This is a genomic window from Occallatibacter sp., assembly GCF_049582745.1.
GTDB lineage: Bacteria > Acidobacteriota > Terriglobia > Terriglobales > Acidobacteriaceae > Telmatobacter.
Window position 1 is genome coordinate 1 of the sequence record NZ_JBAUUO010000166.1, and the last position, 55,447, is coordinate 55,447.

General features: G+C 59.6%; 58 protein-coding genes (1 of these 58 cut by a window edge). 29 read left to right on the forward strand and 29 right to left on the reverse strand.

From position 1 onward, the window contains the following. The 3 genes from WCA10_RS23145 to WCA10_RS23155 all read right to left on the reverse strand — a co-directional run. Nucleotides 1–205, reverse strand: a 205-nt coding sequence (locus tag WCA10_RS23145) for a hypothetical protein (RefSeq protein WP_472824903.1), incomplete at its 3' end; no start/stop codon positions are given. Between the two features lie 116 nt (nt 206–321). Continuing rightward, the gene (locus tag WCA10_RS23150; protein ID WP_472824904.1) at nt 322–798 is read right to left on the reverse strand and encodes a DinB family protein; all 477 of its coding nucleotides are present in this window, start codon (nt 796–798) and stop codon (nt 322–324) included. Between the two features lie 47 nt (nt 799–845). Further along, entirely contained in the window at nt 846–1,355 is a 510-nt protein-coding gene (locus WCA10_RS23155; RefSeq protein ID WP_472824905.1) for a GNAT family N-acetyltransferase, read from the reverse strand. 74 nt (nt 1,356–1,429) lie between these two features. Between WCA10_RS23155 and WCA10_RS23160 the strand changes: the two genes are divergently transcribed. From WCA10_RS23160 to WCA10_RS23190, 7 genes are all read left to right on the forward strand, one after another. Next, on the forward strand, nt 1,430–1,966 hold the full coding sequence (locus tag WCA10_RS23160) for a DinB family protein (protein WP_472824906.1): 537 nt from the start codon (nt 1,430–1,432) through the stop codon (nt 1,964–1,966). A gap of 67 nt (nt 1,967–2,033) precedes the next feature. Continuing rightward, complete coding sequence (locus WCA10_RS23165; RefSeq protein ID WP_472824907.1) at nt 2,034–2,594, forward strand: YceD family protein; 561 nt, start codon at nt 2,034–2,036, stop codon at nt 2,592–2,594. 82 nt (nt 2,595–2,676) lie between these two features. Then, a complete protein-coding gene (gene rpmF, locus WCA10_RS23170) occupies nt 2,677–2,865 on the forward strand; it encodes a 50S ribosomal protein L32 (protein WP_472824908.1) in 189 nt (62 codons plus the stop codon). Nucleotides 2,866–3,001: 136 nt separating this feature from the next. After that, entirely contained in the window at nt 3,002–4,057 is a 1,056-nt protein-coding gene (gene plsX, locus WCA10_RS23175; RefSeq protein ID WP_472824909.1) for a phosphate acyltransferase PlsX, read from the forward strand. A gap of 24 nt (nt 4,058–4,081) precedes the next feature. Further along, nucleotides 4,082–4,264, forward strand: a complete 183-nt coding sequence (locus WCA10_RS23180; RefSeq protein ID WP_472824910.1) for a Trm112 family protein — start codon at nt 4,082–4,084, stop codon at nt 4,262–4,264. A 65-nt stretch (nt 4,265–4,329) separates the two neighbouring features. Continuing rightward, nucleotides 4,330–5,742 (forward strand): APC family permease, encoded by a 1,413-nt coding sequence (locus WCA10_RS23185; protein ID WP_472824911.1) that lies wholly within the window; start codon nt 4,330–4,332, stop codon nt 5,740–5,742. Beyond that, on the forward strand, nt 5,739–6,845 hold the full coding sequence (locus tag WCA10_RS23190; protein WP_472824912.1) for an aromatic ring-hydroxylating oxygenase subunit alpha: 1,107 nt from the start codon (nt 5,739–5,741) through the stop codon (nt 6,843–6,845). The genes WCA10_RS23185 and WCA10_RS23190 overlap by 4 nt, the downstream gene beginning before the upstream one ends. 6 nt (nt 6,846–6,851) lie before the next feature. On the opposite strand, the gene WCA10_RS23195 is transcribed toward WCA10_RS23190, so the two are convergent. Continuing rightward, complete coding sequence (locus tag WCA10_RS23195) at nt 6,852–7,820, reverse strand: MBL fold metallo-hydrolase (RefSeq protein WP_472824913.1); 969 nt, start codon at nt 7,818–7,820, stop codon at nt 6,852–6,854. Nucleotides 7,821–7,938: 118 nt separating this feature from the next. Then, entirely contained in the window at nt 7,939–11,472 is a 3,534-nt protein-coding gene (locus tag WCA10_RS23200) for a glycosyltransferase (protein ID WP_472824914.1), read from the reverse strand. Between the two features lie 31 nt (nt 11,473–11,503). Between WCA10_RS23200 and WCA10_RS23205 the strand changes: the two genes are divergently transcribed. Next, nucleotides 11,504–12,964, forward strand: coding sequence for an ArnT family glycosyltransferase (locus WCA10_RS23205; protein ID WP_472824915.1), 1,461 nt, complete (start codon nt 11,504–11,506; stop codon nt 12,962–12,964). On the opposite strand, the gene WCA10_RS23210 is transcribed toward WCA10_RS23205, so the two are convergent. The 3 genes from WCA10_RS23210 to serS form a co-directional block, all read right to left on the reverse strand. After that, entirely contained in the window at nt 12,898–13,593 is a 696-nt protein-coding gene (locus WCA10_RS23210; RefSeq protein ID WP_472824916.1) for a LolA family protein, read from the reverse strand. The two genes, WCA10_RS23205 and WCA10_RS23210, sit on opposite strands and share 67 nt — an antisense overlap. A 69-nt stretch (nt 13,594–13,662) precedes the next feature. Further along, entirely contained in the window at nt 13,663–14,034 is a 372-nt protein-coding gene (locus WCA10_RS23215) for a hypothetical protein (protein ID WP_472824917.1), read from the reverse strand. Beyond that, nucleotides 14,031–15,449 (reverse strand): serine--tRNA ligase, encoded by a 1,419-nt coding sequence (gene serS / locus WCA10_RS23220; RefSeq protein ID WP_472824918.1) that lies wholly within the window; start codon nt 15,447–15,449, stop codon nt 14,031–14,033. The genes WCA10_RS23215 and serS overlap by 4 nt, the downstream gene beginning before the upstream one ends. Nucleotides 15,450–15,589: 140 nt before the next feature. Between serS and WCA10_RS23225 the strand changes: the two genes are divergently transcribed. Then, nucleotides 15,590–16,114: a DinB family protein gene (locus WCA10_RS23225; RefSeq protein WP_472824919.1), complete on the forward strand. Its 525-nt coding sequence runs from the start codon at nt 15,590–15,592 to the stop codon at nt 16,112–16,114. Between the two features lie 8 nt (nt 16,115–16,122). Here the strand turns inward: WCA10_RS23225 and WCA10_RS23230 are convergent, their stop codons facing one another. Beyond that, a complete protein-coding gene (locus tag WCA10_RS23230) occupies nt 16,123–17,487 on the reverse strand; it encodes an NAD(P)/FAD-dependent oxidoreductase (protein ID WP_472824920.1) in 1,365 nt (454 codons plus the stop codon). Nucleotides 17,488–17,562: 75 nt separating this feature from the next. Further along, entirely contained in the window at nt 17,563–20,451 is a 2,889-nt protein-coding gene (locus WCA10_RS23235; RefSeq protein WP_472824921.1) for an IPT/TIG domain-containing protein, read from the reverse strand. Nucleotides 20,452–20,739: 288 nt separating this feature from the next. On the opposite strand from WCA10_RS23235, the gene WCA10_RS23240 reads away from it, so the two are divergent. Next, entirely contained in the window at nt 20,740–22,197 is a 1,458-nt protein-coding gene (locus WCA10_RS23240) for an ATP-binding protein (RefSeq protein WP_472824922.1), read from the forward strand. A gap of 39 nt (nt 22,198–22,236) precedes the next feature. Here WCA10_RS23240 and WCA10_RS23245 read toward each other — a convergent pair whose 3' ends face one another. After that, complete coding sequence (locus WCA10_RS23245) at nt 22,237–22,437, reverse strand: allantoinase (protein ID WP_472824923.1); 201 nt, start codon at nt 22,435–22,437, stop codon at nt 22,237–22,239. A gap of 177 nt (nt 22,438–22,614) precedes the next feature. On the opposite strand from WCA10_RS23245, the gene trxB reads away from it, so the two are divergent. The 4 genes from trxB to WCA10_RS23265 are packed head-to-tail and all read left to right on the forward strand — an operon-like array spanning nt 22,615 to nt 25,099. Beyond that, nucleotides 22,615–23,562 (forward strand): thioredoxin-disulfide reductase, encoded by a 948-nt coding sequence (trxB, locus tag WCA10_RS23250; protein ID WP_472824924.1) that lies wholly within the window; start codon nt 22,615–22,617, stop codon nt 23,560–23,562. 24 nt (nt 23,563–23,586) lie between these two features. Beyond that, nucleotides 23,587–24,066, forward strand: coding sequence for a DUF4188 domain-containing protein (locus WCA10_RS23255; RefSeq protein ID WP_472824925.1), 480 nt, complete (start codon nt 23,587–23,589; stop codon nt 24,064–24,066). Further along, nucleotides 24,063–24,797, forward strand: a complete 735-nt coding sequence (locus WCA10_RS23260; protein WP_472824926.1) for a YggS family pyridoxal phosphate-dependent enzyme — start codon at nt 24,063–24,065, stop codon at nt 24,795–24,797. The genes WCA10_RS23255 and WCA10_RS23260 overlap by 4 nt, the downstream gene beginning before the upstream one ends. Then, a complete protein-coding gene (locus WCA10_RS23265; protein WP_472824927.1) occupies nt 24,794–25,099 on the forward strand; it encodes a DUF167 domain-containing protein in 306 nt (101 codons plus the stop codon). The genes WCA10_RS23260 and WCA10_RS23265 overlap by 4 nt, the downstream gene beginning before the upstream one ends. Before the next feature lie 132 nt (nt 25,100–25,231). Here WCA10_RS23265 and WCA10_RS23270 read toward each other — a convergent pair whose 3' ends face one another. After that, complete coding sequence (locus tag WCA10_RS23270; protein ID WP_472824928.1) at nt 25,232–25,888, reverse strand: peroxiredoxin-like family protein; 657 nt, start codon at nt 25,886–25,888, stop codon at nt 25,232–25,234. 107 nt (nt 25,889–25,995) lie between these two features. Then, on the reverse strand, nt 25,996–27,384 hold the full coding sequence (gene ffh / locus WCA10_RS23275) for a signal recognition particle protein (RefSeq protein WP_472824929.1): 1,389 nt from the start codon (nt 27,382–27,384) through the stop codon (nt 25,996–25,998). A gap of 210 nt (nt 27,385–27,594) precedes the next feature. Here ffh and WCA10_RS23280 point away from each other — a divergent pair, with 210 nt between their 5' ends. Next, the gene (locus WCA10_RS23280) at nt 27,595–28,752 is read left to right on the forward strand and encodes an Ig-like domain-containing protein (RefSeq protein ID WP_472824930.1); all 1,158 of its coding nucleotides are present in this window, start codon (nt 27,595–27,597) and stop codon (nt 28,750–28,752) included. A gap of 73 nt (nt 28,753–28,825) precedes the next feature. On the opposite strand, the gene WCA10_RS23285 is transcribed toward WCA10_RS23280, so the two are convergent. The 3 genes from WCA10_RS23285 to WCA10_RS23295 form a co-directional block, all read right to left on the reverse strand. Then, nucleotides 28,826–29,563, reverse strand: coding sequence for an alpha/beta hydrolase (locus WCA10_RS23285; protein ID WP_472824931.1), 738 nt, complete (start codon nt 29,561–29,563; stop codon nt 28,826–28,828). Nucleotides 29,564–29,654: 91 nt separating this feature from the next. Then, nucleotides 29,655–31,058 carry a serine hydrolase domain-containing protein gene (locus WCA10_RS23290; RefSeq protein ID WP_472824932.1) on the reverse strand — a complete coding sequence of 468 codons (1,404 nt, stop codon included), beginning with the start codon at nt 31,056–31,058 and terminating at the stop codon, nt 29,655–29,657. 53 nt (nt 31,059–31,111) lie between these two features. After that, nucleotides 31,112–31,462 (reverse strand): STAS domain-containing protein, encoded by a 351-nt coding sequence (locus tag WCA10_RS23295; protein WP_472824933.1) that lies wholly within the window; start codon nt 31,460–31,462, stop codon nt 31,112–31,114. Between the two features lie 175 nt (nt 31,463–31,637). Here WCA10_RS23295 and WCA10_RS23300 point away from each other — a divergent pair, with 175 nt between their 5' ends. Next, entirely contained in the window at nt 31,638–32,255 is a 618-nt protein-coding gene (locus WCA10_RS23300; protein ID WP_472824934.1) for a carbonic anhydrase, read from the forward strand. A 69-nt stretch (nt 32,256–32,324) separates the two neighbouring features. Here WCA10_RS23300 and WCA10_RS23305 read toward each other — a convergent pair whose 3' ends face one another. From WCA10_RS23305 to WCA10_RS23325, 5 genes are all read right to left on the reverse strand, one after another. Beyond that, nucleotides 32,325–32,783 (reverse strand): PA2169 family four-helix-bundle protein, encoded by a 459-nt coding sequence (locus WCA10_RS23305; RefSeq protein ID WP_472824935.1) that lies wholly within the window; start codon nt 32,781–32,783, stop codon nt 32,325–32,327. A 211-nt stretch (nt 32,784–32,994) separates the two neighbouring features. Continuing rightward, the gene (locus tag WCA10_RS23310; RefSeq protein WP_472824936.1) at nt 32,995–34,575 is read right to left on the reverse strand and encodes a DHA2 family efflux MFS transporter permease subunit; all 1,581 of its coding nucleotides are present in this window, start codon (nt 34,573–34,575) and stop codon (nt 32,995–32,997) included. A 156-nt stretch (nt 34,576–34,731) separates the two neighbouring features. After that, nucleotides 34,732–35,622 carry an acyl-CoA desaturase gene (locus WCA10_RS23315; RefSeq protein WP_472824965.1) on the reverse strand — a complete coding sequence of 297 codons (891 nt, stop codon included), beginning with the start codon at nt 35,620–35,622 and terminating at the stop codon, nt 34,732–34,734. A gap of 280 nt (nt 35,623–35,902) precedes the next feature. Next, entirely contained in the window at nt 35,903–36,280 is a 378-nt protein-coding gene (locus tag WCA10_RS23320) for a c-type cytochrome (protein WP_472824937.1), read from the reverse strand. Beyond that, nucleotides 36,277–37,176: a hypothetical protein gene (locus tag WCA10_RS23325; RefSeq protein WP_472824938.1), complete on the reverse strand. Its 900-nt coding sequence runs from the start codon at nt 37,174–37,176 to the stop codon at nt 36,277–36,279. The genes WCA10_RS23320 and WCA10_RS23325 overlap by 4 nt, the downstream gene beginning before the upstream one ends. A 279-nt stretch (nt 37,177–37,455) precedes the next feature. Here WCA10_RS23325 and dnaK point away from each other — a divergent pair, with 279 nt between their 5' ends. The 7 genes from dnaK (at nt 37,456) to WCA10_RS23360 (ending at nt 43,754) form a co-directional block, all read left to right on the forward strand. Beyond that, nucleotides 37,456–39,378 carry a molecular chaperone DnaK gene (gene dnaK, locus WCA10_RS23330; protein WP_472824939.1) on the forward strand — a complete coding sequence of 641 codons (1,923 nt, stop codon included), beginning with the start codon at nt 37,456–37,458 and terminating at the stop codon, nt 39,376–39,378. Nucleotides 39,379–39,583: 205 nt separating this feature from the next. Beyond that, nucleotides 39,584–39,862: a type II toxin-antitoxin system RelE/ParE family toxin gene (locus WCA10_RS23335; protein WP_472824940.1), complete on the forward strand. Its 279-nt coding sequence runs from the start codon at nt 39,584–39,586 to the stop codon at nt 39,860–39,862. Between the two features lie 8 nt (nt 39,863–39,870). Then, a complete protein-coding gene (locus tag WCA10_RS23340; protein WP_472824941.1) occupies nt 39,871–40,152 on the forward strand; it encodes a HigA family addiction module antitoxin in 282 nt (93 codons plus the stop codon). Nucleotides 40,153–40,198: 46 nt separating this feature from the next. Next, the gene (locus WCA10_RS23345; RefSeq protein ID WP_472824942.1) at nt 40,199–41,389 is read left to right on the forward strand and encodes a DnaJ C-terminal domain-containing protein; all 1,191 of its coding nucleotides are present in this window, start codon (nt 40,199–40,201) and stop codon (nt 41,387–41,389) included. Between the two features lie 156 nt (nt 41,390–41,545). Further along, nucleotides 41,546–41,950 (forward strand): heat shock protein transcriptional repressor HspR, encoded by a 405-nt coding sequence (locus WCA10_RS23350; RefSeq protein WP_472824943.1) that lies wholly within the window; start codon nt 41,546–41,548, stop codon nt 41,948–41,950. Between the two features lie 27 nt (nt 41,951–41,977). After that, nucleotides 41,978–43,153 (forward strand): glycosyltransferase, encoded by a 1,176-nt coding sequence (locus WCA10_RS23355; protein ID WP_472824944.1) that lies wholly within the window; start codon nt 41,978–41,980, stop codon nt 43,151–43,153. A 7-nt stretch (nt 43,154–43,160) separates the two neighbouring features. Further along, a complete protein-coding gene (locus tag WCA10_RS23360; protein WP_472824945.1) occupies nt 43,161–43,754 on the forward strand; it encodes a GNAT family N-acetyltransferase in 594 nt (197 codons plus the stop codon). Between the two features lie 20 nt (nt 43,755–43,774). Here the strand turns inward: WCA10_RS23360 and WCA10_RS23365 are convergent, their stop codons facing one another. Beyond that, on the reverse strand, nt 43,775–45,763 hold the full coding sequence (locus WCA10_RS23365) for an ArnT family glycosyltransferase (RefSeq protein ID WP_472824946.1): 1,989 nt from the start codon (nt 45,761–45,763) through the stop codon (nt 43,775–43,777). Nucleotides 45,764–46,042: 279 nt separating this feature from the next. On the opposite strand from WCA10_RS23365, the gene WCA10_RS23370 reads away from it, so the two are divergent. From WCA10_RS23370 to WCA10_RS23380, 3 genes are all read left to right on the forward strand, one after another. Then, nucleotides 46,043–46,999, forward strand: a complete 957-nt coding sequence (locus WCA10_RS23370; RefSeq protein ID WP_472824947.1) for a CHAD domain-containing protein — start codon at nt 46,043–46,045, stop codon at nt 46,997–46,999. Between the two features lie 192 nt (nt 47,000–47,191). Continuing rightward, a complete protein-coding gene (locus WCA10_RS23375; protein ID WP_472824948.1) occupies nt 47,192–47,932 on the forward strand; it encodes a Ppx/GppA phosphatase family protein in 741 nt (246 codons plus the stop codon). Nucleotides 47,933–47,967: 35 nt separating this feature from the next. Next, nucleotides 47,968–48,753, forward strand: coding sequence for a Ppx/GppA phosphatase family protein (locus WCA10_RS23380; RefSeq protein WP_472824949.1), 786 nt, complete (start codon nt 47,968–47,970; stop codon nt 48,751–48,753). Here WCA10_RS23380 and WCA10_RS23385 read toward each other — a convergent pair. After that, on the reverse strand, nt 48,705–49,217 hold the full coding sequence (locus WCA10_RS23385) for a SixA phosphatase family protein (protein ID WP_472824950.1): 513 nt from the start codon (nt 49,215–49,217) through the stop codon (nt 48,705–48,707). The genes WCA10_RS23380 and WCA10_RS23385 overlap by 49 nt on opposite strands. Between WCA10_RS23385 and WCA10_RS23390 the strand changes: the two genes are divergently transcribed. Both WCA10_RS23390 and WCA10_RS23395 read left to right on the forward strand, forming a co-directional pair. Then, nucleotides 49,209–49,511, forward strand: a complete 303-nt coding sequence (locus tag WCA10_RS23390) for a hypothetical protein (RefSeq protein WP_472824951.1) — start codon at nt 49,209–49,211, stop codon at nt 49,509–49,511. The two genes, WCA10_RS23385 and WCA10_RS23390, sit on opposite strands and share 9 nt — an antisense overlap. Nucleotides 49,512–49,575: 64 nt before the next feature. Then, on the forward strand, nt 49,576–49,818 hold the full coding sequence (locus WCA10_RS23395; protein ID WP_472824952.1) for a hypothetical protein: 243 nt from the start codon (nt 49,576–49,578) through the stop codon (nt 49,816–49,818). Between the two features lie 5 nt (nt 49,819–49,823). Here WCA10_RS23395 and WCA10_RS23400 read toward each other — a convergent pair whose 3' ends face one another. The 5 genes from WCA10_RS23400 to WCA10_RS23420 form a co-directional block, all read right to left on the reverse strand. Then, entirely contained in the window at nt 49,824–50,507 is a 684-nt protein-coding gene (locus tag WCA10_RS23400) for a class I SAM-dependent methyltransferase (protein WP_472824953.1), read from the reverse strand. Then, complete coding sequence (locus tag WCA10_RS23405; protein WP_472824954.1) at nt 50,504–51,418, reverse strand: hypothetical protein; 915 nt, start codon at nt 51,416–51,418, stop codon at nt 50,504–50,506. Before WCA10_RS23405 ends, WCA10_RS23400 begins: the two co-directional genes overlap by 4 nt. Nucleotides 51,419–51,515: 97 nt before the next feature. Next, nucleotides 51,516–51,776 carry a hypothetical protein gene (locus tag WCA10_RS23410; RefSeq protein WP_472824955.1) on the reverse strand — a complete coding sequence of 87 codons (261 nt, stop codon included), beginning with the start codon at nt 51,774–51,776 and terminating at the stop codon, nt 51,516–51,518. A gap of 312 nt (nt 51,777–52,088) precedes the next feature. After that, nucleotides 52,089–52,298, reverse strand: coding sequence for a hypothetical protein (locus WCA10_RS23415; protein WP_472824956.1), 210 nt, complete (start codon nt 52,296–52,298; stop codon nt 52,089–52,091). Nucleotides 52,299–52,503: 205 nt separating this feature from the next. Further along, the gene (locus WCA10_RS23420) at nt 52,504–52,677 is read right to left on the reverse strand and encodes a hypothetical protein (RefSeq protein ID WP_472824957.1); all 174 of its coding nucleotides are present in this window, start codon (nt 52,675–52,677) and stop codon (nt 52,504–52,506) included. Between the two features lie 251 nt (nt 52,678–52,928). On the opposite strand from WCA10_RS23420, the gene WCA10_RS23425 reads away from it, so the two are divergent. Then, complete coding sequence (locus WCA10_RS23425; RefSeq protein WP_472824958.1) at nt 52,929–55,370, forward strand: ABC transporter permease; 2,442 nt, start codon at nt 52,929–52,931, stop codon at nt 55,368–55,370. Between the two features lie 65 nt (nt 55,371–55,435). Here the strand turns inward: WCA10_RS23425 and WCA10_RS23430 are convergent, their stop codons facing one another. Next, nucleotides 55,436–55,447, reverse strand: the final stretch of a protein-coding gene (locus WCA10_RS23430) for a pentapeptide repeat-containing protein (protein ID WP_472824959.1). 735 nt of this gene lie beyond the right edge of the window; 12 of the gene's 747 nt are visible here — the last part of the coding sequence; its start codon lies beyond the right edge, outside the window; the stop codon is at nt 55,436–55,438.

Consider the following 55,447-nt stretch of genomic DNA (forward strand, 5'->3'; position numbering starts at 1 on the left):
GCTTGCCACCGAGTCGATCGAAGAGCATCTTTCGCTTTGGCAATGCGGCCGCGAAGTCGTCGAGGCGGACGCAGCGAGTTCCATGGGTATCGGCAGAGATAAAGGGATCGGCAAATAGAGACACCTGCGCAAGAATGCTCTCTTCGCTGCTTTTCTGCGCAAACAGCTGGAATAAGCGGCTGATGGCCGTTTCGTGGGTGATCATGGAGTTCTCCTTTTGGCAGTCACACGGTTAGGTTCCGTGCTTAGAAGCACTTTAATATTATATCAGATTCTTGCATATAAGTCAAGCATTACCAGTGCTTTAGCTGAGGATATTGCCTAACGCTGGATCGATTGATCTTTGACCCACAAAACGTAATCCGTGCCAGGCGGTGTTCCGCCGAGCGCTCGCAATCGCGTTGCGCTTTGGGCGCGATGCCCCTGGGTGTGAAGGCAGATCTGCAGAATCGCCTGCCGCACCGAAACATCGATTCCAAGTCGAGAGGAACGGGTCTGCAACGTGCGTTCGAGTTCCGATTCGCTCGCATGGGCGAGCCACTCGGATTCAAGGCGTTCGGTCTCACCGAATTGATCGCTGATGATGGAGAGACTTGCGGGGACTTGCATTTCGCATGCGCGATCGAATGGAAGCCCGAGGATGGCGAATAGCCAGAAGCGGTTGGAGACGAGGATGTGGTGAAGCATCTTGCGCAATTCTTCGTCCTCAGCGGCGGCGGGATGTTGCGCGATGGCGCGCAACAGGCTGGTGTTGGCCCAACTCTTGTGGCGCATCAGTTCTTCAATCATCGAGAGCATGGTTGTCACTCCATCGAATGGTTGCGCATTTTTTGACAGCACCGGTTTTATTCGCCACCGGCGGGCGGCGTGATCCAGTATTGCAGGAAAACCAGGTCAAGGAAGCGGTCGAATTTGTAGCCGACTTCGCGAAGGTGGCCCGCGCGCTCGAAGCCGAAGCGCTCGAGGAAGCGGAGGGATGCGGTGTTTTCTGAATCCACGCCGGCGATCATGGAGTGCTTGCCGGCTTGCCGAGCCTGGACAATGAGGGCCTTGAGCAGAAGCGAACCCACGCCCTGGCCGCGCAGGTCTGAGGCAATGTGCACGGTGCCTTCGACCGTGGTGCGATAGCCGGGCCAGGAGCGGAAGTCGCCATAGCTCGCGAAGCCGCAGATGCGTTCGCCGTCGGTCGCGACGAGGACGGGGTAGTGCTGCTCAAGGCGCGTGCGCCACCAGGCAATGCGATCGGCAACGCTGGCGGGCTGGTCGTTGTAGATGGCTGTTGAGTTGGTGAGTACGTCGTTGTAGATTGCGGTGATCTCTTCAAGGTCGGCCTCGACGGCATCGCGGATCTGCATGGTTTGCCCTCGCATTTGACTCAGATGGTGGGCCGGAACCAGAATAGCTGTTTCGGCATAAAGGTTTGGTCAGGATGGAGAAAGCAGAAAAAGTCGAAGTGCTGCGGCAATTGCAGGCCGGCCGCGATGCGCTGAGTAAGGCGGTCGCGGGTATCGATGATGCGATGGCTGCACACAAACCTTCGCGCGAGTCGTGGTCGATTCTGGATTGCGTGGAGCACATGGTGATTACGGAGAGATACTTGCTGACGCGGTTGCAGGCGGCTGAGCATGTCGACCAGCCTTTCGAGAAATCGCGGCGGGAAGGCAAGATCGCGATGCTTGCCGCGGATCGGAGCAGGCGGATCGAGGCACCGGAGCAGGCGCATCCACATGGACACTTCGCGACTTTGGGCGAGGCGGTTGCCGCGTTCGATGCGATCCGGGAAGAGGTGAAAAGCTGGGTGGAGAATTGCGCCGGCGATCCGCGCTGCATGTTGACGGACCATCCACTGATCGTGGGGCCGGTGACATGCGCGGAGACGCTGATCATGATTGCGGCGCACCCGGCGCGGCATGCGCAGCAGATTCAGGAGATTCGCGCGCGACTTTACAGCGCGCTTGAGCACTAGTCACCGCCTGTACGTGGAATCAGACCGCGCATTGACGCGCACGGCGGTGCGCCTTAGGCTGAAATCTATGGAATTCAAAGTTGTTGAGCTGGAACGGGAGCCGATCGAGTTTGATCTGGCGCTGCCGCCTGGCCAGGTGGATCTGGGCGACGAAGCCACGCAGATGGGAAATCTGGCTACTTCGGGCTTGGCGGAGGTCCTGCATGAGCACCGCGGACCGAGAGATATTGTTGCCGATATCCGGCTGCGGGGGAAGTTTGCGGGCAGGTTTGAGGTGCCGTGCGCGCGGTGCGTGGAGCCGGTAGAGATTCCGCTGGGGTCGGAGTTTGACCTGATCTTCAGGCCGGTGGTGGCCGACTCTGAGCCTACGGAGCGGTCGATAACGGCGCCCGAGACGGAAATCGGTTATTATCAGAGAGACAGTCTTTTGCTTGAGGATGTGCTGCGCGAGCAGGTGCTTTTGTCCCTGCCGGTCAGGACGCTGTGCAAGCCTGACTGCAAAGGACTTTGCCCGCGCTGCGGAGAGAACCGCAACAACCAGGATTGCTCTTGCGATGAGGGTCCGAGTGACCCCCGCTGGGAGGCGCTTTCAGGGTTGCGCAGCCAGATAAAGTCCTCAAAACATTAATGTTCAGGTGTTCCGCCCTTGCCGAGAGGCAAACTGGACCAGTGCGGTCCGGGAGGGGTGGGAACGCGAAAGGAATTGCACCATGCCCAATCCGAAAAGGCGCCACTCAACGCGCCGTACCTCTCTTCGCCGCTCCCACGACTTCCTTACCGCAACTGGTGTGTCGGAGTGCCCGAACTGCCACGAGAAGAAGCTTCCTCATCACGCCTGCGCCAAGTGCGGAGAGTACAAAGGCCGCGCGGTGCTCGAAACCAAGGAAGCTGCAAAGTAAACCGGCAATCCGATCAGGACACGCCGGGATATGCAATGATGCAAGTGTTTGAGACTGCGGGGTCGTCCCATGGGAACGGCCCCGTCAGCATTTCCAGCGTTTACGCATCATCAGCCGAGTCTACGGTGACTTGAGCATGCTCATCGACATTGTTCTTGACGCAGTCGGTTCCGACAAGGCGCCTGAGCCCGAAATCAAGGGCGCGATACTTGCCTGCCGTGAGCTTCCTGTACGTGTCCATCTTGTAGGGCCATCTTCAGAGATTCGTGACCTGCTGGACGAGCACCTCGAAAACGAGGAGCTGCCCATCGTCATCCACCATGCCTCGGAGAGGATCGGCATGGAGGAGAAGGCGGCGCATGCCGTTCGCACCAAGCGGGACAGCTCAATGCGCGTGGGGCTGAAGCTGGTACGCGAAGGCAAGGCCAAGGGCTTTGTGACCGCGGGCAATACCGGCGCCGCGATGGCCACGGCCAAAATGGTGCTGGGAGCGCTGCCGGGCGTGGATCGTCCCGCGCTGGCTACGCCGATGCCGAGCGCAACTGGAAATGCGTGCGTGCTGCTCGACGTGGGCGCAAACGTGGATTGCAAGCCGCACAACCTGGAACAATTTGCGGTGATGGGCGAGATGTACGCCCGCAGCGTGCTGAAAATTGCGCACCCGCGCGTGGGGCTGCTCTCGATTGGCGAGGAAGAGAGCAAGGGCAACGATCTGACGCGCGAGGCGTTTCCACTGCTGAAGGCGCTGCCGATTAAATTCATCGGGAACGTGGAAGGGCGCGATATTTTCAGCGGGCTGGCGGACGTGATTGTCTGCGACGGTTTTGTAGGCAACGTGGCGCTAAAGACGAGCGAGGGAGTGGGGCGCTTTGTGCGCGATGTTCTCCGCGAGTCGCTGACGCGGACGGTGACGGCGAAGGTGGGCGCGCTGCTTTCGCGGCAGGCGTTTAACGATTTTCGACGGCGGCTGGATTATCGCGAGTATGGCGGAGCCCAGTTGCTGGGCGTGCGCGGGGTTTGCGTGATCGGGCATGGGTCGTCGAACGACCGCGCAATCTTCAATGGCATTCGGGTGGCGTATGAGTTTGCCCATGCGGGGACCAACGAACGGATCGAGCAGGAATTCATGCGCAGGCCGCACCGCAAGCCCGGGCATGGAGAAGATGATGCTTCCGATGCGACGATTCACTAGTGCGCGCCGATGCCAGCCGAAACGATGAAGACAAATCTCGACAATCTTGAGCAGTGGAGCGATGATCTCGCATGTCCGGTGTGCTACGCGCCGCTGCGGTTTGAGGAAGCAGTCGTGGTGTGCACCGCCTGTGCGCGCACCTATCCCGTTGAGGATGGGATTCCAGTGCTGATTCCGCAGCGGGCCAGCGAACCCTCTACGAATTAGAAGACGAGAGCCTCGGCGGTTATTCTGGGGAACAAGTTTTCTCCGGCGTACAAGCGAGGTCACACTTGGCTACAGCAAAACTGAAGCGGGCGCTCGGGTTCCGTGACGTTTTGCTGTTTTACGTTGCTTCGGGACTGAGCCTGAGATGGATCGCTACGGCGGCGGCGAGCGGGCCTTCTGCGATTGCAGTGTGGCTGACGGCGCTGGTGGGATTTTTCGTTCCGCTGGCGGCATGTGTGCTGGATCTGTCGTCACGCTATCCTGCGGAGGGTGGGCTGTACATCTGGACGCGCGAGGCGTTCGGACCGTTCTCCGCTTTCATCTCAGCGTGGACGTACTGGATGAGCAATCTGCCGTATTTCCCCTCCGTCCTCTTCTTTGCAGCAAGCAGCCTTTTGTATGTGGGAGCCGGGGCGCAGAGACCGGCGGAGTCGCAGGCATATTTTCTGGTTTTTACGGTGGTGATGCTGGCGCTGATTACGCTGCTGAACGTGGTGGGACTGAGCACGGGGAAGTGGCTCAACAATCTTGGCGCAATCGGGAGCCTGATTCCCGCGGCGGTGCTGATTGGGCTGGGCTGTTTTTCGTTCGCGCGCTTTGGGGCGGCAACGCACTTCACATTGAGCGCGATGGTGCCGCGGCCGGGAATGAAGAACCTGATTTTTCTTTCGACAATCTTTTTTGCGTTTGGCGGATGCGAGGCAGGATCGTTCATGGGGGATGAAATCAAGGAGCCGCGGCGGGTAATTCCGCGAGCGCTTTTTGGGGCAGGCGCGATTCTGGGGCTGGGGTATATCGCGGGGACCGCGTCGATGCTGGTGGCGCTGCCTTCGAGTAGTATCAGCGGACTGGGCGGATTCATGACGGCGGTTGATTTTCTGGCGCGGCGGCTGGGGATGGGCGTTGTGGTCGCACCGATCGCGGTGCTGGTGGCGGTGAGTAATATTGGCGCGGCAAGCGCATATCTTTCGTCGACGGCAAGGTTGCCGTTTGTGGCGGGGGTGCAACGTTATTTGCCCGAGGCGTTCGGACGGATTCATCCGCGGTTCAGGACGCCGCACGTGGCGCTGATTTCGTACGGCGCAGCGGGGATTTTTTTTGGATTGCTTGGGCAGACGGGCACGAGCATTTACGGTGCCTACGACATGCTGGTGAGCATGGCGGTGATCACGTACTTCATTCCGTATCTTTTCCTGTTTGCATCGGCGATCCGGCTGCAGGGTCAGCCGCTGCCCGAGGGGGCGTTCCGGTTAACGGGTGGACACCGGACAATTATCCCGTTGGCGTGCCTGGGCATGGTCTCGACGGCCTGCACGATTGTGCTTTCGTTGTTCCCGGCGGAGGACGATGCGCATCCGACGGCTACATTTCTCAAAGTGGTGATCATGACGCTTGTCCTTCTTGCCGCCGGCATTGCAGTTTACCGCTCGGGCCAGCGAAGACAGGCGAACGATCATCCAGAAAGGAATATGGCATGAGCAGATCCCTCGCCGAATTGCTGGATTTGTATAACGCGCATGCGCCGCTCGAAGAGGCGTCGACGATTCCGGCATCGTGGTATCTGGATGCGCGCGTTGAGCAGGCGGAGCGTGAGTATGTCTTCGGGTGCAACTGGATCGCGGTGGGACGGTTGGACCAGGTTGCGGAAAAGGGACAGTTTTTTACCGTTGAGATTGCAGGTGAGCCGCTGGTGATTGTGAGGGGAACGGATGGAGTGCTACGCGCTTTTTACAACGTGTGCCGGCATCACGCGGCGGCCGTAGCCAATGTGCCGTGCGGAACGGTGCAGCATCTGCGCTGTCCCTATCATGGCTGGACGTATGGACTGGACGGGGCGTTGAAGGGAACGCCGGAGTTTGCGGGGGTGTGCAATTTCGATCGTGCGGCGAACGGGCTGGTTCCGGTGCGCGCGGCGACGTGGGAGCAGTTTGTGTTTGTGACGCTGGATGCGGATGCGCCGGAGTTGAATGCGTGGCTTGGAGATTTGCCGGAACGGGTGGCGCCGCTGGGCATTGGCAACCTGCACTTTTTTGCGCGGAAGACGTATATGCTTTCGTGCAACTGGAAGGTCTACGTGGATAACTATCTCGATGGGGGATATCACGTACCGCATCTGCACAAGGGGTTGAACAGCGTGCTCGATTACAAGGAATACACGATTGAGAACAGCGCGCAATATTCGCTGCAGTCGAGCCCGATGGTGAGTTCGCAGGAGCATGAATCGTATGCGGCGACGCGGACGGGGGATCGGGCTTACTACTACTGGCTGTATCCGAATTTCATGATCAATATCTATCAAGGAGTAATGGACACGAACCTCGTGCTTCCGCTCGCGACGGAGCGGTGCCTGGTGCAATTCGATTTCTACTTTGCGCAGGTGAGCGATACAGCGCGGGAGGGAAATGCGAAGAGCGTCGCCGTGAGCGATCGAATCCAGGACGAGGACGTTGATATCTGCGAATCGGTGCAGCGGGGATTGCATTCCCGGGCATATGGGGCGGGACGGTTGTCGGTGCGGCGCGAGGGCGGCGAGCATTTGTTTCATCGGTTGCTGGCGGGAGATTTGCGCAAGGCAACTTGAGTGTGTTCAGGGCTCCCAGATGTCGCCGGGGAGGAGAGATTGCGCGCTCAGGTTAGCTGAGCGCGCGCGCATGGTTTTCTCCAGCAGTTGGGCGGGTTCGTCCCACGGCTCATCGGTGAGCGGGAAGGTTCCCCAATGGACGCCGAGTAGATGCTGTGCGCCGCAGTCGATGGCGATTTGGACCGCCTGCGCGGGATCGGCGTGCTGCGACTTCATGAACCAGCGAGGCTCGTAGGCGCCGATGGGTAAGATAGCGACGCGGGATGCGCCGCAGCGCTTGCGAATTTCCGCGAAAATCTTTCCGTCCTGATAGCCGGTGTCGCCGGCGCAGTAGACGATGCCGGCGGGTGTCTCGAGAACGAACCCACCCCAGAGCGCGAGCCGGCGATCGCCGAGGTTGCGCGCGGACCAGTGATATGCGGGGACGATGGTGGCGCGAATCTGATCGGAAAGTTGAAAGGCATGCCACCAGTCGCCGGTTCGTGCCTGCATATCCGGCGCGTCTTTGCGGATGACCGCGTCGTTGCCGAGCGGCGAGAAGACGGCTGGTTTGTGCGCTCTCCAGAGACGCGCGAGGGTGTCGGTGTCCATATGGTCGTAGTGGTTGTGGGTGACCAGGACGGCGTGGATGGGAGGCAGGTCATCGAAAGCGATAGACGGCGGATTGCGCCGCCGTGGACCGATGGAACGAAACGGGCTGGTGCGATCGGACCAGACGGGATCGACGAGGATGTTGAGTGCGGCGACCTGGATCAGCAGTGAGGCATGGCCGATGGCAGTGATGCGCAGGCCTTCGACACGCGGATCCGGCTTCAATCCAGCGCGAGCGGGAATGAATGCGGGCCACCGCGACCGCTTTCCGAATAACTTCCAGCGAAGGATATCGAAGATGCTCTTGTCCGTGGAGGGTAGGCCTGCGTGAAAGAACTGCCTGCCGTTGAAGTGGTCGGAGCGCGGACCGTTGTAGTAGCTCATGCTTCGCAATCGCAGTTCATAGTTCTTGGTTCACAGTTCACAATTCCACGCTCGTCTTTTTGCACGGCAGTGCAGTCAACGCAGACGAAAACGAAGCGATCAACTATGAACTACGAACTCACGTTGTCAGGGCTTCGGTCTGTTTGCTCATCTTGGCGGTGCGCTCGATCTTGTCCCAGTTGAAGGGCTTGCCGTCAATGGCGCGCTTGAGGGTTTTGGCGAGAACGATGGAGAAGACCTGGCGGTAGGCGAAGCGTTGCAGCCAGATGTGGAAGAGCAGCCAGCCGTCACCCTTGTTGGCGGGGTGGCGTCGTTCGAGGCTGAAGGCGATGGTCGAAGTGATGAAGTCGATCAGGAGAAACGCGCCAAAGTAGGCGAGCAGTTTTTCAAGGCTGGCGGCAGAGGCGGCCTCGGGATGGTAGTGGCGATCGACGAGATAGTGCGCGAGCCCGGCGAGAAACATCAAGTCGATGAAAGGCGAGACGAGGGGAAGAAACATCTGGAAGATAAGGATGTTGGGCAGCGCGAAGAGGCCCATGGCCTTGTTGCGGACGAACGCCATGCGATGCTTCCATACTGCCTGCAAAATGCCGAAGGACCAGCGAAAGCGCTGTCGCATCAGGCCGCGTGCGTCGATGGGCGCCTCGGTGAAAGCGAGCGCGCGATCTTCGTAGACGACCTTGTACTTCTGTTCGAGCAGGTTCATGGTGAGGTCGGCATCTTCGGCGACGGTGTTGATGGGATAGCCGCCCGCGGCCCTTGCTCCAGCGGTGCGCCATGCGCCAATGGCGCCGGGGACGACAGTGACGACGTTGAAGAGATCGAGGGCCCGACGTTCGAAGTTCTGGCTGGTGATGTATTCGAGTGCCTGCCAGCGCGTCCAGAGGTTGACGCGGTTGCCGACCTTCGCGTTGCCGGCGACGGCGCCGACGCGCTCATCTTCGAAATGGGGAATCAGTTTTGAGATCGCGTCCATGGCGATGACGGTGTCGGCGTCAATGCCGACATAGAAGTCTTCATCAATCCCTTCCAGCGCGAAGTTCAGGGCTGCAGCTTTTCCGCCGTTGGGCTTGGTGAGGACCTGCACGCGCCCGGCGGCAATATCTTGTGCATAGGCCTCGCGGGCAATTTCGAAGGTGCGGTCCGTCGAGCCGTCATCGACGACGATGACGTGCAGGTTTGTGTAGTCAGAGTTGAGCACCGAACGGATGGTGCGCACGATGACCTTCTCCTCGTTGTAGGCGGGGATGAATACGGCGACACGTGGATGGAAGCCGGGCGACGCCTGCCGACGCGGTCCAAGGAGACGATCGATGACGGCGAAGATGCCGACGATGATGAGACGCGCGCTCATGAGGATATCGCCGACGAAGAAGACGAGGACAATGAAGCGGCCGATGATGGAGAGCGCGGAGAAGGCGATGGAGTCCGGAATGGCGCGGACATATTGCCGCCAGGTAAGCGGCGGCATTACTTGTGCGGTCGTCATGCCCATGAGCGCGGAAACGGGGACGATGGTGTATCCCTTGGCTCGCAAAGTGTCGATGAGGACTGGCAAGGCAGCCACGGTCGCGGAACGGTCACCGCCGCCGTCGTGCATGAGGATGATGGAGCCGCGAAACTGCGGCTTCGTTTTCATGGTGTTCAGCTGGTCGAGCACGAACGCGGTGATCTCGGCAGGAGTCTTTGGATTGCGCTCATCCCAGTCGTTGGTGTCGATCTTGTTGCCGACCACGGTGAGGCCGAGTTGCTGCACGCGCACGACAGGTTCGGCTTGATCGTCGGTTTCAGGCTCTTCGTCGATGTCGTAGGGTGGGCGGAAGTAGAGTGGTTGGACGCCGAGTTTGCTGGCGAAGAGGCGTTCCGTGAGCTTCACTTCGAGATCGAGGCGGTTGGGTGAGATGGATTTCTCACTGATGTCTGGGTGCGTGTAGGTGTGGTTGCCGATCTCGTGGCCCTCGCGCTGGACGCGCTGCATGAGGCCGATGTTCTCCTGGGCCTCAGCGCCAATCATCATGAAGGCAGCCTTGACGTTCTTCTTTTTGAGGATGTCGAGAATTTTGGGAGTCCATTTGGGATCGGGTCCATCGTCAAAAGAGATGGCAACCTCGTTGGGATGGTAGCCGTAGTATTCGACGGTGTACGTGTGCGGGAATATATCCATGTGCTCGTCGATGATGAGTTTTTTGCGCGGGTCGGGCTCATCGGTATCCACGGTCACGGTGCGTTTGCCGGTCTTGGGCAGACCGGTGATGCGGAGAATATCGCCCGAGCCCTGCACATCGACGTCGTGCCCAGGCTGAAGCAAACCAAGCGCATCAAGCGAAGCGGGATTCGTGGGCTTATCCCAGATGTTCCACATGCTGCGGTCTTCGCCGCCCAGCCTCCACAGTGCGAACGTCCGAATCCCCAGTCCGCGCGCGGCGCGCAGTTCATCAAGCATTGTCACGCCATCGAGGAACCAGACAACGTGGCGCGTATGCGTGTCTTCGTCGATGTATTCAAAGTGCGGGTTAAGGGAGTTGTAGTCGAGATCGAGGTCCGCATCGGCGTCGCTCGCACGCTGCCACACGTCGGCAACATGTGGAACGTCTTCAGTGTCGATGACGCGGGGATTGCGTAACTTTGGGTTGCGAGCCTTGGGGTCGGGGATGGACATCTCCCAATCGAACCCATAATTGCCGACGGCGCAGATGAGCTTGTTGAGCGGCACAGATTTGAGAGCTCGGTTGAGATTGGCGATAAACCAATCCTGGCTGGCGATGGGACCTGGCTGGCTCTCAGTTTCATGCTCGTCGTAGTTCATCAAAATGACGGCGTCGGAGTTCTGAGAGATGGTATGCAGCTCGTCGGCCGGCATTGACACGCCAACGTTGACATACAGCCGAAGGCTGCGCGCATGAAGGTCAGAGTAGAGGTCATGGATAAAGGCCACGTAGGATTTCTGCGCTTCATCCGGGACAGTTTCGAAATCGAGAGACAGACCGTGATAGGCGGGATAGGCGGCGAAAAGCCGGTCCAGCTCCTGTCGCAGGACCGCGCGCTTTGACGGATCGTTCAGAATAGCGGCGACTGCGGGATCCCAGTTCTGGGTTTGCGCATTGAAATTTGTGAGAAGCGGAAAGACCTCGGTGTCCTCGTGAGCCCCTTGAATCAGGCGCTCGACCTTGTTGAGATCGTCAGGGTCGTGAACTATGCCGCCCTGGAAGATGGGGAACTCCTGGCCGTACTGGTTGGTTCCATGCAGGTCAGTGGATGGCCCATCCAGGTGAAGCCATTGCGGAAACAGCAGATCGATCTGATGGATGTGTCCCTTAAGCGAAGCGTAGCTTGCCGGGTCGTCGGGGAGGTAATAAGCGGCGCGCAAGCCTTCGTCGGCGTTGAATGGGATTTCAGAAGGTTTGCGATTCGTTTTGCGGCGCGCGGGGTGAATGGGCTTCTGGCCGCGTGCCAGCGGCACCCTGTTCTGCAATGCCCTGTAGGTGTGTTTCTGCGTTGGTATCAGCAACTCTGGCAGGGGCTGGCCCCGGAGCACATTGAAGATAAAGCCGGCGAGCACGAGCGTGGATACCACCGCCGTGATGTCGAATATGCGGCGCAGGCGCTTCCATCGGGTTCGCTGGGGATCAAAAAATATCTGTTTATCGAGCATCGTTGTTTCTAAGGTATACAGTACGAATCGTATGGAAGCTGGACCCCTGAGTCAATCGAACCAGACGGCCGCGATGGGTAGCCGGATGCGGTCTGCTCTGTCGGTAACCCCTGCCCTTCTTGCTGGAGCGCTTCTGCGTATTTGGATGCTCAAGCAGTTCTATGAGGTCACTGGCGATGCGCTGATCTACGGGGGGATCGCGAAGAATCTGCTGCTTTCGGGGCGTTATGCGCTGACGGTGGGCACGGGCGAGACATATCCGACGCTGATCCGGCTGCCGGGGTACCCGCTGTTTCTGGCGGTGTGTTTCAAGCTGTTTGGAATGGAAAACTATGCCGCGGCGGCGTGGGTCCAGATTGTCCTGGAACTGGCGGGTTGCCTGCTGCTAGCGGATTTTGCGCGGCGGGTGGCGCCGGCGCGGGTGAGCGTGGGTGCGGCGCATTGCACGCTGTGGCTGGCGGCGTTGTGCCCCTTTACAGCTGTGTATGCTGCGAGTCCGCTGACGGAGGCACCCACGCTGTTTTTGATCGCGCTGGCGATGGGTTGCGCAGCGAAATTTGTGGAGAGGCCGGGATGGCCGGCGGCATTGGGATTTACGTTTGCGGTGACGTATGCGGCGCTGCTCCGGCCGGATGGAGCGCTGGTGGCGGTGGCGTTCGGGCCCGCACTGCTGCTGGCCCTGGTGCGCAAGAGAGATCGGGTTCAGGTGCGCGGCGGAGTCAATCGGATGGTTGCGGTTTGTGTGCTGCTGGCCGTGATGCCGTTTGCGGCCTGGACGTGGCGCAATTGGAGCACGTTTCACGTGATCGAGCCGCTGGCTCCTCGTTACGCGACCGATCCTGGAGAGGCGACGCAGGCGGGCTGGGTGAGTTGGGTGAAGACCTGGTGCCTGGATTTCGTTTCGACCTACCAGGTGTACTGGAATGTGCCGGGAGATACGCTCTACGTTTCCAAACTGCCGGCGCGGGCATTCGATTCGCCGCAACAGTACGCAGAGACGGCGGCGCTGGCCCTTGACTACAACAACAATGGCGAGGTCCTGACGCCGGAGATCGATGCGCGATTCGCGAAGCTCGCAAAGGAACGATATGCGGCGCATCCCTTGCGGTCGTATGTGCTGCTGCCGTTAGGGCGTGTTTTGGACATGTGGCTGCGCCCACGCGTTGAGAACCTTCCCATCGATCTGGACTGGTGGATCTACAAGCATCACAACGCGGAGACGCGCTTCAGCTGGTTCTATGCGGGATTGAATGCGTTTTACCTGCTGCTGGGGATTGCGGGACTGTGCATGCGCCCGAAGATGTGGCCGTGGATGCTGGCGTACATGGTGCTGCGCAGCGCGCTGCTGCTGACGGTGGAAGCACCCGAGGCGCGGTATACGATCGAGTGCTTTCCGATGCTGTTTGTGCTGGGCGGGGTGGCGCTCTACCGGTTCATGTACTGGGTCTTGCGGTCAGTCTTGAAGGTGAACGCGTCAGAAGGCAGGGATTGATTCAACTTGATGTTGGAGTAGGTTGCTGTCCGCGATTGGCCCTCTCCTTCGTCAAAGAACTGCTTCACACTGATGCCGCGCGCAGGATCGATCCAAATCGTAATCTTTGGAAAGAGCTTCAAGATATCGGGGTCCCTCGCGACGAGCTCAAGCTTGTCCGTCTTCACGCCGTTTACGGTCTCTTCGCCGCCGTATTTCACATTGAACTTTTGTTCCAGATCTTTGCCGCTCGCGCCGAAGCCAAGCTGCAAATAGCCTTCGTATTTGCCGGCCTTTTTTGATCGCGTGACCTGGTCAATTAGCTTTTCGTAAAGCTGAAATTCACCACCAGCTACTACGATTACTTTGGGGACGGGCTTTCCGTTGTCTTCATTGATGTGGATGCCCATGCGCATCGCGCCGTTCTTGCGGTCATAGTAGACGACGCCCTTTTGTACGTCAGTGTTGGGGACCGGATCAGTTTGCGTACTGTCAAATTCGAAATTTGCGGTCGTGGAACGGAAATTAGCAGCAGTGGCATCGAGTCTGGCTAATACGGTCTTCAAATCCTGCGCGGCGATCTTCGGAGCGGTCGAGGCGCAAAAGAACGCAAACAATACGGCGATCAGGGTTTTCTTTCCAGGCTGCATAGACTTCCTTTTCCTGTTGGACGGATCGATGCGCTGAGCGGGAGAACCGTCCGGGTTTTTATGCGGGCCTTAGCGCCGGGCCCAAATCTTCCAAACGGTGTTGCCCTGGGCGTCGGGCGCAGTTTCCCAGCGAATGACCGAGACGGCGTCGCCGGTGACAGGCTCGATGGCCTTGCGCAGAATCTTTCGAACGTCATTCGTGGAAGCGGACGGAGGAATACTCACATCCGATGCGGCGAGCGTCACGATGATGCCGCGTCCACCATCGGCAGTGACCTGGATGGGATGCGAAGGGCCTGCTGCGCGCAAAGGCTTGTCGCCGTAGTCCCACAGGTGGGGCGTGACGAAGATGAAGAGCAGGATCAACGACACCATGACGTCGTAATGGACGTTGCCGCGGGGATAGGTCCAATAGAAGTAGTTCTTCAGGAACTTGTTCATGGCTGCACCTGCCGGGTAATACGCTCAAGGCCGCCCATGTAGGGGCGCAAGGCGTCGGGAACGATGACGGAGCCATCGGCCTGCTGGTAGTTCTCAAGAATCGCGAGCCACGTGCGACCAACCGCGAGGCCGCTCCCGTTGAGAGTGTGGACGAATTCCGGCTTGGCTTTCTGGGAGAACGCGATCTTGATGCTGGAAAGAACCGGAACGTAATCGGCTTTTTGGCTTGGAGCCGCGTCCTGAGCGTTGTCCTCCGAAGGCGCCCGGCGGTAGCGGATGTTGGCGCGGCGGGCCTGGAAGGCTTCAAAGTTGGAGCAGGATGAGATTTCGCGGTATAGCTGCTGACCGGGGAGCCAGACTTCGAGGTCGAAGGTCTTGGCGGAGCTAAATCCGGTGTCGGCGGTGCAGAGAAGAACACGCCGGTACGGAAGCTTGAGGGCTTCGAGAATCTCTTCGGCGTTGCGGGTCAGCTTTTCGTGCTCGGCGTCGGATTGGTCGGGGCGGGTGAATTTGACCAGTTCGACTTTTTGAAACTGGTGCTGGCGGATGATGCCGCGCGTGTCCTTGCCTGCGGCTCCGGCTTCGGCGCGGAAGCAGGGAGTGTAGGCGGTGAGGCAGATGGGCAGGCGGGCTTCGTCGAGAATTTCGTCGCGGTAGAGGTTGGTGACGGGGACCTCGGCGGTGGGGATGAGCCAGTGGTCGTTGTCTCTGAACTCGCCGCGCGCGACGGCTTCCGCGTCTGCGTCGGAACAGCGGAAGAGGTCTTCGGCAAACTTGGGAAGCTGGCCGGTGCCGAAGAGACTTTTCGAGTTGACCATGAACGGCGGCAGCACCTCGGTGTACCCGTGCTGCTGGGTGTGCGTGTCGAGCATGAAGCCGATAAGCGCACGTTCGAGGCGAGCTCCTGCACCCATGTAAACGGCAAAGCGCGCGCCGCTGAGTTTGGCGGCACGTTGGAGGTCGAGAATGCCGAGCTGTTCGCCGAGTTCCCAGTGCGGTTTGGGGGTGAAGTCGAAGTGCGGCTTCTCGCCCCAGGTCTTCACCGTGACGTTGTCCTCTTCGGATTTGCCGATGGGGACTTCGTCGCGGGTAAGATTGGGAATGCTTGCGAGGGCGAGACGCATCTGTTCGTCAAGCGCGGTCGCGGACTTGTCGAGTTCGTCGAGCTTCTCTTTGAGAGCACGGGTCTCATCCATCACGGCGGTGGCGTCTTTGCCTTCGCGTTTGAGGGTGGCAACCTGCTGGCTTAGCTCGTTGCGGCGGGCCTTGAGCTGCTCTGCCGCAGTGATAGCTTCACGGCGGCGCTGGTCCAATTGCCGGAAATTGCCCAGAAGAGCGGCAGGGTCGGCGCCGCGGGCACGGAGTTTCTCTTCAACTGCTTCCAGGTTGCCCCGGACAAATCCCAGATCGAGCATGACTCTTTTCAGTTTAACGGATGACGGTCGGCACGGCGTTTTCGGAGATTGCCGCGGCAATAGACGTTGTTGCAGCCGAGATCGCTAGGGCGTAGGCTTGGGTCGCCGGCGGGGTCGGACGGCGCAAAGGAGATCCCGTCATGAATTGGACTCAACTTTTGGAAAAGAAGGTTGAAACGGCTTATTCAACAACCTCTAAACTGCTCGAGAAAGTTGACCCTGAGAGTCTTGATTGGAAGCCCGCGAGTGGCCGCAACTGGATGACAGTCGGTCAGCTGCTGCGCCATATTAGCGAGGCATGCGGAACTGGTTGCAGGGGATTTGTCACCGAAGATTCGGGCCTGCCGGCAGGAGTCACCTGGGAGACGATTGCCCCTGAGCAGATGTTTCCGCCAGCGGAGAAACTGCCATCGATTGAGAGCGTAGGCGAAGCAAAATGCCTGCTGGCCAAAGATAGAACTCTGGCGTTGCAGACGATCGAGATGGCCGGTGAAGACAAATTGGAAGCGGAAGTCGATGCCCCGTGGGCGCCCGGCAAGCCGCTTCCGCTGGGGCAACATCTGCTGCAGATGATTCAACACCTGGAGCGGCATGAAACACAGCTTTTCTATTACCTGAAACTCCAGGGAAAGTCTGTCAACACTCTCGACCTTTGGGGCGAGTAGCGGCTGTTTTACCGCACCCCGGCGGTGCGGGCGTCTTCCTGCTGAGACGGGCCCGCCTCTACCTGATCTTGCCACCCGGGCAGCCGCTGATCGCCGGTGATGAGTCTTGCGCCGCGGGTGAAGGTGAAGTAAGTCCAGACCCATTGCGAGAAGACGGAAATACGGTTGCGGAAACCGATGAGGAAGAAGATGTGCACCGCGATCCACGTGACCCAGGCCGCGAAGCCGCTGAGATGGGCTTTGAACGGCCACTCCACCTTGGCGACAGCGGCCATGCGGCCGATGGTAGCCATGTCGCCCTTATCGAAGTAGCGGAAGGCGGGGCGGCGCTTCAGTGCGAAATCGGCTTCGATCGTCTTGCCGATATGGTCGCCCATCTGCATGGCGGGTTGCGCAACGCCTGGGACCTGGTGGCCGTCCTGCTCGAAATGGGCGAGGTCGCCGAGGATGAAAACCTCGGGAAGGCCGGGCGGGTTGAGGTTGTTGTCGACGATGACGCAGCCGCGCTTGTCAGTCGGTGCGCCGATCATTTTCCCGAGAGGCGAGGCCTGAACGCCGGCGGCCCACAGGATGACGGCGGCCTCGATCCGTTGATCGTTGGCTTCGACCCAGCCGGGTCCAACGTTGCTGACATGGCTTTTGGTGTGGACCTCGACGCCAAGATGAAAAAGAGTACGCTCCGCCTTGGCGGAGAGGTCCTCGGGATACGCGGCGAGGACACGCGGCCCGTTGTCGATGAGGAGCACGCGTGCCTTGGAGGGGTCGATGTGGCGGAAATCATGGCGCATGTAAAGCTTGGCGATATCGCTGATGGCGCCTGCAAGTTCGACCCCCGTGGGACCGCCGCCGATGACGACGAAGTTGAGCGGCGGATGCCAGCCGTGCTCCTGCATTTGCCGCTCGGCAAGTTCGAAAGCGAGCAGGACGCGGCGGCGGATCTCGAGGGCGTCTTCAATGCTTTTGAGGCCGGGGGCGAAGGGCGCCCACTCATTTTTTCCAAAGTAAGAATGTGTGGCGCCTGTGGCGATGACGAGATAGTCATACGAAAGCTGGGCGCTGGAGGCGAGGCTGACGGTACGCTCCTGAACATCGATGCTGGTAACTTCGTCCATCAGGACTTCCGTATTCGTTTGGCGGCTCAGGATGGTGCGGATGGGCTGGGCAATGTCTGCCGGTGACAGCACGGCGAGCGCGACCTGGTAGAGCAGAGGCTGGAAAGTGTGATGGTTGCGGCGGTCCACAACGGTTACGTCCACGGGAAGATGGCCAAGCGCCAGCGCGGCGCGGAGGCCACCGAAGCCGGCGCCTACGATCACAACGCGCGGTCGCGCAACGCCATCACCCGAATGGAACGGTCTTGCCAGTTCGCTCATTCCACCTCGCTCTCCAACTATGTGATGCTCGAGAGCGCGCGAGGGTGACAGATGTTTGCGATGTGCCTGAAGGGTCTACGGATGCTGCTCAACGGCAATCGAGACAGTGCTTGTGTTGCCGGTAACGGCCAGGGCAATGAGGTTGGTTGCGAGTCCGGAGATGGAAGCAGGAAGGAATGTCACACTGCCGTCGAGGGCTGAGACTGCGCTAGCCGTCTGGCTGGCCAGCAACGGAGCCTGAGCGCAGCGGCCGTGAGGTGCGCAGGGTGGCGTCCAGGCGTAGAGGGACTGGTAGAGCGTGACGATCCCGCCGGCCATGGGGTTTCCGTTCATATCGCGGACGCGCAGGGTGATAAGTCCGGGAGTTCCCAAAGCCGCAAGAGTCTGGGTGGTTCCGGAGACAGGTTCGAGCCATGCAAATTCGGGCCGGGCGCCGAGAGCGACGAAGCTGACGCACTGGCTGGTGCCGTTCAGACAGGCGTTTGAGGCGGTTTGCTGGCCCTCGGCGAGCGGTCCCACCGCGAGAGATTTGGAGGCGATGCCGTTGGCGTTCGTGGCAGCGGATGGGGCGCCTTGCGGTGAAATGCTTCCGCTGGACTGCCAGGTCACGGTTTGGCCGGGGGCGGGTGCTCCGCTCGAGAGCGCCAAGGCTTGCGTGGTCCAGTTGACGGTGACGCCGGCTGCGACGGATAACGTTGGGTTCAGGGCAGCGAGTTTTGGCGGCGTGCCTCCGCTGAAATGAGACTGCAGGCTGGCGCCATTGGTCAGTGAGGCTATGACGACCGAGGCTGCGGCCGAGGGAGCGGTGATGTTGATGGTCGAGACGCCATCCCCGGTTGCCGCGGTAGAGCAAGATGCGGCGCCGCAGGATAAGGTGGCGTTTCCGCTTACTACGGCGAACGTGACCGTGACACCGGCGGCAGGAGTGAGGTTTGGTCCGAGGGCGGTCACGGTGAATGGAATGGGCACGCCAATTGGGACAGTGTTCGCGGGAGCTGTATTGAGAGTGAGGGAATCGCCGGTCGCAGAGTCGTAGCTGATGCCGCCAGGGAGAATCGTGATCGCATAGAACATGGGCAAGTCGTCGACCTCAACGTCGACGGAACTGCTGATGCCGGGCGCAGCGGCGGGGGCGATGGCGGTAATTTCATTTGGAGAGATGCTGGTGACGACGGCTTTCTGAGCACCGATGAGAACAGTGTCGGAAGGTCGAAAGCCCATGCCGCGGATCACGATGGGACCGCCGGCAGCAGACAGCCGCAGTGGCTCAACTGTGTCGGCGTAAAGCACCCAGCCGTTATAGGTGTAATCGGGGCGTCCGTCCCCGCGCATGTCGGCGATGCCGAGACGGACGATGTCGTCCGCCGAGGTGGTGACCTGGAGCCAGGATTCGCCGGTCGCGTATCCATTGAGCGCAGGAGCCCAGTCGAGTGTAGGCGCGGATATGGTCTTGAAGGCGTCCCAGACGCCCAGGGCGGGAAGGGCCTTGGTTTCGGAAGGAAGGCCGGATTCGTTCAGAGCCTGGGTCACGATGGTGAAGGTGTGGCCGGCGCGCACCGGAAAGGCGAACCAGTCGGTCTGCCCCACTTGGCCGAGGCGTCCGCACCAGAGGCCGCCCGGCGCCAGGGGACGAGGCATAGCGGCCGTGGCGATCGCGTCGGTCTGATTGCCGGCGGCGGAGTCGGCGATGGCGACGGTGAGGGTTTGCGCACTGCCGGCAGACATGTTGGAGACGGAAAGGACCGGCATGGTTCCGGAAGGTGAAGGCGAACCGTCGACGTACGGGCCGACAGATTCCGTGAGCATGTAGAGCGGATTGATGGGCTCGAACGTGACCTGGTAGTTCGCGGAGCTCACGCCGGGTGGGAGTGGGATACCGCTGAGATCGAAAAAGCCCTGGAGCGCGGGATCGTCCGAGCCCCACTGTGCGAGCGGATTTGCGTCTGGGTCGGTCCAGCCGGTGACGGGGTTGCCGCGCTTGCCGCTGAAGTATGCCCCCGAAACAAAGGTCACGGTGTACTGATAGAGCGGGTTGCCATTGGCGTCGAGGGGCCGCGCGATCACGTTGACGCCCTGCATGCCGATGCCGGTGCGGAAACTGAGCGTGCCCTGGAGGGATACGGTGTTGGCCGCTGTGATCTGCTTGCCGGGGAACGAAGCAAGGTTCGCCGCAGTGATGGGATAGATGCGGTTGAGTGCGGCGATATCGTCATAGCGGAGTTGAGCAGGATTGGGAAGGCAGGTGCCGCCCATCGCTCCGCAGATGCCGCTCATGGGCTGCATCACCGGCCAGCCGAGCAGGCCATTGGGCTCGCCGTTGCTGAGCGCGCCTGGGTTGACCTGCGCATAATCGAGGCCCAGGACACGGCCGAAGGCTCGTTCCAGCTCGTATTGCATCATCGCATCGAGGTTCGAGTTGGTGGCGCAGAGGCCGTTCAGGAGAATGACGGCGTGCCCAATGGTGGCGTCGGGCCAGATGCTGTCGAGCCATGTGAGGACACCGTTGTTCTGGCAACTTGTGGGATCGCTCGAACCGGCGCCGAAGAGGCCGTTGATCACGGATCCGTCGGCGTCGTAGATGACGGCGAGCGGATAGCGAGTGGCTGCGGGCGTGACGTCGAAGGGTGCGGCAAAAACCCGGTTGCCGGCGATGACGCTTGTGCCGTTGACGTCTTCGTTGAGAGAGCCGGAGTCTGTGAGGTTCACGCCGGCGGTGGGGACAGCGCTCCAGATTGCTGCGGCTGCATCCACCATCGCACTGGCCTGCTCATTCGAAATCTGGGCGTTGAGCGGGCCCTGGTCGACATAGAAGTTGACCACGCCGCCTGACCAGTGAACCGGCTGTCCGGCGACGGCGGGGTTGAAGTGGGCGGTGCCCGCAACAGATTTGGGGCCTCCGGCGACAGCGGAGGGTATCGCGAGGGCGGTGGTCAGGATGCAGAAGACGGATCGCGGTACGTGCACGGGAGCGCTCCCATGCAAGCACTTGCTTCTGGAGGACCAGAGTCTTCCGGTCACGATGAGGATTTGTTAATGAAACGGGCCATGTAGGAACAACAGCGGTGATCCTGAAGGGATTGGGACCCATTCGTAACTATCAGCGACTCATAAATGGTTACCTAAGTTCATTGCAAAGTTACGTTTCTGGCTACAATGAGTTTGCGATCAAAACCTGCAAAGCCTGCGATCCACCGCTAGCAATTATAGGAATTTGAGGGGGCCACCATCAGCGCGCGCTTAAGATTGGGAGATTTGCTCGTCCGGGCCAAGCTCGTGACCGAGATGGACATTGCCAAGGCGCTGGAGCGCCTTTCCATGTGTGGGGGACGCCTGGGCGACAACCTGGTCGCCCTTGGGGCAATTTCGAAGGACACGCTGGAGAAATTCGTGCACCGCACGCCGCGGGAGCCGGAAAATATCGCGGCAACGGGCTTGGACGAAAGCGACCTGCTGGGGCTGATGCTCAAGCTGACCTACGTTGGCCGGCTGCAGACGGTGCGCCAATTTGGCGACGCCATCAAGCTGCCTTACAACATTGTTCTGGAACTGGTCCGCATGGCCGTTGACCGGTCGTTATTGCAGAACCTGGGCGCTCGCAACTCCGGCAGCGATAGCCTGATCGATCTCGCCTACACATTCACAGAACAGGGCAGGCGGTTTGTTATCGACGCCATGACCCGCCAGCACTATACGGGGCCGGCGCCGGTGACGCTCGATGACTTCACGGATCAGGTGAACCTGCAGAAGCTGACAAACGAGCTGGTGACGCCGGAGAAGATCAAGGCGGCGATCATCGGATTGCAATTCGACGAACGCATTATGGAACAGGCCGGTCCGGCGTTGAATTCAGGCCGCGCAATGTTGCTTTACGGTCCGCCTGGAAACGGAAAGACCACCGTAGCGCAGCGTTTTGCTTCGGTCTTCAGCGATGTGATTTACGTGCCGTACTCGGTAATCGTGGAAGGGCAAATCATCCGAGTTCACGATCCGAGTATCCATTTTCCCCTGGAGACGACGGATATTGAGGACGAAACTGCGTTCACGGTCGTGAAGGCGCAGACCTACGATGCGCGATGGGTTCCGTGCCAGCGGCCGTTTGTCATTACGGGCGGCGAACTGACGTTGGAGATGCTCGACCTGCGCTACGACACAACGGGGCACTATTACGAGGCGCCGCTCCACGTGAAGGCGCTCGGAGGATGCTTCCTGATCGACGACTTCGGGCGCCAGATCGTGAGTCCGACGAACCTGCTGAATCGCTGGATTGTGCCGTTGGAGAGCAAGGTTGACTACCTGAAGCTGCACACCGGCAAGACGTTCTCCATTCCGTTTGAGGAACTTGTGATTTTCTCGACCAACCTGGAACCGGAAGATCTGATGGATCCGGCATTCTTGCGGCGATTGCCTTACAAGATCGAGGTTGGTGCGCCTTCAATTGAAAACTACAAGAAGATCTTTGAATCGGAGTGCAAGAAGCAGTCGGTCGACATGTCGGACGAGATCTTCGACAAGATTGTGCATACGGTGACGGTGGAGAAGGGGCTGGAGCTTGCGGCCTATCACCCGCGGTTTATTGTGGATCAGGTGATTGCGACGTGCCGCTTCATGCGAGAAGTTCCTCACTTTGAGCCGCGCTTTATCGATTATGCAATCGACAACCTGCGCGTGCGCCAGAGCACGACCAAGAAAGCGACCCACGCGCGGATTTAAGCGCTGAAGCCGGGCGGCCTTTAACCCAGGCGCGCCCGGTCAGATCTCCGGATAGAAGTCAAAAAAGGCATCGAGGCTCTGCATGAGCTGGGCTTCGATCTGCTTGCGCGAGCCCTCGAGGACGTGCATGGTGACGTGCGCTTCGTGGCCGTTGGCCAGTTTGAGAGTAGCGTCGTTGATTTCAGTCACTTCGCCCTCCGGCAACAGGCGCATTCCGTAGACAAGAGTCAGATTTGCCATGTTCAACATCTTATATATAGATCGCGAGGCAGGGGCCGAGATCAAGAGATAAAGCCATGAGAATGGCGATCATGCCGGAATGGGCAGCAATCTGCAAGTCTTCGGGTGCAGCCCTGTTTGTTCCCTTGTTTCCTCGATCCCTTGGTTCCTGTCCTCTACAATTTACTGGGAAACCTCATGACAGAGACACGTGACACCGTAATTCTTGGTTCCGGCTGCGCCGGATTGACTGCAGCCATTTACAGCGCGCGCGCGAACCTTAAGCCTCTTGTATTGGAAGGGCACGAGCCCGGCGGCCAGCTTTCCATTACTTCGCTTGTGGAGAATTTTCCAGGGTGGCCGGAGGGCATCCAGGGGCCGGAGCTGATCGACAACATGAAGAGACAGGCGGCGCGATTTGGAGCCGACTTTCAACTGGCTCACCTGGACTGCGTGGAACTAGGCGTACATCCGTTCCGGCTGCATACCTCGACGGGCGAGATTCTGACGCGCACGCTGATCATTGCGTCGGGTGCGAGTGCGCGCTGGCTGGGGATACCGAGCGAGCAGGCGCTGATCGGCCACGGTGTGTCGAGCTGCGCGACCTGCGACGGATTCTTTTTCCGCGACAAGCCGATTGCGGTGGTGGGCGGCGGCGACTCGGCGATGGAGGAGGCGCTCTTTCTCACGCGCTTTGCGTCGAAGGTAACGCTGCTCCACCGGCGGCCGGCCTTCCGCGCGTCGAAGATCATGCTCGAGCGGGCCATGGCGCATCCCAACATCGAGTTCAGAACCAACACCGTTGTGGATGAAGTGCTGGGCGTGGAAGAGAAGGAAGTCAAGGGGCTCAAGCTCCGCGATGTAACGACGGGGGCGACGAGTGTTCTGCACGTGGACGGAATGTTCCTGGGAATCGGACATGAGCCGAACGCCAGGATGTTTGCAGGCCAGCTCGATCTCGACGACGAGGGCTACGTTCTTACGCAGGGCAACGTGTTTACGACGCGTCACGGAATCATTGTGCCGGGCGTATACGCGTGCGGCGATGTGCAGGACCGGCGCTACCGGCAGGCGATTACAGCGGCGGGGACAGGCTGCATGGCGGCGCTCGAGGCGGAGAAGAATCTTGAGGAGCACGGACGGTAAGGGATTCGCGAAAGGAAGCGCGCTATGCCCACAATCTTTCCCGGCCGTTTTACTGCGAAGTACGGCGGATCTTTCGTCGTATTCATTATTGGCATGCGGGTGAATCGGTTGCTCCAATTCAGCAAGTGGATGTCCGTGGCGAAGGCGATGCCGCCCATGATTGCGGAGCTGAAGAAGCATCCCGAGATGGGCCTTCTGCACGTGGAGCCGATGATCTACTGGCGGGGCGTGGCTACGGTGCAGTATTGGCGCAGCTTCGATCATCTGCATGCTTACGCGCACATGCGCGACCGGAATCATCTACCGGCATGGGCAGAGTTTAATCGACGGGTTGGCGGCAACGGTTCAGTGGGCATCTGGCACGAGAGCTTTCTGGTCGACCGCGGAAACTATGAGTGCATTTACGCGAACATGCCGCGCTTCGGTTTCGGAGCGGCGGCGGATCATGTGCCCGTCACAGGCCGGCTTGAAAGCGCGCGCCAGCGCATCGGCCACGCCGAATGAGCCAACTTGCGGAGAACCTCGAAAAGCTTCAGGTCGCGATCGCCGATGCGTGCCGTCGTGCGGGACGGCGGCGCGAAGACGTCGAACTGATGGCGGTTTCGAAAACCTATCTGGCCAAGACGATTGCCGAAGCTGCATCGCTGGGACTGACGCTGTTTGGCGAGAATCGCGTGCAGGAATTTTCAGGCAAGGCGAAGGACTTGAAGCCGCTACGTTCGAATGGTGATAAACCGATTCGCATCCACCTCATCGGGCATCTGCAATCGAACAAGGCTGCGCGCGCCGTCGAGTTGTTTGATGCAGTGGATGCGGTGGATTCGCTGCGACTGGCGCAGCGCCTGAATGATGCGGCGGGGAAACTTGGCAAGCGCCTGCCGGTTTTGCTTGAGGTGAAGCTCTCGCCCGAAGAGACGAAGGAAGGGTTGGAGCCGGAGTCAAATGACGCAGCGCAACTGCTGGAACAGCTGCCTGATTTGATGCATTTGGAAACGCGTGGCCTGATGACGATTGCGCCGTGGGGCGCTCCTGAGGACGTGACGCGGGCGTGCTTTCGCAGTTTGCGCGAGTGGCGGGATCGTTGGGCTGCGACGCATCCGAAGTTGAATCTCGATGTGCTCTCGATGGGAATGAGCGGAGACTTTCCGCTGGCGATTGCCGAGGGCGCGACGCGCATTCGCGTGGGGACAGCGCTGTTTGGCAAGCGCGCACCCTACACCGGATCCCCCGAATGAGTATGGCAATCCTGCGCGAGGTTGCGGACGGCGTGACGCTCGCTGTTCGCGCACAGCCGGGCGCAAGGAAAACAGCGATTGTTGGTGTGTATGGCGAAGGCAATTCGGCGCAGTTGAAGATCGCCGTACAGGCTCCGCCGGTTGAGGGGCGCGCGAACGAGGCGCTGGTGGCATTCCTTGCGAAGATGTTTGGCATTCCCAAAAGCTCTGTCGAGCTTGTGAATGGCGAACTTTCGCGGAGCAAAGTGTTTCTGCTGCGCAGAATTACTGTGCAAGATGCGCAGTTGAAGCTTCCCAGGTAGGCATTCGAATTAATCATGTTCGTGCTTTCCCACCCATTCGACAAAGAACGTCGAATGGATGGGGCGCCCTGATTTCTGGCTGATCTGAATCCGAATTGAAATGCAACCGGAAAGTTGCCTGAGCTTGCAGCGTCACCGGTGGTGCATGTCGCAGGCTGCGCCGAGCGCCTCTTCGGGTTCGGGGCGGACGCGGAAATCGGCGTGGGCTTCGGCGTAGATGACTTTCCCGTCCTTCGCAATCACGTACGTTGCCGGCAGCGGGAGACGCCAGCTCTTGTCGCCGTTCACGAACGGGATGTTGACGAGGATGGAGAGGTAGTAGTCGCGGTGATACTCGGGGATGGTGTAGACAAGTCCGAATTTCTCTGCGACTGTGTTGCCGGGGTCGGAGAGCACGGGGAAAGGCAGGCCGTGCTGGTTGGCCATGAAGTCGCTTTGGCGTTCGATCTGCGGGCCGATGGCGACCATGAGGGCGCCGTGTTCGCGTAACTGGCCGTAGAGGTCGCGCCAGGTTTCGAGTTCCGTTACGCAGTAGGGGCACCAGCGTCCACGGAAGAATTTAATAATGAGCGGACCGAGCGCAAGCAGATCGCGCGAGCGGACAAGTTTACCGCTGGAATCCTTCAATGCGAATTCGGGAGCCTGCGCGCCGACGGGGAGGATGTTGTTCTCGATGCCGGTCGCAAATAATTCTTCGACCGCCTTTTCGCCGACGGCGAGGCGCTCGGGCTGCACGAGGTGCCGCGTGTTGGCGGTGATCTCGTCGAGTTGGTCCTGCAGGCTGGTCATGGTTTCTTCGGCCGTGCTGACATTTCTAAGAGCAACTGCAGGTCTTTCGACTCTGCTTCACTTCGTTCCCCTCCGCTCAGGATGACGAGCAATCGTAATAACGCAAACTATCGCCCGAATTTTTGTTTGCCCATCATCCCGGACATGCCGCCGCGCATCATCTGCCTTGCGAGGCCGCCTTTGCCCATCTGCTTGAACATTTTGCTCATCTGCGCATACTGGCGAAGAAGCATGTTTACGTCCTGCACGCTGGTGCCGGAGCCTGCGGCGATGCGCTTGCGGCGGGAGCCGGAGATGATTTCGTGGTTGCGGCGCTCGAAGGGCGTCATGGAACTGATGATGGCTTCGAGGCGCACGAACTGCTTCTCGTCAACATTCTTTGAGGCCTGCTGCAAACCGGCGAAGGGGCCTACGGAGGGCATCATCTTCAGGATCGATTCCATCGAGCCCAGCTTTTTGATCTGCTGCAACTGATCGCGAAAATCTTCGAGCGTGAAGCCGTCGCCGAGCAGGGCCTTCTTGGCGAAGTCCTCAGATTTTTTCCGGTCGAGCGAGGACTCGGCCTTTTCGATGAGCGAGAGCATGTCGCCCATGCCGAGGATGCGGCCGACAATGCGATCCGGATGAAATGGCTCGAAGGCGTCCGGTTTTTCGCCGGTGCCGATAAACTTGATGGGCTGGCCGGTGACGTGGCGAATGGAGATGGCAGCGCCGCCGCGCGAGTCGCCGTCCATCTTGGTGAGGATCACGCCGGTGAGGCCGAGGCGCTTGTGGAAGTCCTGCGCGGAGTTTGTGGCGTCCTGGCCGGTCATGGCGTCGGCGACGAAGAGAATCTCCTGCGGGTTGAGCAGCTTTTTCAGCTGGGCCATTTCGTCCATGAGGTCTTCGTCGATGTGGAGGCGGCCAGCGGTGTCGACGATGAGGGTGTCGCAGGCGAGGATGCGGGCTTCGCGGCGGGCTTCACTGGCGAGTCGCTCGACCAGTTTGGATCCCGGATTCTCGTCGTTGAGCTTGCCCTCGTAGAGCTTGGCGTCGATGGATTTGGCGACAACTTTGAGCTGCTCGCGGGCGGCGGGGCGGTAGACGTCGACCGAGACAAGCATGGGCCGGTGGCCGCCCTTTTTGAGCCAGGCCGCGAGCTTGCCGCTTGTTGTCGTCTTGCCCGAGCCCTGCAGGCCGGCCATCAGGATGACGGTCGGTGGCTGTGAGGCGAATTTGAAGCGCGCGGTGTCGCGGCCCAAAAGCTCGACGAGCTCGTCGCGGACGATCTTGATCACCTGCTCCGAGGGCGAGAGGGCGGTAAGCACCTCAGTGCCAACGGCTTTAGCGCGGATGTGGTCGATGAGTTCGTTGACGACGCTGAGGTTAACGTCGGCGTCCAGCAGCGCGACGCGGATCTCTTTGAGCGCTTCCTGGATGTTCTCTTCCGTGAGCGTGCCCTGGCCACGAAGGGTTTTGAAGGCGCGTTGCAGTTTTTCTGTAAGGTTCTCAAACATAGGTCAGATTCAAGTGTATCGAAATTGGTGAGTCCGGGTGGAGTGGAGCGACCACGTCCGGCATGTGTGACAGTCGCGAAAGCGCCACACTCTGCATTGTTTGGACGCGCCGGGGCGAGCAGGATGGATGCGTGTGATGGGGCTAACATCGCTCCGCGCAGGCAGGAGTAGAATTTCCGGCGAGTCGGGATTCAGGAAAGGATCGACAGCATGAATCGCTTCTCTTTTTTCGCTTTCATTTTGGCAGTTTCGGCAGGCCTTTTGACGGGTTGTGGTGGGAGTGGCGGCCAAAAGGGATCAGGGAATACAGAGGTTGTGACCATCAGCGCGATTACGGGCCCGGATCATTTGCAGATCGGCGTCAGTTCGCCTTTGACTTATCTTTACAAGGCCACAGTGAGCGGAGGCTCGGACAAGGCGGTCGTCTGGTCGGTCGATGACGCTTCGCTGGCGACGATCGACAGCAGCACAGGAGTGGCGACGCCCTCGACCAAGATGTTGGGAATGGTGACCATCACGGCGACGGCGCAGGCGGATACGACGAAGACGGCGAAGCTGCAAGTGAGCGTAGTGGACTGGATTATGGCTGACTACGACGCGTATCTGCTGATCGGCCAGAATGGCGCCTATCTTCCGTGGGGAAGCGTACTTCCCCAGTTGGATTCCTACGAGGAGTGCACCTGGTCGCACGATCATCTGAAGTTCATTTGCATCGATGGATCGGCACGGGTGGAGAACACGTTTTATGTCTTTCAGACGAACGGCATGGCGGCCGGAACAAAGCAGATTGGCACGGTCAGTCTTTCGTCGAACCCAAACCTGATCTGGGCCACGAATCCGCGGTTTTCTCCGGACGGGAACCACATCGTCTTTGCTGGATCAGGGACGGCAGGGCTTGCGCTGGTGCAGGGACCGTATGTAGTGGACGCGGCGGGGAAGACTGCACCGATTCTCGTTGCAAATGATCCGGCATTCTTTGATACAACTTTTATGGCGCCGCGATTCACGCCAGACAGCAAGGAGATTCTGTACGCCGAGGCTTCCGGGTTATGGATTGCTAACTTGGACGGGTCCAATGTGCGAAATCTGGCGCCGCCACCGGCGAGCCAAGGGCTCATTTCGCCGGATATGACCACGCTGTACTACGCGTCGAATGGCTGCCTCTTCAAGGCGAACGCCGACGGAACCAGCCCCGTGTGCATCCTGCAAGGGAACGTGGATGCGGTGATGGATATTTCGCCGGACGGAAACCAACTCGTGATTGAAGGGCCGGAGGTGATTTCGACAACCGGCGGAAACATCTACGTCGTAAACAGCGACGGCACCGGCTTGCAGCAAACCTACGGGTTGGATTATGCAAGCTGGTAAGTGCGTGGATATCCGGTCGCGCGGCCGACGCTTCGAATGGGACATTTCGCAGTGCCTGGTTATGGTCGGCGCGTCAACGGAATCGCCCGCAAGGAACGACATCTTTGAGCAACCAGGAGACGATGGGTCCCCAGTATTGCAATGTGGGCTTGTAGAAAGGCTCGTTGTGCGAGCGGGCAGGGAGAACGAGCAGTTCAGCGCGGCCGCCGCAGTAGGCGAGGAGGTCGTGGGCCATCGGCAGGCGGAAGAGGCCGTCGTGATCTCCCTGCACGATGAGGATGGGGAGACTGCAATTGCGGAGAGCGTCTGCCGCAGACCAGATCGCGGGAACGAGGGGAGACAGAAATCCGGGAATCCATGCGGCGCGTGCCGCCTTGCGGAATGAGGAGTATCCCGCGCAAAGCACGAGGCGATCGGCGTCAACACGATTGAGAATGGCGGGGGCGATTCCCGTTCCGAGCGAGAATCCGAGAAGCGCGATCGGGACCTTTGGCGCGAGTTGCTTAAGAAGGTTGAATGCGCAGACAGCATCGTCCTCGCATTGGCTCCAATCGGGCCACCCGGTGCTTCGGCCGTAACCGGAATAGTCGAAGACAATTGAAGCGATGCCGCTCTCTGCGAAAATGTGCTGGATGGGAAACCACTGGGGCGCGATTTCTCCTATGCCGTGGCAGATGAGGATGGCTGCATGCGTTTCGCGACGCGCAGTCGTGACACAGACCGCGTCGAGGAGATTTTTTCCGCTGGGAATGGTGTGTTGCGTGGCGACGATACCAGCGCACTGAGGACGGTTGCGAGGAACCCGGTTCAAAAAGCGATCCCTCAGCTGCACCAACCGGCTGGCGAAAGTGAGGGTCGCAGTAAACAGGAATCTCTGCAATGGCGTCGTCTGCACTTTTCGACTAGTCCGCTGGTGCGATCAGGTATTGCTCGAGTTTGCCGTCGGGGTACGTGTATGTGGTGAGCATCAGGCGTCGAGTAGGGTATTGAATGCGGAACACGCGGAAGGTCATTCCACCGCGCAGGCGTTCGGTGACTTGACGGAAGGTAAGCGGATCGCCAAGGGGGCCAAGGCTGTCGCGATAATCTGCGATGGTCTGCGGGGTGAAGTAGGCCGCGAGGTTTGGCGCCAGCAGGCTGCGATCGATCTGGCCCTTTTGCAGGCCGAAATAGATGTCGATGGCCTGTTGCTCGGATGGCGAGTGCTTGATGCCCAACGCTGTGGAAGCGGCGAGTTGCGCGATTTCTTCAGCGCCTCCAGCCATGTGGTTGGTGAGTACTGCGACAGCAACGCCATCGTCGATCAGGACTTCGTTGTCGGAGACGAAGCCGTTGACTTCGCCGCTGTGTTCGATGGAGCGATGACCGTCGCGCTGCATGATCTCGACACCAAGACCGTAGTGCGTACCCTTGCCATCCTTGAGCATTATTTCTGTGAACATCTGGTCGTAGCTCGCCGGCTTGAGGATGGAGCGCTGCATGAGGCTGATATCCCAGAGAGCGACGTCATGCGCGGTCATGGCGAGCTCGCCCGCCGCAAACATCCATCCTTCGCCGCCGTTGGGCACAGAGCGCAGAGGTCCGAGGGCGGCACGGATATAAGGCGCAGCGTCAGCGGAAGGAAGTTCTTTCGCGTCGCTGTTCCATGCGCTTTTCATCCCGAGTGGGCGAAAGATGTGCTCGCCGAGAAAGTCGAAGAGTTTTTCGCCGCTGACTTTTTCAACGATGAGTCCCGCGATGACGTAGTTGGTATTCGAGTACTGCCATTCGGTGCCGGGCTCGAAGTCGAGCGGCTTGGTGGCCCATGTGTCGAGGATTTCGCGCGGAGTGACGGGCTTGAGTTGCGACTCGACGGGATAATCTTCCGGTGCATAATCCTGGTAGCCGGAGGTGTGGGAGAGGATCTGGCGAATGGTGACTTCGTTGCCGCGGGTGAGACCAGGGACGTACTTGCCGACGGGGTCATCGAGCGTGAGCTTGCCTTGTTCCTGCAACAACAGGATTGCAGTTGCGGCAAATTGCTTGGAGATGGAGCCGATGGAATAGCGCATTTCCGGCGTAGCGGCTTTGTCGGGATGGATGCGGGCCAGGCCGTAGGCGTGCGTGTAGACGATTTTGCCTTGCTGGACGACGGCAACGGAGGCGGACGGCACTGCGCGCTGCTTCATTACATCGACGGCGATGCGGTCGATGCGCGATTTGAGGGCGGCATCGATCGTGTCGACGCTCTGCGCATGAACGTGAAGTGCGGCGAGAAAGAGCGAGGCAACAATGGCAACGGCGGAGACGAGTCTGCTGCAATTCATGATGGGCTGCGGAGAAATCCTTCCGTAGGAATAGTAACAATCGCGGCCTTAACCTAGGTGCGAGCTTTGGCCTCTTCGACAGTTGCTGCCAGCGTCAGAACGTTTTCCAACCTCGTGGTGCGGAACATGCTCATAACGCGAGGCGTGACACCGGCGAGCGAGAGTTGGACGTGCTTGTCGCGGCAGTACACTTCGTGATTGACGATTTCACTCATGCCGGCGGAGTCCATGAAGGGAACGCCGCTGAGATCGAGGATGGTGTGGAGCGGCGGTTCGGCGCCGCGAAACAGGGCTCGCAACGGGGACACGCTATTCAGGGTCACGGGCCCAATGAGCCGAAGGATGACGGTTCCCGGTTTTGCGCCGGGAACTGGCTCGATCTTCAGGGGGGTATCGAATGCCATCGTTCGATCAGTGTATGGAACGGGGCGGGATTTGTCGCGAGAAAACTGGTAAACGCGAGAAGTGGCTTTGATCGCGCATGGTGCGATCGAAATGCCGGGAGCCATCATGGATGGGACGATGCGATAGGCTGGAATTTGCAGGATTGGAATCACCGGCAACGTATGTGAGGTGCGGATGCAGCGCTTGATTGAAGGCCACAAGAAATTTCTTGCAGAGGTTTTTCCGCGGCGGCGCGACGAGTTTCATTTGCTGGCTGAATCGCAGGCGCCGGAGTGGCTCTTCATCACGTGTTCTGATTCGCGCATTGTGCCGGATATGATCCTGGGGACCGGACCGGGCGATTTGTTCATCACCCGCAATGCGGGGAACGTGGTTCCAGTGACTGGGAATGATGTGGACGGATGCACCGCGACGATCGAGTATGCGGTCGAAGTGCTGAAGGTGAAGCACGCGATCCTGTGCGGGCACTCGGATTGCGGAGCGATGAAGGCGGCACTGGATCGGCGCGGCCTTGAAAAGCTTCCCAAGGCGAGTCGCTGGCTGCAGCACGTGGAGTCGGCGTTTACACATCGGCAGCCGCTGAATCCTGAAGATGGCGCGCACGCGGAACTTGCATCCTTGATCCGCGGAAACGTGGTGGCGCAGTTGCTGAATCTGCGCGCCCAGCCGTCGGTTGCCCGGGCCGTGATGGAGGGGCGTCTTGCAGTGCACGGATGGTATTACGAGATCCTGAGCGGGCGAATCGAGCGATTCGATGAGGATGCGCGGCGGTTTGTCCCGCTGGTTGAGTGAGTTTCCGGAAGACAAAAAGAAAGGTGTGCGCATCGTGAGCGCACACCTTTGTTGAGGAGCAGGCTGGTGTCATTTCCCGGTGTCGTGCGCGGCTTTTATAAATTCCCGCGACTTCTCGATGTGCGCGGCTTGGGTGGTGAGAACCTGGCGTACCGGCAGGGGAATGTAGGTTTCCGTGGCCCTGGCGTAGGCTTCGACGGCCTCATTTTCACTTTCTTCGGCGGTGGAAAGCAGACTGTGATCGCCGGCTCCGAGCGCTGATTTGACGTCACCCCAGGCGCGGCGAACGGTTCCCGCGGCGGTTCCGCTCTCTTTCACATCGTGTACGCCTTCCTGATGGAGGATGGATTCGAGCACTCCGCGAAACTGCGCCCGCGTGAGAGATTCTGCGAGGAAATACTCTTTCAGAGTTTCGTTCTTGATCTGCTCGCCGATTTTCTTAAAGCCATCCTGTGCATCGATGAGCACCTCAATGACGGAGCGCAAAGCTGATTCGGTTTCTTTCAGGTCTTTCGAAGGCGAAGACATAGGGAACTCTCCAGTTAGAAAAGAAATAGAAACGAGGCAGGTTCCGGCGGCTGCCGCTGCGATTCTCCTTCGCCGCCAGCGAGGTGGGGGAAATCGCGAAAACCCCACGCCCCTGCCCCTCAAATGGATCGGACCCACCCTCGCAAGGCTTGGTCGATCCGGTTATTTAAGATGCGGAATTTGAAGGAGGGGTCGATGCGCATCCGAAAATTCAGTGCGCGCCGGGCGGCGGCGTTGCGTTTACCGGCGGCTTGCCAAAAAGCCAGACCGCCCCGGCGCAGAAGAAAGCCAGCACGGCCGTCCAGCGGAAGACATCGATGTAAGCGAGCAGCGCCGCCTGCCGCTGAAGCAACCCGTACATCAGTGCCATCGATCCTGGGCGCGCGGAAGCAGGGCCGACCTGGTGCCCGAGGTACATCGCCATCATGCGCGACTTTTGTTGGAGCACAGCGCTCGATGCCGTGAGGTTCGCTCCGATTTCGTTCTGGTGCAGAGCGGCGCGGCGAATAAGAGCCGTGGTGGCCATCGCAATCCCGATCGATCCGCCGATGTTACGCAGCATGTTGAAGAGACCGGTGGCGTTGCCCATTTCTTCGCGCGAAAGCGTGGCCGTGGTCATGGTGGCGAGCGGCACAAAGACGAAGCTGAGAGCGAAGCCAGTAAGCAAAATAGGAATCAGGAGAGTGTATGGGCCGATGTCGAGATTCACGGTGCCGAAGATGAATGAGCAGATGCCGAAGCCGATGAAACCTGCGCTAAGCAGCTTGCGGTTATCGATGCGCGAGCCAAGAATTCCGATCACCGGAGAACCAATGAAGGATCCGATGCCACGCGGTCCGACCACCAGGCCGGCGCTGAAAGCGGTGTAGCCGAGAATCTCCTGATAGTAGAGAGGCAGAATGGCGATGGTGATGTAAATACACATGCCCAGCAGCGCGATAAGGAAGCACCCGGTGCGGAAGTTGCGATTCTTGAGAATGTGCAGGTCGACGAGTCCACGTGGGTTGGTCCACGAGCGCCAGATCCAGCCGATGAACCCGAGGATGAGCGCGGCTACCGCCCAGCGCACCCATAGGGCTCCGAACCAATCGTCTTCCTGGCCCTTGTCGAGGACGACCTGCAGGCAGCCGGTCCAGACGATGAGGAGGCCGAAGCCGATGTTGTCGAATGCGCCGACTTTGGCATTCTTGATGTAGGGCGGATCGTGCACGAAGCGGGCGATCATGAACACCGCAAGAAGGCCAACAGGAATGTTGATGTAGAACGCATAGCGCCAACTGAAGGTATCGGTGAGCCAGCCTCCCAGGGTAGGTCCGAGCACAGGGGCGACCACGATGCCCAGGCCGTAGGCCGCCATGGCCATGGAACGCTTGGCGGGCGGGAAGCTCTCAAGCAGGATGGATTGCGAAAGCGGCTGCAGGGCTCCGCCGCCTGCTCCCTGCATAATCCGGGCCAGCAGAATCACGCCCAGCGAGGGCGCGGCGCCGCAGAAAAAAGAAGCGACGGTGAAAATGGTCACGCAGATGAGAAGGAAGCGCTTGCGTCCCCAGCGGCGGGCGAACCAGTTGGATGCCGGGAGGATGACGGCATTGGCAACGAGGTAGCTAGTGAGCACCCAGGTGGCTTCGGAGTTGGTTGCCGAGAGGCTGCCGGCGATGTAGGGCAGCGCGACCGAAGCGATGGCGGTGTCGAGCACCTCCATGAAGGTCGGCAGCATCACCGAGACCGTGACGAGCCACGGGTTGACGCCTTGGGAGAGCGGATATCGGGCTTGGGCCTCAGCAGTGGTCATCGCAACCGGGAAGAGTTGAGACTAAACGATTGGACCATCTGCCGGTTGTGACGCGCGTCAACGGCGATCGATGTGAGAGCGATCCACTGCATTCACGGCTGTTCGCTTGCCCGCCCGAAACCGCGAAAGCATGGCGACCCGCATCAGCCAGGCGCATCAAGAGGTCGTCATGTGCGTCTTTCTTGCCACGGTTGGATCTGGATCTCTGATCGTGAATCTCGCGATGCGAATGTGCCTCGCGAGTTTCAGTTTTTCCAGCAGCCAGATGCCGTAGTAATTGGGATCGAACTCATACCACGCAAGACCATGCCGAGCCGAAACTGGATTCGCATGATGATTGTTATGCCAGCCCTCGCCCCCAGTAAGCAGCGCCACCCACCAGCTGTTGCGAGACTCGTCCCGGGTGGCGAAGCGTCGCCCACCGTGGAGGTGCGTTGCGGAATTCACCAGCCACGTGGCGTGGAGACCGAGCGTCACGCGCAGGAAGATCCCCCATAAAAACAGGCCCACTCCAGCCTTGACGCCTCCTGTGAGAGTTCCCGCCACCAGCAATCCAATCCCGAGTATTGTCAACGGCACCCAATGGTATTTGCTCAACCACACCTGCACACGGTCCCTGGCAAGATCCGGCGCATAGTGGGCCAGAGCCTCGGTTTGCGTGTTGAGAGCGCGGCCTGTGACGATCCAGCCCATGTGCGCCCACCAGGTGCCTTCCTGTGGAGTGTGCGGATCTCCCGACCGGTCGCTATGTTGATGATGGATGCGATGCGTCGCTACCCAGGCGATCGGCCCGCCTTCCAGGGCCAGCGTGCCGCAGACTGTCAGAAAATATTCGACGGCTTTGGGCACCTCGTACCCGCGGTGTACCAGCAGGCGATGATAGCCCATGCCGATGCCGCAGTTGACGGCGAGAACATAAAGAACTGCGGCAACAATCAGGTTCGTCCAACTGAAGAAAAACAGCGCCGCAATGGCCCCAATATGGAAGATGGCCATGAAGATCGCCGTAATCCAAACCACACCTGACTCAGAATAAGCGCGACCCATCTGGATTCCAGTCCGCGATGCCGGCTTGGTCGCCGGTCCTGTATCTCCTGGATCTTCACGCACAGACCCGTCGATCGATGGAAAGAGATGCCTGTCCTGGGATGCGTCTTGCTTCGCCGTGTTGGCGAGAGATTTTTCTGGCATGTATGCCTCCTGAGAACGGGTCCATCTGAAGATTAGATGACTCCGATTCGAGTAGGGTATGCAGTCGACGTGAAAAGACGTGCATCATCGAAGACCGTGGGCCACCGAGGTCGGCCAAGTTTCTGGAGAATTGGATTCATTGGATGGAACGCAGATAAGCGATCACCTGCCAACGTTGCGCTTCAGGCAGGCTGGACCAGGACGGCATTCCGTGGCCGAGATCGCCTTGGCGGAGGAACCACTCGAGGTCGCCGTCGGTCGCGGAGCGAATGCGCTCGCTGCGCAAGGGCGGCTTCTTGTGGCCGTCACCCATGGCATCGGCACGGTGGCACTGGGCACAGTGGTCGCGGTACACCAGAGCGCCGGCAGCTACGGATTCGGGATGGGTCGCAAGCGGGTTGATGCGGATGTGATCCTTTTCAGGTACGCGACTCCAATGAGAGCTGACTGCCGCGCAGAGAAGCAGGCTGGCAGAGATCGTGAGACAGAGAATTGCGAAGAAACGCCGCGTCACTGCGCACCTCCCTTGCGACTGTGGAACCAGTTGCCGACCTGGGGAAGTTCCGAAGCCCAGCCGATGCGATAAACGCGATCGAGACTGGTAGACGTCAGGCCGAAGCCCGTTGAGAAGCTGAGGCGGCCCACGGGCAACTGCCAGCCGACGATCGGCGCGATGTAGTGCGAAGTGTCGTGCAAGGTGAGCGAATCGGTGTCGCCGAGGCCGCCGTAGGCTTCTGCTCCGGCCATGAACTTTTCCAGGCAGAAGACGCAGGGTTTGCCGCTCCCGAGGGTGCGCAGGGGACGCGCGGCGCCCAACGCGTAGCCGAACTCCCACGGCTCGTGGCCGAGGTTCTTCTCCGAGATGAAGTTTTCCGAGATGTTCCACGCCTTGAGGTTCGAGGAGAGGATGAGCTTGAGTTCGCCTTCGTGCTGGTGCTCGCGGCGCGCTTCGCCGTTGCGTTCAGCCAGGTCCGGCTGGCCATCGTGCCCGACCACTTCGAGGATCGTTTTGTCGGCTCCGGAGATGTTTTCGTACTCGACATAGAGGACAGGATTAATCAGGTGTTCGCGCATCAGGGGGCGGAAGCGGTTTTCGATGCGGAACCCGGTGAAGATGGTGGAATCCTGGGCGGTAGCCTGCCCGTCCAGATAGAGTTCCGTCGTCCACCAGGCGCGGGTGCCGTATTCGAGTTCACTGGCCGTAGCGCCGTAGCGGTGGCTCTGGTTCGGCTGGGCGAGGGCGGTTTTGGTCTCGATTTCGAGGTTTCCCGGCTCCTCCAGGTCGTGGGAATAGGTGACAAAGTAGGGCTTTTCCTGGCCTTGCGCGACCGGAATGTAGGCAAAACCGAGGAGAATGGCGGGTAAGAATCCGGCAGTTGTCCTGAGGAATTGGAGGAAGGATCGGACCACGTGCAACCTCAATCTTTAAGTATACGACCAAAACTGTCGCATATTGAATATAAACACAGACTAATTTGGTCCGCAATTGGCGGCAAGGTCGATCGTCACACAGCGTGGGACGCATCCAAGGGATCGAATGTGGAGCGGGATGCCAGATTGGCACTTTGGCGATCCAGATCGGTCTGCCTTACAAAATCATTATCAATAAAAGTTGACACTAATTCACTCATAGTGCATCTTATCTAGTGACATTGAAATTTCTCTTATCCCTGAGGCAGGAAACCAACTATGGCAAAAATCATTGGAATTGATCTTGGCACGACCAACTCGTGCGTAGCCGTCCTTGAGGGCGGTGAACCGAAAGTGATTGCAAATGAAGAGGGTGCGCGCACTACCCCCTCGATCGTCGCCTTTTCAAAGAGCGGCGAGCGCCTGGTGGGCCAGGTGGCTAAGCGACAGGCCATCACCAACCCCGAGAACACGATCTTCTCGATCAAGCGCTTCATGGGCCGTCGCTACAACGAAGTGACGGACGAGATGAAGATGGTCCCTTATAAGGTCGTCCAGCAGGGCGACCACATCGCTGTCGTGGCGCAGGGCAAGGAATATACCCCGCCCGAGATCTCGGCGATGATTCTGCAAAAACTGAAGAAGAGCGCGGAAGCCTACCTGGGCGAGACGGTCACGCAGGCCGTGATCACGGTCCCGGCATACTTCAACGACGCGCAGCGCCAGGCGACCAAGGACGCGGGCAAGATTGCCGGTCTCGACGTCAAGCGCATTGTGAACGAGCCGACGGCGGCCGCCTTGGCCTACGGGCTCGACAAGAAGAAGGACGAGACCATTGCGGTTTATGACTTCGGCGGCGGTACCTTTGATATTTCCATTCTGGAAGTCGGCGAAGGCGTCATCGAAGTGAAGTCGACCAATGGCGACACGCACCTGGGCGGCGACAACCTCGACCAGCGCATTGTGGAGTGGTTGATTGCGGAGTTCAAGCAGGAAGAGGGCCTCGACCTGGCCTCAAAGGGCAACGAGATGGCGCTGCAGCGCCTGAAGGATGCGGCGGAAAAGGCCAAGATCGAGCTTTCGACGACTGTCGAGACCGAGATCAATCTGCCCTTCATCACCGCGGACGCGACCGGGCCGAAGCACCTGGTGCGCAAGTTGACGCGCGCCAAGCTGGAGCAACTGGTTGCCGACCTGATTGAGCGCTCACTTGAACCCTGCAAGAAGGCAATGGCTGACGCGAATGTGACGGCGAATGACATCGATGAAGTGGTGCTCGTCGGCGGCCAGACACGCATGCCGAAGATCCAGGAGCTGGTGAAGAGCCTCTTCGGACGCGAGCCTCATCGCGGCGTGAACCCTGACGAAGTGGTCGCGGTGGGTGCCGCCGTGCAAGCCGGTGTGCTGGCAGGCGAAGTGAAGGACCTGTTGCTGCTCGACGTAACGCCGCTGACCCTCGCGATCGAAACGCTGGGCGGCGTGGCCACGCCGATGATTCCGCGCAATACAACCATTCCGACGAAGAAGACTGAGACGTTTTCGACGGCGGCAGATTCGCAGACAGAGGTTGAGGTTCATGTCCTGCAGGGCGAGCGGCCGATGGCGGGGCAGAATCGCACCCTGGGCAAGTTCAAGCTGGCGGGCATTCCTCCGGCGCCGCGTGGCATCCCGCAGATCGAGGTCACATTCGACATCGATGCCAACGGCATTCTGAATGTAAACGCCAAGGACGTTGCCACCGGCAAAGACACGCGCATCACGATAACGTCCAGTTCCGGACTCTCGAAGGAAGAGGTCGAGCGGATGGCGAAGGACGCCGAGGCGCATGCGGCCGAGGACAAGGAGAAGCGCGAAGAAGTCGAAGCCCGCAACGCTCTCGACGGACTGGTGTACAACATCGAGAAGATGCTGAAAGAGTCCGGCGAAAAGGTGCAGGCTGCCGATAAGACTGATGTGGAGTCAGCGCTGGCTGAGGCCAAAAAGACGCTGGAGGGTTCGCCGAGTGTCGCAGAGATGCGCGCTGCAAACGACAAGCTGACCCAGGCAAGCCACAAGCTCGCCGAGGTCCTCTACAAGGCCAACGCGGCGGCTGCGGGACAAGGCACTCCAACGGCGCAGGCCGATGGAACGCCGGGCACCGAGCAGAAGAAGGACGAAGGCGTGATCGATGCCGAGTACGTCGACGTCGAGGACAAAAAGTAAGCGGAGTTCGCGGAGTTAGTTTCGCTCAAGCGAGTGTTAGGGAAGTTAGCAAATCACCGGGGTGGGCGATGGTTGAGTCGTTCACCCCGATTTATTGGCTGAAGAGTTATGAAGGCGATTGAAATCCGATGGGACTTCAGCAGGTGATGACGGTATTGAATAGAGCTACATTGCCCTTTGATGCGTGATGCGCTACACTTAACACGTGATCAAGAGCTTCCGACACGCGGGTATTGAACGGTTTTTCAAAACGGGTAGTAAGTCCGGCATACTCCCGGCCCACGCGGCGAGGCTCGCAAACCGGCTCCAGTTGCTCGACTTTGCAAAATTACCTGCAGACATGAATATGCCTGGCTGGGGATTGCACAAATTGACGGGCGATCTTAAGGGCCAATGGGCAGTCAAGGTCAGCGGAAACTGGCGTTTGACCTTTGCCTTCGACAAGGGAGATGCAGTTCTGGTCGACTACCAGGACTACCACTAGGAGGTCTCATGCAGAGAATGTTCAATCCGCCTCATCCCGGAAGGGTACTCCGCGACGCGCTTGGCGATATGGATGTGACAACCGCGGCAAAGAAGCTACATGTTTCGCGGACAACCCTTTCGCGCATTTTGAACGGTGCAGCAGGCATCTCCGCGGAGATGTCGATTCGCTTGTCTGCCGCTCTGGGTACACATGAAAGCCTGTGGTACGAACTGCAGATGGGTTACGACATGTGGCAGGCATCGCGAAGGAAACGGCCAAAGATTGAGCGTTTCGAAGTGGCCGCATAAACCGGAAGATCGTTCGTCCGGATCGGAGTTCGAGTAAATAATCCAAATGGCCACAACGACCCAAAAAGACTATTACGCGATGCTGGGCGTCAAGAAGACGGCGACGCCGGAGGAAATTCGAAAAGCCTTCCGCAAAGCTGCGCGCAAATATCATCCCGACGTCAATCCCAACGACAAGAAGGCTGAGGAGAAGTTCAAGGAGATCTCTGAAGCCAACGATGTGCTGAGCGACGAGAAGAAGCGGAAGGTTTACGACCAGCTTGGCTTCTATTCCGACCAGATCGACCCGGCGCAGGCAGAGGCCTATGCGCGCCAGCAGCGCGAAGGCCGGGTTCCGGTGGATTTCGGCGGTTTCGACTTCTCGGGATTCCAGGGAGGCGGACATCCGGGGCCTCAACCCGGCGCAGGCTCCTCGTCGTGGGGAAGCTTCAAGGACATTTTCTCCGGCATCTTCACTGGAGCGCAGCAGCAGCAACAGCGTCCGCACGGACCGCAGCCGGGAACCGATCTGGAATACCAGGCGACGATTGACTTCTGGGCTGCGATTCGCGGCGGGCAGGCGCGCATCCAGGTGAACCGGCAGGAGACGTGCCCCACGTGTCACGGGATGGCGCAGACGGGCGGCCCGATGACGTGTCCCGAATGCAATGGCTCAGGCCAGGTGACGCAGATGGGCGGGCGCATGAAGTTCAACATCCCCTGTCCTCGCTGCGGCGGATCGGGACGCGTGACCAGCGATTGCCCGACGTGCCATGGAGAAGGCACCGTGAGCAAAACGGAAACGGTTGAATTTCGCATCAAGCCGGGCACGCGCGATGGGCAGCGGATTCGGCTGCAGGGGAAGGGAAACGCCGGAGTGCACGGCGGCGCGGCGGGCGACCTCTACGTGATTGTGCGGACGGGAACGCATCCCGTCTTCACGCGGGTAGGCGACGATATCCAGCTCACCGTGCCGGTGACGATTGCGGAGGCTTCGCTGGGGTCAAAAATCGAAGTGCCGACGATCGATGGGCGCGCGCAGTTGAAGATTCCGCCGGGCACCCAGAACGGGCAGAAGCTGCGCATGCGCGAGCGCGGCGTAGAGAGCGCCTCGCATCCGGGCCAGCGCGGCGACCAGATTGTAACCGTGGAAGTGGTGATCCCGAAGCTGAACGACGAGCGCAGTCGCGAGATCATGCGCGAACTGGCCAAGCTGAATACCCAGGATCCGCGAGTCGCATTGTTCGAGAAGCTGTAAAGAGCACAGACCAGGGACTAGGAACTAGGGACAAGGACCAAAGGCACGAAGCGTCAGGGCACGACTTTAGTCGTGCCGCAAAGGCCGCGAAACCGTTGGGCTTTAGCCCCTGAGAAACTGAAGACTGACACTTGCACTACGAACTGAGAACCGACTATGGTCGCAAAGCGAAAATCCAAAGGCGCTTACATGATCTCGGCGGTGGCCGAGATGTTCGAGATTCATCCGCAGACGCTGCGTCTCTACGAGCGTGAGGGCCTGCTGAAGCCCTCGCGCACAGAGGGCAACACGCGGCTTTATACGGATGAGGACCTTGAGCGGCTGGAGTTCATCCTGAATCTCGCGCGCGATCTCGGCGTCAATATCGCGGGGATTGCGATCATCCTGCAGATGCGCGAGCGCATGGAAGAGATGAACCGGCAGATGCAGAACTTTGTGGAGTATGTGCGCAGCGAGATGCTGACGCGGTTTCAACAGGGTGGGCCCGGTTCGGCCAGCGCGATTGTGCCGATGCGGAAGCCGGCGGTGGTGATCAAGCCTGCGCAGGGGCGCAAATCCTGACCGTGTCGGCGCGTATTCTTAGTCTGCATGGGTTACGTCTTCCTAGCGATCGCCGTCTTCGGGCTTATAACTTCCAGCGTCTTTACGGGGATGGTTCTTGCGGCGGTGCCGCGGTTTCTGCGCGAGCGCCGGACTGCCGAGGTTGAGCTTCGCAAGCGCCCCGGCTTTTCGCCGCCGCTCACGTTGCTCAAGCCGCTCGCGGGTGCGGAGCCTGATTTGGAAGCGCACCTGGCAAGTTTTTTCGCGCAGGATTATCCCACGTTTGAAATTCTGTTTTGCGCGCGCCAGCCTGATGATGCAGGGTTGGAGATTGCTCGTCGCGTGGCAGCGCGCTATGCGCAAGTTCCTGTGAAATTTCTTTCGACAGGCGAGCCTCCTTATATCAATGCAAAAGTCGCTTCGATGGAGTTGATGGAGAAATCCGCGACCCACGACATCCTCGTTATCAGCGACAGCGACGTGCGCGTTACGCCCGATTATCTGCGAGCCGTGGCGCTGCCGTTTGCCGACGTGCAAGTCGGTGCCATGTGCTGCGTGTATCGCGGCATCGCGGCCTGTGGCGGCCTGTGGGCGCGGCTTGAAGCGGTGGGCATGAGCGTTGAAATGACGGCCGGGGTGCTGGTGGCGCGCATGATGGAGGGGATGCAGTTCGTGCTCGGGCCGACAATGGCATTCCGGCGCGATGCGATCCGCCAGATGGGCGGGTTCAAGGTCACGGCAGATTATTGCGCGGACGATTTTGTTCTGGGCAACGAGACCTACAAGCTGGGGCAGACGGTTGTGCTGGGCCATCATGCCATCGATCACATCGTGATCAACCTCAGCTTGATGGCTTCGCTGAAGCACCAGGTGCGCTGGATGAAGTCGACGCGGTTCTCGCGGCCTAAGGGACACTTCGGAACGGCGCTCACCTTCAGCATGCCATTCGGGCTGCTGGGGCTGGCGGCAGGTTTGCTGCTGGGGCATCCGCTGTGGGGAGCCGGCCTGCTGGCGTGGGCGGTTGCGACGCGGCTGGCGTTGTCGGTTGCGGTCGGCCACATGGTGGTGCGCGATCCGAGTTGGTTCAACTTGCTTGTGCTCTATCCCGTCCGTGACCTGATGGGATTTTTCTTCTGGGCGGCGAGCTACATGGGCAGCCGGATTTTGTGGCGGGGGCGGCTGTTTCAGTTGCTGCCGGGCGGGAAGATGCGAGCGGCGGAGTAGTTTTATCGTGACATCGATCATGAAATCAGAGCCACCGCAACCTCCGACGAAGCTTCGTATTCTTCCTCTCACACCGAACCTGTGGCCGGCGCTTGAAGATCTCTTCGGCCAGCGAGGCGCATGCAATGGATGCTGGTGTATGTACTGGCGGATCGGCAGTGCCTATCGCAAACAGCCGCACGAAAACAACAAGGCGGAGTTTCAACGAGTCGTGGCAAAAGGACCGCCCCCTGGGTTGATTGCATTGGACGGAAAACTGGCGGTGGGCTGGTGTCAACTTACTCCGCGCGAAGCGTTGTCGTGGCTTGATCGCTCATGGGTTCGTATTGATGATCGACCGGTTTGGTCTATTTCGTGTTTCTATGTGCGCATCGGATATCGCCGGCGCGGTATTACCGTAGCGCTCATTCAGGCTGCCGAGAAGATTGCAAAGGCTGCGGGGGCTGCGGCCCTTGAGGCCTATCCACTTGATCGCAGTTTGTCGCCGAGCGCATCGAGCACCGGTTTTGTTTCCACATTCAAGCGCGCCGGATTCAAGGTGGTGACGCATCGCACACCACCGCGGCCCATTATGCGACTTGAACTCAAGTCGAGGGCATAACGGTCGAGTTGAAATTCCGGTTATTTCAGCGGCCGATCGGTCCACAGGGCCTTGTCGGCGATGGACTGCACGGGGTAGAGGCGGCCGGAGAGCAACTGCTCCGCCTTGGGCTGATTGGTGTCTTGCGCAAAGAGCCACTTGCGTTCGCCGGTGCCCCACATCTTTGAAAGCTGATCGTCGCTGAGGAAGATATGCGGCGCATCGGGATAGCACGAACCCCAGAGCAGGGACGAGCCGTTGCCATGCGGCGAGCAAGGTTCGACCACGATGAAGGCCGGCTTGCGCAGAAATTTGTGCGTATAGAAAATCACCGACGATGCATCCGACTGATCGCCGTAGATGATGAACGAATCGGACGGCGATCCTTTGCTGACGATGGTGTCAGCCAGTTGCTTCGAACTCAGCATCGGCTCAAAGCGTGCGAAAGCAATGTGCGCGGCAATAAGAAAGACAGCGGAAGTGAGCGCGATGCTGACGGTGGCGGCCATGTGTTTGCGCCGCACGCGCAGCATCCAGCCGAGCGCCGGCCCGATCAGCAGCGCGATGGCCGCGATGATCGCGGGAAGACGCAACGCCGCAAATGATGGACCGGTCAGGTCGAAGAGGTGTGACATGGAGAGCGTGTATCCACCCACGTCGCGATGCGCCAGCAATGTGCCGATGTCGGAGACGAACGGCAGCTTGCGCGACTCCCACAAGCCCCAGCCGAGCGCAGCCGCCGCCAGCACCCCGGCGATTGAGAACACAGCCTGCGCTCCACTCAACCACTTTTGCGAGAGCAGGGGTTTCTGGCCTTCGGGGCCGCCGCCTTCTTCGATATTTGCAAGCACGACGGCGATCAGCGTCAGCATCGGCGTCCAGGCGGGGAAGGTGTAGTATTCCTGATTCGTCGAGATGGCGAAAAACAGGAGCGTAAAGCCGGCGAAGAGAGCGAGCAGCCACGTGGACCGCACGCGAAACTTGAGCCGCGCTACATAGCTTGCCACGTCTTCGCGCACGGCGTGTTCGAGATAGAAGTCCACTGTCTGGCCGGAGTCGCGATGCAGATGCTGCATCCACGCGTGCCGGGTTCTCCATGCCACAACGAGGAGCGCCGGCAGGAACAAGCTCCAGGGAAAAAGCCAGACCAGGTGCGCCAGCCAGTACCAGGCGAAAGGCATCTTGTTGTAGTCGTGCGGGAATCGGCCGCCCAGGAAGCGCAGAACGTGCTCGTTGATGAAGTAGAAGTACCAGAAGCCGTGCACGTTTCCGGGAGTGGGATGATTGCCGACGGGATGCCCCTGGTCAGGGTTCGCAAGTCCGCAAAGAATGTGCCACGGAGCCGCGACGGCGAGGAAAAGCAAAACGCCGGTGACCGGTTTCAACTCGCGCCAGCGGCGCCACTGTCCGCTCAGCATCAGCAGCGGGATCGTGGCTGCGGCGAAGAAGACCGGCGCAATCAGGCCCTTGGTGAGTGTGGCGAGCGCCAGGGCAGCCCACATGCCGTAGATGCGCGCGGGGCGCCGGCTCTCGAGTCCGGTGATCAGGCCCCATAGGGCGTAAAGCAGGAGAAAACTGAGCAGCGCCTCGGGAATGGCGAAGCGCGTAAACAGAAACGGCCCAATCGAGGTCAGCACGCCGAGGGCCGCGTACAGTCCGGCACGCTTGCCCCATCCGCGCGAGGTCCACAGCCACGCCAGCCATGCGAGTCCCAGAATCGCCAGAGCATTGGGCAGGTGAGTGGCGAAGACGTTCTGCCCGAAGATCCAGTAGCAGATTGCATCGAGCCAATAGGGCAGCGGCGGCTTCTCGAGGTAGCGAATGCCGTCGAGCTTCATCGTGACCCAGTCGCCGCTTTCGTCCATGTGCTGCGCAACCTGTGCATGCGATGCATCCACGTCGTCAAGCAGCGGCGGAGTGAACAGAGAAGCAAACTGCACGGCGAGGAAGATCGCTCCCAAAAATGCCCAAACGGCGAGCTTTGATGGGCCTTGTGCGGCTCGGTTTTGCGGGTTTTGAGCGATGGCCATGGGGTAAAGCCCTGAAAATCAAGGATAACAGTGGGAGGTAGAACACGATCTCACAACGCGAAATCACCTGTGAAGATTCCACGTCATCAGCGCTCGGAGGTTGCGAATACGGAGGGAGCAGCAGCCTTCAGGCTGCTGAAATCATGCGCAAGAGCTACAGGCCTTTAGGCCCGGACACCCCATCCGACATCTTCGGTCCAAAAGATCCGTGAACGACCGCCCTTAATGTGGGAATTCAGTGCGGCCTTGGCGCATAAAATCATCGCAGGTTAAGGTTCGATGAATTTGAGAGCGAAAGTGGACAAGCCAGGTGCAGCGACGTTAAACGAGCGCCTCGCCGCATGGGTTGAATTGCTCGCTCGATGTGAAAGCAAACCAACGCGCAAGCGGGTGCATGCGCTGCGGGTGGCGACGCTTCGGCTGCAAGCAGAATTGGAGCGCAATGTTTCCGAACTGCCACACGCGAGTCACCAGGCGCAGGCGATGCTCCAATTCGGCAAGCAGGCCGAGAAGCTTCGCCGGGCCCTCGGGCCGGTGCGAGAAATCGATGTGTGGATCGGCAAGCTTCGTGGGCTGCGTGCATCCCTCGGCGCCTCGGGAGAGTATGTGCCTCGCTCGATGCAGGAGTGCTTGCGCGGGATAGATCGTCTGGAAGACCGGCTGCAACGGAAACGGCGAACTGCCGAGAGAAAGCTGGTTGCGGCGATCGAGAAAAAGGGGGACCGCTTCGTCAAGGCAGTCGAAAAACTTGAAGCAGCGCCGGAAGAAGCAGGCCTTGCCGACGCGACCGGGATCGCCAACGAACTTGTCGTGCATTTTGGCCGAGTACAGGCGGAGTTTTCGGTGCTGGATGAAGCGAATCTGCACGAGTTCCGCAAGCGTATCAAAACAGTGCGCTACCTGGCGGAGATGCACGGCGGCGCCGATCGGAAGTGCGCCCGCATCGCCTCGCAGATGAAGAAACTGCAGGGCGCAATCGGGGAGTGGCACGACTGGCAGGCCCTGGCGTACGAGGCAGGGCACCTTCACCACGCGTGGAGCAAGCTCCTGGCTGAGCTGCTCGAAAGCCTTGCCAGGGAGACATTCGAAACGGCGCTCGAGACCGCTCACAGCGTCACGGCACGCATGCTTGGCGAGGGAGCAGAAGGCGCTGATTCTCTGCGTCCTGCCGACAGCAAGCTGCCCGCGCGCGGTGAGCATGGCTTGAATGCGGCTACCGAGAAGAAGCTCGCCTGAAGGTTCGGGAACACAGATCTGGGCTGTTGCGAGCCCCACCATCCCGAACTCTAAAAACGTCATCTTCAAGGTCAGTGCCCATCGAGTGCAGATCTCAACTTTCTGCATTTCTGTCCTTTCCGTCGCGATGGCGCGGTCGTGTATCTTGGCCCAAGATACTGAATTCGATCTTGTGGGGTTCCTTCGTTTCTCATGCCCACCTTTGCGGCTATCGATATCGGATCCAATTCTTGCCGGCTGAAGATTGCGAAAGTTGTCGCGCACCAGCTTCGCACCCTGCACGAGGATCGCGAGGTGACGCGGCTTGGAGCGAGCGTGTTCGCTTCCGGACTGGTTTCGCCGGAAGCGATGGCGGCAACGCTGCGGGCGCTCAAGCGGTTTCAGCGCGCGGTGCAGTCGCATGGCGTCGATCAGATTCGCGTGGTGGCTACGTCGGCGATGCGCGATGCGCGCAACGCGGCGGCATTTCACGCGTGGGTGAAGGCCGAGACCGGCTGGAACATGGAAGTGATCTCGGGGCTCGAAGAAGGCCGTCTGATTCATCGCGGCATTGTGAGCGGCGAGCCTGGCACGGGCGGCAAAGTTCTGCTGATCGATCTGGGCGGCGGAAGCTGCGAGATTACGCTCTCAGAGCACAAGCGCATCAAGGAGACGATCAGCGTTCCGCTGGGTGCGGTGCGCTTGACAGAGGAATTTCTTTCTGTCGATCCTGCGCCGCCAGAGGATCTGGCGCGGATGCGGCGGCTGATCGCCCGAGAGTTGCGACGCTCGCATCGGCGGATTCAGCCGGGCCGCGTGCCGCTGGTGATCGCGACTTCGGGCACGGCGGCCGCTTTAGCTGAAGCGTGCGCCGCGGCACTGGCCAATCGGGCAAGTCTGCGAAGTCGGCAAAGCGACCTTCTCGTATCGCCTCAGGCGGATTCGCGCCGGTAGCCATGGTTCGCAAGCTGGCTGGAAAAGTTTCGCGGATGACGTTGGTGGAGAGGGAAGCCGTGCCGGGAATCGGCCCGCGGCGGGCGGAGATCATCACCGCAGGCGCGCAGGTTTTTGCCGAGTTGCTCGAGAGCTTTAGCCTGGCGGGTTTTCGCTATTCGCCGCTGGGGTTGCGCGATGGCATCCTTGTGCAGATGCTGGCGGCGCAGGATGATCGCGCGGCTGCTCGCCGTCAGTTCGAAATTGAACGGTGGGAGTCTGTGATCGCGACGGCGCGACGTTACGGCGTGGATATGCGGCACGCGGAGCCGGTGCGGGCACACGTCGTGCAGTTGTTTCGCGAACTCAAGCCGCTGCATCGCCTTCCCCCGGAATACGAGGACTGGCTGGCGGCCGCGGCCGTGCTGCGCGATACCGGCAAATTCATCAACCACCAGGGGCACCATCGGCACACGCAATACATTGTGTCGATGTCGGAGTTGTACGGCTACACGCAGGTGCAGCGAACGATCGTTTCGGCCATTGCGCGTTACCTGGGCAAGAGCCGGCCGCAACCGGATGATCGCGCCCTGCGTAATATCCCGCCGGATGAGCACAAGCATGTGGAGCGCGCGGTAGTGCTGCTGCGGCTTGCAGTCGCGCTCAACCAGGACAGGGCGAGCGACGTGCTTGACGTTGTGGCGCGGGTATATCCCAAGCGCGTGTACCTGGAACTGCAACCGGGCAGGACAGGTGCGGAGCTGGAATTGTGGTCGCTGCGGAAGGAGGCTGACTACTTCCGCGAGGTTTTTGAGCGCGAGCTTTTTGCGACACTGGCGTAGATCCAGCGGGCCATGCGCGGATCGATCAGCCACTGCAGCAGAGGCGGGTGCTTTTCCATGTCGATGCGGGCGACGCAGCCTTTCCGCATGCGGACGCCGGCTCCGCCATTGCCGGTGATCAGGCGGCCGAGAAACTGGAAGAGATTCGGATTGTGGCCGACCAGCAGCACGTCCTGCCGGTCTGCATACTTCCCAAGGAGCTTCTGGAAGTCGGCATAAGTTGCACCCAGATCGAGCGCCGAACTCACTTCGACCTTGCCTTCATACCCGAGTTCGTTACCGACGAATTGCGCCGTCTGGAGCGCGCGCTTCAGCGGACTGGAAACAATGACATCGGGCTGGACTTTGAGGGCGCCGAGCATGCGCCCCATGATCATGCACTGCTCTTTGCCTTCGGCGACGAGCCCCCGCTTGGCGTCGAGCTTAGCGCTCTCGCGGGGAACTCCAGCATTGGCATGGCGCATCAGGTAGAGATTCATGGCAGGGAGGCGGGTGGTTCGGGCAGGCTTGGAGCCACTTCCTTTGAATCTCAATTTAACACAGCTGTAACATTTATTCGGGCAATCGGGCTACCAGTGCTGCGTCGCCCTGAATCAGAATGCACCTCCCAGGAAGCCGGACGAAATAAAAGCCGGACTGTGCATATATTCGCCTTTTATTCTCCTTATACTGATGCGCATGGGGGAACGATCTTCAACGACCCGTATGCGCCTGGCTGGCAAAATCTGCGCTCGCTGCCGAAATCTGATTCCGGATGAGCCTCCGACACCCGGCGAGCGGTTGTGTGCGAAGTGCCGCTCGCCCGAGATTCACCGAATCTACATGTATTACATGTATCGAACGAACTGGATGTGCCAGTTTCTGGAGGAAGACCTGAAGACGCCTTTGCCCCGCCGTCTTTACTTCGCCAGTCCGGCGAAGATTCGCGCGATTGTGGAGAAGGTGGGCAATTTTGCCGATCTCCAGGACCGCCAGGCTCTCGATTACGGATTGGAGACCGGGCGCGGAGGCGTATGGCTTCAACTAACGGGGGAGCAATACAAGCGGTTGAAGACGCCGCGCTGATGTTGTCATGCAAGCCACATCTCGCTGACCAGGAGACCACCGAGCCGGCTTCTTCGCTTTGAGAGCCGGAATCCGGCTTCGCTTAGAGCTTTGCGATGATTCGGCAGGCGTCGGATGGAGAGGCCTGTCAGGAATCTGAATGCGAGATAAAGTGCGGAGACGAGGGGGCCGGCGATGAGTCTTCCGTAGAGGGTGTCGGGAATGGCGAACTCCGAGATCACCCAGGCTGCGCGGGGCGCCATTCTGCCGTGAAGCTCGATTGCCAGCGATGCGACTTCGGCCGTGGTCAGGCAGTCGAGGAAGAAATGTGTTGCGACGAAGTCAAAGTTGCCGGCCAGGAAATTGAGCTGACGGGCATCGGCCCATTGGGTGCGGAGGCGGACAGTGTTGGGGCCGGCGCGCCGGACGAGTTGGCGCAGCATCCCATCGCTTGCGTCGACGGCGTCGACCTCGACTTGCGGATTGTCTTTGAGCAACTGGGCGGCGAAGCGACCGTCGCCGTCGCCGAGGATGAGGGCGGATTTCCTGCCTCGCATTTCGGGAAGGAAGGCCACGCGGCATTTCCAGAGGAACGGACCGAACGTGAACCATTCCATCCATCGGTAGAAGGGCGCAAGCCGATTGAAGTCGGCTGCCTGGGAAGGCGCGTCTGTTTCATACTCCTTGAACGCGATCGTTGCGGTCCTCATCCGTGGTTCGCTCCAAGGAGAACGGCTAGGAGCGGAGTGAGAAGGACCACGTCTGCGAGGGAGCGCAGAGTAAGGGGCGTGATGGCTGCGCGCTTGCGATCGAGTAACGAAAGCAGAAGTGCGCTGATGGCGGCGGAACACGCGAGTGCCGACAGGCGCCAGTTCAGGAATGCCATCGCTCCCGATGCGGCAACGGAGGCGATGGCGAGGACGGTAGTGCGCAGCGAGATGCGCGAGGGTATGCGCGACGATTCCCAGCTTTCAATCGCGGAGCAGTTGATCCACGCCAGCATCGCAAAGATGGTGAAGCAAGCGCAGAACGGCCAACCGATGAAACGGACGCGTGCGATAGCGGGCGCAATACAACCGGCCGTGAATAACAGGCCGACGATCAACTCCTTCGACACGAGTTTGCGCGACCCGAGTTTCCGCAGCCAGATGGGAAGGCGGCCTGTCAAGTGCACTCCGGAGAAGTACACAAGCGCGGCTGCGGCCAGCACTGAGTTGCGATCGCGGACCGCGGCGGGCATGCGGTCGACGACCAGAGCGACTGCAATTGCGGCGGTTGCGCAGGCAAGCGGGATCAGAGAGCGACGATGACGCCAGTGAAAGTAGTGACGTTCACGCAGGCCGCAGAGATCCCCTGAGCGGATGGCGCGATGCGCATCGAGAAGGCGATCGCCTACGTACACGGTGAAGGTGCCACACGCCAGCAGCAACGGAACCCACGAGGCCAGGTGAACGCCCAAAGCCCATGCAAATGCCAGCGCCCACGCAACAGCGACGGTGGGTGCATCGAGGCTTGCGAGGTGCCATAGCTGCCGCACACGCGACGTCCGTGAGCTGACGGCTGAAGAGCAATTGAACGTGCTTTCGCGCAATTCCTGCGGATTGGCCAGGGGAAGAGCCACTACTGCGATTGTAAAAGGAAGCGCGGGCGATCGGACGCCTTGTTGTCGCGGTTGCCGGGGCAATTGCGCGGGGAAGGATCACTTGAAAAGTTGAAGGTCATGCCTGCAGCGCCTGGTTTACGAGTTCCTGCAGCCTGGCATTCACGTTTCCAGCGCTCATGAAGATTGGGGTGCGAAGGCAGGTAAGCACCAGTTCCTGTTTTTCGGCGGAGTAGTTCCACTCGACTTCTACGCCCATTCTGCTCGCGCGTCCGCTGTTGCCGCTCATGGCTACGCCGGCGGTATTCGCTTTTTCAATCAGCTTCGCGTATTTCGCCGGAGTGATTCCTGAAAATACCTGCGGTGTGCTTGCTGCCATGTTGTTCTCCTGGGACTGCTGTAGATTACCTGTAAATCGGATTTTCGCTCCAGAAAACACAAATCCCGATCGAGGCATGACCCATGGATTCAGACTAGACCAATAGGCGAAATAACCTGCAAAACCAGGCAAGGTTTTTGCCGTTTGTTTTGAGCCGGTTAGACAGCGATGAGGAGACTAGGGTCTTGACAGGGCGAAAATCGAACGGGTTCCGGGAGCTTCGGTCGCCTGCGGGGCGGAAGGCGCTTGCTGGAGACGTATCCGAGGGCTTCACCCTGGATATCCCCGGACGTCGCAGGGGAAGGGACGCCGCTAGTCTTCGGAGGGGAGATCGTCGACGAACCAGTTGCGATTTTCGAGATTCGTAATGCGTTCGAGGTTGATACGCTTGATCTCGAAGAGACCGCGCTTCGCGTCAAAATCGACTGAAAAATCGACTGAAAAATCGCCGGTCGATTCCTCAGCCCTTCCTGTGTCGGAGCTTGGCTTCTCAGCGAGAAAGATTGTCGTGAATACCCGCATCGTCTCCACGATGGTCCCACAAATCCAGCTCCCTGCGAGCGATTAGTTGGTGACATTCGTCACGCAACCCGTAAGCGCGGCAGACACACATCCCCTTCTCTCGTGGGCGACAACGATTACCCGGCTGCGCCCCGGACGATTTGAATTACGCTTCTGCGTTGAAGCGCAAAACTTGTATGTCGCTGGTGAGCGATGAAACCGGTGTTTAATTGCCGCTGGGCTGCGCCGCTTCCGATGCCAGGTTGTTGATGGCTCCGGCAATGCACCTTTTCAGATCGGTTACGGTTTTGCCATCTTTCCCGGGGTAGATTGTGTGTTCCAGGAGATACAACGTGCTTTTAAGGATTTCTATAACGTTCAATGGAATTTCATAGGGCATGTTCTCACCATAAATTTCTAAATTTCGAAGAACTCAATCTATACAAACTTAGATGCTGGGGGGTCCGTGAGGGTTTACAGCGGCAGGTTTTCACGCGTCGTAATTTGCAGCCTGCTAAGTCGGCTAACCTACGGATTTTGCGGCCCGGGTTTGCGATTGAGGCAAAGTGCCGGACACAGCGGAATGCCACTATCCTATAGGCAACGCGCTGTGAGGCGTCATATGATCACTTATCCATTACGGGAGGATTGATGAACCTCTGGTTTCAGGATCTCCGCGTTGCCTTTCGTATGCTTCGCAAGAATGTGGTGTTGACCCTGGTGATTGTGGCGTCGCTTGGCATTGGAATCGGCGCCAATTCCGCCATCTTCAGCGTTGTGGACGCGCTGCTGTTGCGTCCTCTCCCGTATCCGCATCCAGACCGTCTGGCCGCTGTCTGGCTTCATTCTCCCGGCATCGGAATTCTGCGTGACTGGCCCTCTCCCGGCCAATACATCGACCTTCAGAACCAGAACCATTCATTTGACCAGATGGCGATTGCGCAGAGCCGCACATTTACATTGACCGGTCGCGAGCAGCCGGAGAGGGTGGATGTGCTCAGCACTCAATCGAGCCTCCTTACGATGTTCGGCGCAAAACCACTGCTAGGCCGCATTTTGCTGCCCGAAGAAGACGCACCTGGCCGGCCAGGTGTAGCTGTTCTCAGTTACGGAGCTTGGCAGCGCTTATTCAATGCGGACCCCGCGATCGTTGGGAAGAGTATCACCCTTAACGCGAAGTCATTTACCGTCGTAGGCGTCTTGCAGCGCGCCTTTATGCTCAACGCGGAAGTGATGCCGTCAGAAGGGCCAATGGATAAGGTGGACATGTTTCTACCATTGGCATTGGGCCCGGATGCCGCACAGCGCCGAGGCGATGAAAATTACAACATCGTTGTCCGTCTCAAGCCCGGCGTTTCCGTGCGCCAGGCGCAGGCGGATATCGACGTCATCGCGAACGGCATCCGCATCAAAGACAAGCGCGATGCCAGCTTTGGCATGGATGTGATCGGGTTGCAGCAGCAGGTCGTCGGAGACATCCGGCGCGCTTTGCTCGTGCTGCTCGGCTCTGTGTCGCTCGTCCTGCTGATCGCGTGCGCCAACGTGGCAAATCTTTTGCTGGCACGCGCGGCGGGCCGCGAAAAGGAAGTCGCGGTGCGCACGGCCCTGGGTGCGAGCTGGCAGCGGCTGGCGCGTCAATTATTGACAGAGAGCATTCTGCTCGCGTTCCTTGGTGGAGTGGCCGGACTGCTTGTGGCGCGGGTGAGCCTTTTGGTCGTACGCGCGATGAATCCCGGCAATATTCCTCGGCTCGATGAGATCGGGATCAATGGAGCCGTGCTCGCTTTCACATTTGGTCTTTCGCTCGCAACGGGCATACTTTTCGGCCTGGCGCCGGCATGGCGGGCCATCAAGCTTGATCCGAATTCATCGCTGAAAGCAGGCGGCCGCAGCGGACAAGGGGATGGGGGGCTATATCTCAGGCGGCACCGTTTGCGCGGCTTGCTGGTGGCGTCAGAGCTTGCGCTTTCGGTGGTTCTGCTGATCGGCGCCGGACTTCTGATTCGCAGCTTTGTTCGGTTGCAGAGCGTTGCACCGGGATTTACGGCGGACCATGTCTTGAGCATGCAGTTCGTCGTGAGCGACCCCAAGTATAAGGATCAGAAAATCCTCGCCAGTTTCTATCACGAAGTGGAAAGCCGGATCGCGCATTTGCCGGGTGTAGTTGCGGAAGGTACAGTTTCGGCTCTGCCGCTGACCGGCTCGGTGGGATGGGGAGGGATTCATGTGGAGGGGTACAATCCGCCACCGGGACAGGAGTTGCAAGTCGATATACGCGACGCGAGCACGAACTACTTTCAGACCATGCAGATTCCGCTGATCGCGGGCCGCTTCTTCGCGGATCAGGACAATCTCGATTCGCCCCAGGTCGTCGTCATCGACCAGAAATTCGCGCAGCGGTTCTGGCCGCACAATGACGCTGTGGGAAAACATGTCTGGTTCGATCCGAAAAAGCCGATCACGATTGTCGGCGTGGTGGGGACGGTCAAACAATACGGACTGGAAACGGACGGGAAGATCGCAACGTATTTCCCTTCGCAGCAGGGGCCTGACCGAGGCACGTTCCTGGTAGCCCGCTCAGCGTCCGACGATCCGGGACTTGCGAATGCCATCACTCGCGAAATTCACGAGGTGGACCCGACTACCGTGGTCTACGGGATTCGAAGCATGCAGGACCGCTTGTACGATTCGCTGGCGCGCCAGCGCTTCTCCAGCACGATGCTGGGAGCGTTCGCGTTGTTCGCGTTGCTGCTGGCGGCCGTGGGTCTATACGGCGTGATGTCGTACCTGGTCACGCAGAGCACACACGATATCGGCATCCTGGTGGCGCTGGGAGCGCGGCGCAAGAACATTCTTGCGCTGGTTATCCGGCAGGGGATGCAACTGACGGTGATCGGCATTTTCGCTGGACTGATAGGCGCGGTCGCGCTCACGCGCGTGATCGCGAGCCTGCTGTTTGGAGTGAGCGCCACAGACCTCGGAACGTTTCTGACGGTGCCGGCATTGCTGGCGGTGGTTGCATTGGCGGCGACGGTGATCCCGGCATGGCGGGCCAGCAGCGTAGACCCGATGGTGGCTTTGCGTGAAGAATAGGCGCTTACTCGACTGAGGAACCGCGCAGGATTCCAGCAGCGTGAAGGCTGCTGGGCGCTAATTAATCATTCGGCGTT

What these genes read in the sequence shown, in the direction of transcription:
- WCA10_RS23150 (WP_472824904.1), bottom strand. Translation starts at nt 798, where the DNA reads ATGCTCTCGATGATTGAAGAACTGATGCGCCACAAGAGTTGGGCCAAC.
- WCA10_RS23155 (WP_472824905.1), bottom strand. Translation starts at nt 1,355, where the DNA reads ATGCAGATCCGCGATGCCGTCGAGGCCGACCTTGAAGAGATCACCGCA.
- WCA10_RS23160 (WP_472824906.1), top strand. Translation starts at nt 1,430, where the DNA reads ATGGAGAAAGCAGAAAAAGTCGAAGTGCTGCGGCAATTGCAGGCCGGC.
- WCA10_RS23165 (WP_472824907.1), top strand. Translation starts at nt 2,034, where the DNA reads ATGGAATTCAAAGTTGTTGAGCTGGAACGGGAGCCGATCGAGTTTGAT.
- rpmF (WP_472824908.1), top strand. Translation starts at nt 2,677, where the DNA reads ATGCCCAATCCGAAAAGGCGCCACTCAACGCGCCGTACCTCTCTTCGC.
- plsX (WP_472824909.1), top strand. Translation starts at nt 3,002, where the DNA reads ATGCTCATCGACATTGTTCTTGACGCAGTCGGTTCCGACAAGGCGCCT.
- WCA10_RS23180 (WP_472824910.1), top strand. Translation starts at nt 4,082, where the DNA reads ATGAAGACAAATCTCGACAATCTTGAGCAGTGGAGCGATGATCTCGCA.
- WCA10_RS23190 (WP_472824912.1), top strand. Translation starts at nt 5,739, where the DNA reads ATGAGCAGATCCCTCGCCGAATTGCTGGATTTGTATAACGCGCATGCG.
- WCA10_RS23195 (WP_472824913.1), bottom strand. Translation starts at nt 7,820, where the DNA reads ATGAGCTACTACAACGGTCCGCGCTCCGACCACTTCAACGGCAGGCAG.
- WCA10_RS23200 (WP_472824914.1), bottom strand. Translation starts at nt 11,472, where the DNA reads ATGCTCGATAAACAGATATTTTTTGATCCCCAGCGAACCCGATGGAAG.
- WCA10_RS23205 (WP_472824915.1), top strand. Translation starts at nt 11,504, where the DNA reads ATGGAAGCTGGACCCCTGAGTCAATCGAACCAGACGGCCGCGATGGGT.
- WCA10_RS23210 (WP_472824916.1), bottom strand. Translation starts at nt 13,593, where the DNA reads ATGCAGCCTGGAAAGAAAACCCTGATCGCCGTATTGTTTGCGTTCTTT.
- WCA10_RS23215 (WP_472824917.1), bottom strand. Translation starts at nt 14,034, where the DNA reads ATGAACAAGTTCCTGAAGAACTACTTCTATTGGACCTATCCCCGCGGC.
- serS (WP_472824918.1), bottom strand. Translation starts at nt 15,449, where the DNA reads ATGCTCGATCTGGGATTTGTCCGGGGCAACCTGGAAGCAGTTGAAGAG.
- WCA10_RS23225 (WP_472824919.1), top strand. Translation starts at nt 15,590, where the DNA reads ATGAATTGGACTCAACTTTTGGAAAAGAAGGTTGAAACGGCTTATTCA.
- WCA10_RS23230 (WP_472824920.1), bottom strand. Translation starts at nt 17,487, where the DNA reads ATGAGCGAACTGGCAAGACCGTTCCATTCGGGTGATGGCGTTGCGCGA.
- WCA10_RS23245 (WP_472824923.1), bottom strand. Translation starts at nt 22,437, where the DNA reads ATGGCAAATCTGACTCTTGTCTACGGAATGCGCCTGTTGCCGGAGGGC.
- trxB (WP_472824924.1), top strand. Translation starts at nt 22,615, where the DNA reads ATGACAGAGACACGTGACACCGTAATTCTTGGTTCCGGCTGCGCCGGA.
- WCA10_RS23255 (WP_472824925.1), top strand. Translation starts at nt 23,587, where the DNA reads ATGCCCACAATCTTTCCCGGCCGTTTTACTGCGAAGTACGGCGGATCT.
- WCA10_RS23260 (WP_472824926.1), top strand. Translation starts at nt 24,063, where the DNA reads ATGAGCCAACTTGCGGAGAACCTCGAAAAGCTTCAGGTCGCGATCGCC.
- WCA10_RS23265 (WP_472824927.1), top strand. Translation starts at nt 24,794, where the DNA reads ATGAGTATGGCAATCCTGCGCGAGGTTGCGGACGGCGTGACGCTCGCT.
- WCA10_RS23270 (WP_472824928.1), bottom strand. Translation starts at nt 25,888, where the DNA reads ATGACCAGCCTGCAGGACCAACTCGACGAGATCACCGCCAACACGCGG.
- ffh (WP_472824929.1), bottom strand. Translation starts at nt 27,384, where the DNA reads ATGTTTGAGAACCTTACAGAAAAACTGCAACGCGCCTTCAAAACCCTT.
- WCA10_RS23280 (WP_472824930.1), top strand. Translation starts at nt 27,595, where the DNA reads ATGAATCGCTTCTCTTTTTTCGCTTTCATTTTGGCAGTTTCGGCAGGC.
- WCA10_RS23290 (WP_472824932.1), bottom strand. Translation starts at nt 31,058, where the DNA reads ATGAATTGCAGCAGACTCGTCTCCGCCGTTGCCATTGTTGCCTCGCTC.
- WCA10_RS23295 (WP_472824933.1), bottom strand. Translation starts at nt 31,462, where the DNA reads ATGGCATTCGATACCCCCCTGAAGATCGAGCCAGTTCCCGGCGCAAAA.
- WCA10_RS23300 (WP_472824934.1), top strand. Translation starts at nt 31,638, where the DNA reads ATGCAGCGCTTGATTGAAGGCCACAAGAAATTTCTTGCAGAGGTTTTT.
- WCA10_RS23305 (WP_472824935.1), bottom strand. Translation starts at nt 32,783, where the DNA reads ATGTCTTCGCCTTCGAAAGACCTGAAAGAAACCGAATCAGCTTTGCGC.
- WCA10_RS23310 (WP_472824936.1), bottom strand. Translation starts at nt 34,575, where the DNA reads ATGACCACTGCTGAGGCCCAAGCCCGATATCCGCTCTCCCAAGGCGTC.
- WCA10_RS23315 (WP_472824965.1), bottom strand. Translation starts at nt 35,622, where the DNA reads ATGGGTCGCGCTTATTCTGAGTCAGGTGTGGTTTGGATTACGGCGATC.
- dnaK (WP_472824939.1), top strand. Translation starts at nt 37,456, where the DNA reads ATGGCAAAAATCATTGGAATTGATCTTGGCACGACCAACTCGTGCGTA.
- WCA10_RS23340 (WP_472824941.1), top strand. Translation starts at nt 39,871, where the DNA reads ATGCAGAGAATGTTCAATCCGCCTCATCCCGGAAGGGTACTCCGCGAC.
- WCA10_RS23345 (WP_472824942.1), top strand. Translation starts at nt 40,199, where the DNA reads ATGGCCACAACGACCCAAAAAGACTATTACGCGATGCTGGGCGTCAAG.
- WCA10_RS23350 (WP_472824943.1), top strand. Translation starts at nt 41,546, where the DNA reads ATGGTCGCAAAGCGAAAATCCAAAGGCGCTTACATGATCTCGGCGGTG.
- WCA10_RS23355 (WP_472824944.1), top strand. Translation starts at nt 41,978, where the DNA reads ATGGGTTACGTCTTCCTAGCGATCGCCGTCTTCGGGCTTATAACTTCC.
- WCA10_RS23365 (WP_472824946.1), bottom strand. Translation starts at nt 45,763, where the DNA reads ATGGCCATCGCTCAAAACCCGCAAAACCGAGCCGCACAAGGCCCATCA.
- WCA10_RS23370 (WP_472824947.1), top strand. Translation starts at nt 46,043, where the DNA reads ATGAATTTGAGAGCGAAAGTGGACAAGCCAGGTGCAGCGACGTTAAAC.
- WCA10_RS23375 (WP_472824948.1), top strand. Translation starts at nt 47,192, where the DNA reads ATGCCCACCTTTGCGGCTATCGATATCGGATCCAATTCTTGCCGGCTG.
- WCA10_RS23380 (WP_472824949.1), top strand. Translation starts at nt 47,968, where the DNA reads ATGACGTTGGTGGAGAGGGAAGCCGTGCCGGGAATCGGCCCGCGGCGG.
- WCA10_RS23390 (WP_472824951.1), top strand. Translation starts at nt 49,209, where the DNA reads ATGGCGCATCAGGTAGAGATTCATGGCAGGGAGGCGGGTGGTTCGGGC.
- WCA10_RS23385 (WP_472824950.1), bottom strand. Translation starts at nt 49,217, where the DNA reads ATGCGCCATGCCAATGCTGGAGTTCCCCGCGAGAGCGCTAAGCTCGAC.
- WCA10_RS23395 (WP_472824952.1), top strand. Translation starts at nt 49,576, where the DNA reads ATGTATTACATGTATCGAACGAACTGGATGTGCCAGTTTCTGGAGGAA.
- WCA10_RS23400 (WP_472824953.1), bottom strand. Translation starts at nt 50,507, where the DNA reads ATGAGGACCGCAACGATCGCGTTCAAGGAGTATGAAACAGACGCGCCT.
- WCA10_RS23410 (WP_472824955.1), bottom strand. Translation starts at nt 51,776, where the DNA reads ATGGCAGCAAGCACACCGCAGGTATTTTCAGGAATCACTCCGGCGAAA.
- WCA10_RS23415 (WP_472824956.1), bottom strand. Translation starts at nt 52,298, where the DNA reads ATGCGGGTATTCACGACAATCTTTCTCGCTGAGAAGCCAAGCTCCGAC.
- WCA10_RS23420 (WP_472824957.1), bottom strand. Translation starts at nt 52,677, where the DNA reads ATGCCCTATGAAATTCCATTGAACGTTATAGAAATCCTTAAAAGCACG.
- WCA10_RS23425 (WP_472824958.1), top strand. Translation starts at nt 52,929, where the DNA reads ATGAACCTCTGGTTTCAGGATCTCCGCGTTGCCTTTCGTATGCTTCGC.